General features: G+C 38.0%; 50 protein-coding genes (2 of these 50 cut by a window edge). 40 read left to right on the top strand and 10 right to left on the bottom strand.

Annotated features, from left to right (window positions below; genetic code table 11):
- The 3 genes in view from AC3WSK_RS01390 to pyrE are tightly spaced (at most 2 nt apart) and all read left to right on the top strand, a layout consistent with a single transcriptional unit that may run on beyond the window.
- Window positions 1-97, top strand: the final stretch of a protein-coding gene (locus tag AC3WSK_RS01390; RefSeq protein WP_427482123.1) for a dihydroorotate dehydrogenase. It extends 818 nt beyond the left edge of the window; only the last 97 of its 915 coding nucleotides appear in the window; the start codon falls outside the window, past its left edge; the stop codon is at window positions 95-97.
- On the top strand, window positions 94-798 hold the full coding sequence (pyrF, locus tag AC3WSK_RS01385) for an orotidine-5'-phosphate decarboxylase (protein ID WP_079559796.1): 705 nt from the start codon (window positions 94-96) through the stop codon (window positions 796-798). Before AC3WSK_RS01390 ends, pyrF begins: the two co-directional genes overlap by 4 nt.
- 2 nt (window positions 799-800) lie before the next feature.
- Window positions 801-1,430 (top strand): orotate phosphoribosyltransferase, encoded by a 630-nt coding sequence (pyrE, locus tag AC3WSK_RS01380; RefSeq protein ID WP_427482126.1) that lies wholly within the window; start codon window positions 801-803, stop codon window positions 1,428-1,430.
- 611 nt (window positions 1,431-2,041) lie between these two features.
- On the opposite strand, the gene AC3WSK_RS01375 is transcribed toward pyrE, so the two are convergent.
- On the bottom strand, window positions 2,042-3,571 hold the full coding sequence (locus tag AC3WSK_RS01375; RefSeq protein WP_427482513.1) for a cardiolipin synthase: 1,530 nt from the start codon (window positions 3,569-3,571) through the stop codon (window positions 2,042-2,044).
- A 906-nt stretch (window positions 3,572-4,477) separates the two neighbouring features.
- On the opposite strand from AC3WSK_RS01375, the gene AC3WSK_RS01370 reads away from it, so the two are divergent.
- Genes AC3WSK_RS01370 through AC3WSK_RS01350 form a run of 5 tightly spaced genes read left to right on the top strand, consistent with a single transcriptional unit; the run spans window position 4,478 to window position 10,164 of the window.
- Window positions 4,478-5,491, top strand: a complete 1,014-nt coding sequence (locus tag AC3WSK_RS01370; RefSeq protein WP_427482514.1) for an ABC transporter ATP-binding protein — start codon at window positions 4,478-4,480, stop codon at window positions 5,489-5,491.
- Window positions 5,488-6,435 carry an ATP-binding cassette domain-containing protein gene (locus AC3WSK_RS01365; RefSeq protein WP_427482515.1) on the top strand — a complete coding sequence of 316 codons (948 nt, stop codon included), beginning with the start codon at window positions 5,488-5,490 and terminating at the stop codon, window positions 6,433-6,435. The genes AC3WSK_RS01370 and AC3WSK_RS01365 overlap by 4 nt, the downstream gene beginning before the upstream one ends.
- Window position 6,436: 1 nt before the next feature.
- Window positions 6,437-7,399 (top strand): oligopeptide ABC transporter permease, encoded by a 963-nt coding sequence (gene opp4B / locus AC3WSK_RS01360; RefSeq protein WP_427482517.1) that lies wholly within the window; start codon window positions 6,437-6,439, stop codon window positions 7,397-7,399.
- A 35-nt stretch (window positions 7,400-7,434) separates the two neighbouring features.
- A complete protein-coding gene (locus tag AC3WSK_RS01355; RefSeq protein WP_427482518.1) occupies window positions 7,435-8,337 on the top strand; it encodes an ABC transporter permease in 903 nt (300 codons plus the stop codon).
- A gap of 12 nt (window positions 8,338-8,349) precedes the next feature.
- The gene (locus tag AC3WSK_RS01350; protein WP_427482759.1) at window positions 8,350-10,164 is read left to right on the top strand and encodes an oligopeptide ABC transporter substrate-binding protein; all 1,815 of its coding nucleotides are present in this window, start codon (window positions 8,350-8,352) and stop codon (window positions 10,162-10,164) included.
- A gap of 403 nt (window positions 10,165-10,567) precedes the next feature.
- On the opposite strand, the gene AC3WSK_RS01345 is transcribed toward AC3WSK_RS01350, so the two are convergent.
- From AC3WSK_RS01345 to AC3WSK_RS01315, 7 genes are all read right to left on the bottom strand, one after another.
- Window positions 10,568-11,494, bottom strand: coding sequence for an ABC transporter ATP-binding protein (locus tag AC3WSK_RS01345; RefSeq protein WP_079560398.1), 927 nt, complete (start codon window positions 11,492-11,494; stop codon window positions 10,568-10,570).
- Entirely contained in the window at window positions 11,487-12,542 is a 1,056-nt protein-coding gene (locus tag AC3WSK_RS01340) for an ABC transporter ATP-binding protein (protein WP_079560399.1), read from the bottom strand. Before AC3WSK_RS01340 ends, AC3WSK_RS01345 begins: the two co-directional genes overlap by 8 nt.
- Window positions 12,543-12,556: 14 nt before the next feature.
- Entirely contained in the window at window positions 12,557-13,477 is a 921-nt protein-coding gene (locus tag AC3WSK_RS01335) for an ABC transporter permease (protein ID WP_079560400.1), read from the bottom strand.
- A complete protein-coding gene (locus AC3WSK_RS01330) occupies window positions 13,477-14,406 on the bottom strand; it encodes an ABC transporter permease (RefSeq protein WP_079560401.1) in 930 nt (309 codons plus the stop codon). Before AC3WSK_RS01330 ends, AC3WSK_RS01335 begins: the two co-directional genes overlap by 1 nt.
- 123 nt (window positions 14,407-14,529) lie before the next feature.
- On the bottom strand, window positions 14,530-16,182 hold the full coding sequence (locus AC3WSK_RS01325; RefSeq protein WP_079560402.1) for a peptide ABC transporter substrate-binding protein: 1,653 nt from the start codon (window positions 16,180-16,182) through the stop codon (window positions 14,530-14,532).
- A gap of 1,046 nt (window positions 16,183-17,228) precedes the next feature.
- On the bottom strand, window positions 17,229-18,914 hold the full coding sequence (locus tag AC3WSK_RS01320) for a methyl-accepting chemotaxis protein (RefSeq protein WP_079560403.1): 1,686 nt from the start codon (window positions 18,912-18,914) through the stop codon (window positions 17,229-17,231).
- Between the two features lie 248 nt (window positions 18,915-19,162).
- Complete coding sequence (locus AC3WSK_RS01315; protein WP_079560404.1) at window positions 19,163-20,860, bottom strand: Rqc2 family fibronectin-binding protein; 1,698 nt, start codon at window positions 20,858-20,860, stop codon at window positions 19,163-19,165.
- Window positions 20,861-21,665: 805 nt separating this feature from the next.
- Between AC3WSK_RS01315 and AC3WSK_RS01310 the strand changes: the two genes are divergently transcribed.
- The 15 genes from AC3WSK_RS01310 (at window position 21,666) to spoVM (ending at window position 36,343) form a co-directional block, all read left to right on the top strand.
- Window positions 21,666-22,541 carry a YicC/YloC family endoribonuclease gene (locus AC3WSK_RS01310; protein ID WP_079560405.1) on the top strand — a complete coding sequence of 292 codons (876 nt, stop codon included), beginning with the start codon at window positions 21,666-21,668 and terminating at the stop codon, window positions 22,539-22,541.
- Between the two features lie 43 nt (window positions 22,542-22,584).
- Window positions 22,585-23,202, top strand: a complete 618-nt coding sequence (gene gmk, locus AC3WSK_RS01305) for a guanylate kinase (protein WP_079560406.1) — start codon at window positions 22,585-22,587, stop codon at window positions 23,200-23,202.
- Between the two features lie 4 nt (window positions 23,203-23,206).
- A complete protein-coding gene (rpoZ, locus tag AC3WSK_RS01300; RefSeq protein ID WP_053483349.1) occupies window positions 23,207-23,434 on the top strand; it encodes a DNA-directed RNA polymerase subunit omega in 228 nt (75 codons plus the stop codon).
- A 124-nt stretch (window positions 23,435-23,558) separates the two neighbouring features.
- Window positions 23,559-24,569 carry a bifunctional phosphopantothenoylcysteine decarboxylase/phosphopantothenate--cysteine ligase CoaBC gene (coaBC, locus tag AC3WSK_RS01295; protein WP_492411511.1) on the top strand — a complete coding sequence of 337 codons (1,011 nt, stop codon included), beginning with the start codon at window positions 23,559-23,561 and terminating at the stop codon, window positions 24,567-24,569.
- The gene (priA, locus tag AC3WSK_RS01290) at window positions 24,566-26,980 is read left to right on the top strand and encodes a primosomal protein N' (protein WP_492411509.1); all 2,415 of its coding nucleotides are present in this window, start codon (window positions 24,566-24,568) and stop codon (window positions 26,978-26,980) included. The genes coaBC and priA overlap by 4 nt, the downstream gene beginning before the upstream one ends.
- Before the next feature lie 344 nt (window positions 26,981-27,324).
- Complete coding sequence (gene def, locus AC3WSK_RS01285; protein WP_079560409.1) at window positions 27,325-27,819, top strand: peptide deformylase; 495 nt, start codon at window positions 27,325-27,327, stop codon at window positions 27,817-27,819.
- A 1-nt stretch (window position 27,820) separates the two neighbouring features.
- Window positions 27,821-28,762, top strand: a complete 942-nt coding sequence (gene fmt, locus AC3WSK_RS01280) for a methionyl-tRNA formyltransferase (protein WP_079560410.1) — start codon at window positions 27,821-27,823, stop codon at window positions 28,760-28,762.
- On the top strand, window positions 28,759-30,120 hold the full coding sequence (rsmB, locus tag AC3WSK_RS01275; protein WP_427482530.1) for a 16S rRNA (cytosine(967)-C(5))-methyltransferase RsmB: 1,362 nt from the start codon (window positions 28,759-28,761) through the stop codon (window positions 30,118-30,120). Before fmt ends, rsmB begins: the two co-directional genes overlap by 4 nt.
- Complete coding sequence (gene rlmN, locus AC3WSK_RS01270) at window positions 30,120-31,262, top strand: dual-specificity RNA methyltransferase RlmN (protein ID WP_492411506.1); 1,143 nt, start codon at window positions 30,120-30,122, stop codon at window positions 31,260-31,262. Before rsmB ends, rlmN begins: the two co-directional genes overlap by 1 nt.
- Before the next feature lie 6 nt (window positions 31,263-31,268).
- Window positions 31,269-32,018 carry a Stp1/IreP family PP2C-type Ser/Thr phosphatase gene (locus AC3WSK_RS01265; protein WP_386827017.1) on the top strand — a complete coding sequence of 250 codons (750 nt, stop codon included), beginning with the start codon at window positions 31,269-31,271 and terminating at the stop codon, window positions 32,016-32,018.
- 2 nt (window positions 32,019-32,020) lie between these two features.
- Complete coding sequence (pknB, locus tag AC3WSK_RS01260; RefSeq protein ID WP_079560413.1) at window positions 32,021-34,006, top strand: Stk1 family PASTA domain-containing Ser/Thr kinase; 1,986 nt, start codon at window positions 32,021-32,023, stop codon at window positions 34,004-34,006.
- Between the two features lie 11 nt (window positions 34,007-34,017).
- Window positions 34,018-34,902, top strand: a complete 885-nt coding sequence (gene rsgA, locus AC3WSK_RS01255; protein WP_079560414.1) for a ribosome small subunit-dependent GTPase A — start codon at window positions 34,018-34,020, stop codon at window positions 34,900-34,902.
- 2 nt (window positions 34,903-34,904) lie between these two features.
- Window positions 34,905-35,573, top strand: a complete 669-nt coding sequence (rpe, locus tag AC3WSK_RS01250) for a ribulose-phosphate 3-epimerase (RefSeq protein ID WP_079560415.1) — start codon at window positions 34,905-34,907, stop codon at window positions 35,571-35,573.
- Complete coding sequence (locus AC3WSK_RS01245; protein ID WP_427482536.1) at window positions 35,570-36,223, top strand: thiamine diphosphokinase; 654 nt, start codon at window positions 35,570-35,572, stop codon at window positions 36,221-36,223. Before rpe ends, AC3WSK_RS01245 begins: the two co-directional genes overlap by 4 nt.
- 18 nt (window positions 36,224-36,241) lie before the next feature.
- The gene (gene spoVM, locus AC3WSK_RS01240; RefSeq protein WP_139376952.1) at window positions 36,242-36,343 is read left to right on the top strand and encodes a stage V sporulation protein SpoVM; all 102 of its coding nucleotides are present in this window, start codon (window positions 36,242-36,244) and stop codon (window positions 36,341-36,343) included.
- Between the two features lie 1,019 nt (window positions 36,344-37,362).
- Here the strand turns inward: spoVM and rpmB are convergent.
- Together rpmB and AC3WSK_RS01230 are read right to left on the bottom strand one after the other, a co-directional pair.
- Window positions 37,363-37,551: a 50S ribosomal protein L28 gene (gene rpmB, locus AC3WSK_RS01235; protein WP_079560418.1), complete on the bottom strand. Its 189-nt coding sequence runs from the start codon at window positions 37,549-37,551 to the stop codon at window positions 37,363-37,365.
- A 283-nt stretch (window positions 37,552-37,834) separates the two neighbouring features.
- Window positions 37,835-38,575, bottom strand: a complete 741-nt coding sequence (locus AC3WSK_RS01230) for an IclR family transcriptional regulator (RefSeq protein WP_079560419.1) — start codon at window positions 38,573-38,575, stop codon at window positions 37,835-37,837.
- A gap of 213 nt (window positions 38,576-38,788) precedes the next feature.
- On the opposite strand from AC3WSK_RS01230, the gene AC3WSK_RS01225 reads away from it, so the two are divergent.
- The 17 genes from AC3WSK_RS01225 to smc form a co-directional block, all read left to right on the top strand.
- Complete coding sequence (locus AC3WSK_RS01225) at window positions 38,789-39,676, top strand: dimethylarginine dimethylaminohydrolase family protein (protein WP_492411503.1); 888 nt, start codon at window positions 38,789-38,791, stop codon at window positions 39,674-39,676.
- Window position 39,677: 1 nt separating this feature from the next.
- On the top strand, window positions 39,678-40,439 hold the full coding sequence (locus tag AC3WSK_RS01220; protein ID WP_492411501.1) for a dimethylarginine dimethylaminohydrolase family protein: 762 nt from the start codon (window positions 39,678-39,680) through the stop codon (window positions 40,437-40,439).
- 156 nt (window positions 40,440-40,595) lie between these two features.
- Entirely contained in the window at window positions 40,596-42,008 is a 1,413-nt protein-coding gene (locus AC3WSK_RS01215; protein ID WP_492411499.1) for an amino acid permease, read from the top strand.
- A 452-nt stretch (window positions 42,009-42,460) separates the two neighbouring features.
- Window positions 42,461-44,065, top strand: a complete 1,605-nt coding sequence (locus tag AC3WSK_RS01210) for a M20/M25/M40 family metallo-hydrolase (protein ID WP_079560424.1) — start codon at window positions 42,461-42,463, stop codon at window positions 44,063-44,065.
- Between the two features lie 456 nt (window positions 44,066-44,521).
- Window positions 44,522-45,727, top strand: coding sequence for a GGDEF domain-containing protein (locus AC3WSK_RS01205; RefSeq protein WP_492411496.1), 1,206 nt, complete (start codon window positions 44,522-44,524; stop codon window positions 45,725-45,727).
- A 109-nt stretch (window positions 45,728-45,836) separates the two neighbouring features.
- Window positions 45,837-46,199 (top strand): Asp23/Gls24 family envelope stress response protein, encoded by a 363-nt coding sequence (locus AC3WSK_RS01200; protein WP_079560426.1) that lies wholly within the window; start codon window positions 45,837-45,839, stop codon window positions 46,197-46,199.
- Window positions 46,200-46,217: 18 nt separating this feature from the next.
- Window positions 46,218-47,867 carry a DAK2 domain-containing protein gene (locus AC3WSK_RS01195; protein WP_079560427.1) on the top strand — a complete coding sequence of 550 codons (1,650 nt, stop codon included), beginning with the start codon at window positions 46,218-46,220 and terminating at the stop codon, window positions 47,865-47,867.
- 351 nt (window positions 47,868-48,218) lie between these two features.
- On the top strand, window positions 48,219-48,881 hold the full coding sequence (gene sdaAB / locus AC3WSK_RS01190; RefSeq protein ID WP_079560428.1) for an L-serine ammonia-lyase, iron-sulfur-dependent subunit beta: 663 nt from the start codon (window positions 48,219-48,221) through the stop codon (window positions 48,879-48,881).
- Between the two features lie 14 nt (window positions 48,882-48,895).
- Entirely contained in the window at window positions 48,896-49,807 is a 912-nt protein-coding gene (gene sdaAA, locus AC3WSK_RS01185; RefSeq protein WP_079560429.1) for an L-serine ammonia-lyase, iron-sulfur-dependent, subunit alpha, read from the top strand.
- Between the two features lie 543 nt (window positions 49,808-50,350).
- Window positions 50,351-52,396, top strand: coding sequence for an ATP-dependent DNA helicase RecG (gene recG / locus AC3WSK_RS01180; protein WP_492411493.1), 2,046 nt, complete (start codon window positions 50,351-50,353; stop codon window positions 52,394-52,396).
- A gap of 129 nt (window positions 52,397-52,525) precedes the next feature.
- Window positions 52,526-53,104 (top strand): transcription factor FapR, encoded by a 579-nt coding sequence (gene fapR / locus AC3WSK_RS01175; protein ID WP_079560862.1) that lies wholly within the window; start codon window positions 52,526-52,528, stop codon window positions 53,102-53,104.
- On the top strand, window positions 53,101-54,093 hold the full coding sequence (gene plsX, locus AC3WSK_RS01170; RefSeq protein WP_492411491.1) for a phosphate acyltransferase PlsX: 993 nt from the start codon (window positions 53,101-53,103) through the stop codon (window positions 54,091-54,093). The genes fapR and plsX overlap by 4 nt, the downstream gene beginning before the upstream one ends.
- A 367-nt stretch (window positions 54,094-54,460) precedes the next feature.
- Window positions 54,461-55,414, top strand: a complete 954-nt coding sequence (gene fabD / locus AC3WSK_RS01165; RefSeq protein WP_492411489.1) for an ACP S-malonyltransferase — start codon at window positions 54,461-54,463, stop codon at window positions 55,412-55,414.
- The gene (fabG, locus tag AC3WSK_RS01160; RefSeq protein ID WP_079560433.1) at window positions 55,407-56,153 is read left to right on the top strand and encodes a 3-oxoacyl-[acyl-carrier-protein] reductase; all 747 of its coding nucleotides are present in this window, start codon (window positions 55,407-55,409) and stop codon (window positions 56,151-56,153) included. Before fabD ends, fabG begins: the two co-directional genes overlap by 8 nt.
- A gap of 58 nt (window positions 56,154-56,211) precedes the next feature.
- Entirely contained in the window at window positions 56,212-56,448 is a 237-nt protein-coding gene (gene acpP, locus AC3WSK_RS01155; RefSeq protein WP_024362063.1) for an acyl carrier protein, read from the top strand.
- A gap of 342 nt (window positions 56,449-56,790) precedes the next feature.
- Complete coding sequence (rnc, locus tag AC3WSK_RS01150) at window positions 56,791-57,555, top strand: ribonuclease III (RefSeq protein ID WP_079560434.1); 765 nt, start codon at window positions 56,791-56,793, stop codon at window positions 57,553-57,555.
- Window positions 57,556-57,558: 3 nt separating this feature from the next.
- Window positions 57,559-57,671: the start of a chromosome segregation protein SMC gene (smc, locus tag AC3WSK_RS01145; protein ID WP_492411486.1), read on the top strand. 3,469 nt of this gene lie beyond the right edge of the window; only the first 113 of its 3,582 coding nucleotides appear in the window; its start codon is at window positions 57,559-57,561; its stop codon lies off the right edge, out of view.

Genomic DNA, 57,671 nt, shown 5'->3' with positions numbered 1-57,671 from the left:
CGTTTGTCCAACTATAATTGATGAACTACCAGCAAAGCTCGATCAATTAGGAGTAGAGCATATTTCAGAAATTATTGGAAGGAGCCACCGCTCATGAATACAAAACCAATACTTGCACTAGATTTCCCTGGAGAAACAGAAGTAGTCAACTTTCTAAAGCATTTTAATGAGCCTCTTTTCGTGAAAATTGGTATGGAATTATATATGCAGGAAGGTCCAGATATTGTTCGAAAGGTAAAAGATCTAGGTCATGATATTTTCCTTGATTTAAAGCTACACGATATTCCTAATACAGTTGGCTCTGCTATGAAAGGTCTAGCAAAATTAGGTGTAGATTTAGTCAACGTTCACGCGGCAGGCGGGCGTCCGATGATGGAGGCAGCACTTGAAGGGCTAGAAGCCGGTACTACTGCGGGGCGTGAACGTGCGGCGTTAATTGCCGTAACACAGCTGACTTCTACAACAGAAGAGCAAATGCAAGCAGAGCAAAAAATTGCTTTATCTCTACAGGAATCTGTATTACATTACGCAAGCTTAACAAAACAAGCTGGTTTAAATGGTGTTGTCTGCTCTGTACATGAAGCAAAAGCGATTGCTGAAGTGTGCGGTGAAGATTTCTTACGTGTAACACCTGGTATCCGATTAGCAGGTGGCGACGCACACGACCAAAAGCGCATCGCAACACCAGACGGCGCAAAACGTGACGGTTCTTCGTTAATCGTCGTTGGACGTGCCGTTACAGGTGCACAAGATCCAGTAGCAGCATATAAAATCGTAAGTGAATTATGGGAGGCATAAACATGACATTACAAAATGAAATCGCACACGCTATGTTAAAAGTAGGCGCAGTCGAATTAAATCCAACAGAACTATTCACATGGGCATCAGGCATTAAATCCCCCATCTACTGTGATACACGCCTTACAATTTCTGACCCTGTAATTCGTAAGCAATTAGCAAACGGTCTAGCATCTCTTATTAAAGAAAACTTTGGACCAACAGAAATCGTAGCAGGTACAGCAACAGCAGGTATTCCACATGCCGCTTGGGTAAGTGATATTTTAGATTTACCGATGGTTTATGTACGCTCTAAAGCAAAAGAGCATGGCCGTGGTAACCAAATCGAAGGAAAATACGCAGCAGGTCAAAAAGTAGTAGTAGTAGAAGATATCGTTTCTACAGGCGGCTCATCGATTACAGCTGTAGAAGCCTTACGCACAGCAGGCTGTGAAGTACTAGGCGTTGTATGTGTCTACACATACAATCTTCCACGTGCTGAACAAGCATTTGAAGAGGCAGGCATTCAATATGTATCGCTAACAAATTTCGATTATTTAATTGAAGCAGCAAATGAATCAGGTGCTATTCAAGAAGGAGACATTCCATTCTTAAAAGACTGGCATGGAAAGTTAAAAGCAGGCGAGCTTTAATTCTTTGTGCAGGCACAAAGCTGATTCCGGACGCAATTATGCCGAGGCATAATTGATTATAAAAAAGGGTGGTATGAAAAAATTCATACCACCCTTTCATTTGTTGAAAAACTATTGCGTCATAAAAAAGACTGGCTACAGATTCAATATTTTTCCGAGTTTATTTACAGTCTGAAGGGTCAAGGAAATCTTTGTTAATGCTGTACTTGAGATAGGGTAATTTCTTAAAATAAAGTAGAATGACACCAATAAGATACATGACATGTGAAGTGGTTGATCTTCGTTACGACTGGGCGACTCCTTGGGGATTAGCGATAGAGGAACGAAGGCTAAATGCATCACGTCCTGTGATAACGCCTTCGTGACCAACATCCTATTGGCCCGAGACCCTGGAGCGAGCATCGCGAGTGAAGCGGCTCATCGGACGCCCCCAAGAAGCTCTGCTCTGTGCGAAAGCAAAGCGACAGCAACAAATGTTTTAACTGTGCGAAAGCGAAGCGACAGCAACAAATGTTTTAACTGTGCGAAAGCGAAGCGACAGCAACAAAGCGCCCAGCCGGAACGGAAATCAACCCCTCGTTTTGACCAAGAACTACACTTTATTTAATCATTTACAGTAGCGGAGAAATGAGTCGCATAAGAGATTCGAGCATGCGTTTTTGAATACTTCGCTTTTGAAATGTTGCCCATGTAGTTTCTATGGAGTCTTTAAAATCTTGTTCAAAATCATTTTTAATATCTAGAACCGTGTTAGATTCATATAAGACTGCAATGAGTTCATAATTTAGCTCAAAACTACGAATATCCATATTTGCTGTGCCAATTGTTGCAACTTCATCATCAACAAGTACAATCTTAGCATGCATAAAAGCATCTTTAACGCGGTAAATGGAGACACCTGCTTTTAAAAGTGGTGTAAAGTATGATTGGGATGCTTGATCACTAATGATACTATCGCCTTTCCCAGGATATAAAATACGGACATCTACTCCAGAAAGTGCACTCAAACGTAATAATGTTAATGTTTCCTGATCAGGAATAAAGTATGGAGTAGCAATCCAAATGGATTTTTTTGCAGAGCCCATAATTTTCAATAAAGCATTCCGAATACTCGTATCTTCTGAGCTAGGTCCACTTGCAACGATTTGTACGGCACCTTCTGCCTGATGAGTTCCTTGACTTGGAAAGTATGAGTTATCCATAAATTGATTCCAAGACTCAGTATTTAAATTACTAGTGGCATAGAGAAAATCTTCTAGAAAAATGGACTGTAGTTTATATAATGCTTTTCCTTCAATTTTTAAATGGCTATCACGCCAAATAGGAAACTTCTTCGAACGACCAAGATATTCATCCCCGACATTGAGTCCACCTGTAAACCCAATTGCCCCATCTACAATAACAATTTTACGGTGGTTACGATAATTGACGGTTTCTAATAGCCAAGGTGAAAGAATAGAATCAAACTCGACTACTTCAATTCCTGCGTCTTTCATTGGTTGTAAGAAACTCCTACGTAATTTACTACTTCCAAGTCCATCGTAAAGAAAGCGTACGATCACACCAGATTTTGCTTTTTTTATTAAGGTATCTCGAATTGAAGTGCCGATTTCATCTGATCGATAAATATAGTATTGAATATGAATATGATGTGTAGCATTTTCAATTGCTTGTAGGATTTCAGTAAATGTTTCATCTCCGTTTGTTAAGAGTTTTGTTGCTGTACCATTAGCAAGAGGACCGCCACCAAATTTTTGGATAACTTGTGCTAAATAGGTGGATCGTTCATTTAAAGGGCAAGAGGATTCTAAATTAAAACTTCTTCCTGCTAAAAGTTCACGGAATAACTTTCTTTTTTCTTCTGAACGAGATAAATGTTTCTTTCTTCTCCAGCGACTTCTTCCGAATAGTAAGTACAGCAGTAAACCGATAACAGGGAGAATGGTTAATACTAAAAACCAAGCCAATGTACTTTGCGGGGAACGATTTTCAATAAAAATAATGAAGGCAATCCCAATAAGTGTGATAGGCCATAGTAAACCAATTAAGGTAGATAAGGGAATAACGGACTTATTTAAAAATATGGGCATAATTGCTGCTATTGTAAATACAAATAGCAATTGGACAACGCGATTTTTCATATGTATACATCTCACCTATTCTTTCTTACATATAATAAGAGAAAGTTGTACTTTAATAGCTTTATGATAAAATGTTTTCTTTTTTTTTACAATATAGACATTTCTGCGCCAATGTATAGAGTCGTATTTCTCAAAATCAACCTAGCTAAATTAAGTATTTATTAATATTTCCCGTTAAATACTCCTATATAAATTATAATTAATCTATTTTAATAGTCTTTAATTTGAAGTTTTTAGAATATATTACCTTTACTTTTGCATATACTATTTAAAAAATTAATTATTTTTTGGGGAAGAATATAATCAAGATGTACGTAAATGGTTAGGTAAAAAGAAATAAAAAAAATTACTTTTTCAGTATATTGAAATTAGTGTCAAACTTTTAACACTTTAAACGAGAAAACTATTCGTGAAAAACAAATAGGTAGAAATTCAATTTAAATAAAAATTTATAATTATTACCTGTTATATCAATATAATCTAGGTATTTAAATGGTATTTTAGTAATAAAGGGAACATAATTAATTTAAAAAAATTATATTTAAATAGTAAAAATAGAAGAGGTTAGATAGAAAGATGAAAAAGGAGCAAACAATTAAGTAAAGAAAAGGTTAAGTTTATAAAAATGTTTTGTAAAGATGTATGGAGTCGATTTGTTTTTATCTTTACAATATTCCGAAAAATATGCTTGATTTAATGTATTATTTCCAGATAAAATAATATCACAGTTAATTTTCAGACAATTCAAACATGGTTTTAATTGTATGAAGATGTAAAAATAGTAAAGATGTTAATAAATATTATCGGAGGTGTAAATAAGTCTTTCAATAAAATATAATTCTAAAATAAATTTTAAAGCGGAGCATAGTCATTTTTCAGAATATTAAATATAGGAGGGGAGATTGTTTGAATACAGCAAATGACCTATTAACAATTAGAAATCTCACTACAAGTTTCCGTATTAAAGAAACTTATCACGCTGCTGTAGATGATGTCTCACTTTCGCTTAAAAAGAATGAAGTGTTAGCAATCGTTGGGGAATCGGGTTGTGGTAAAAGTACATTAGCTACTACCGTTGTAGGCTTATACAATCCTGTTAATACAAAAGTTAATGGTGAGATCCTTTATAATAATCAAAATCTAACGAATCTGAATGACGAACAATTTAATAGTTTACGTGGTAATGATATTGGTTTTATTTTTCAAGATCCTCTTTCAGCCCTTAATCCATTAATGCGGATTGGAGAACAAATTGCAGAGGGGCTAATGTATCATACAAAACTCTCAAAGCAACAGCGTGAGGAGAGAGTAATAGAATTATTGAATCAAGTAGGCATTGCTAAACCAGAGCGTGTAGCAAGGCAATTCCCTCATCAATTGTCCGGAGGGATGAGGCAGCGTGTCATGATTGCCATCGCATTGTCGTGTAAACCATCTATTTTAATTGCCGATGAACCAACAACAGCATTAGATGTAACGATTCAAGCTCAAATACTTGATTTACTAAAAGCATTACAGTCAGAAACCGAAACAGGTATTATCATAATTACGCATGATTTAGGCGTCGTGGCAGAAATGGCTGATCGAGTTGCAGTAATGTATGCAGGTGAAGTAGTAGAAGAAGCACCTGTTCAAGAATTATTTACGAACGCTAAACATCCTTATACTCGTTCGTTATTGAATTCTATTCCACAAACACATACTGAAAACGAAAGACTTGAAGTTATTCAAGGCATGGTGCCATCGCTGGTGAATTTACCACGGGAAGGTTGCCGATTTTCAGCTCGAATACCGTGGATTGATGCATCTGCACACGAAAGAAAACCACAATTACATGAAATTGCACCAGGACATTTTGTTAGATGTACCTGCTGGAAACACTTTCAATTAGAGGGTGGAGAAGGAGGCGGGACTGTATGAGCTTTATGCAAATTAGTGATTTAAATGTTCATTACCCAATTCGAGGGGGCTTTTTTAATACAGTAGTCGATAAGGTCTATGCGGTTGATGGTGTCACAATGGAATTTGAAAAAGGGAAAACATACGGCTTAGTAGGAGAATCAGGTTCTGGAAAATCGACAACAGGTAAGGCCATTATAGGTCTAGAAAGAATCACGTCGGGTCAAATTTTTTATGAAGGTGAGAATGTTACAAACAAGCGTAGAAATCGTAATTCAGCTTATAACAAAGATATTCAAATGATTTTCCAAGATTCTCATTCGAGTATGAATCCTCGAAAGCGCGTATTAGACATTTTAGCAGAGCCTATTCGAAATTTTATGAGGCTTAGTGATCAAGAGGAACGTAAGCGCATAAAAGAGTTATTAGCGATAGTAGGAATGTCTGAAGATGTATTGTTAAAGTATCCACATGAATTTTCAGGTGGTCAAAAGCAACGTCTTGGGATCGCCCGTGCGGTTGCTTGTAATCCGAAAATGATTATTGCTGATGAACCAGTATCTGCACTAGATTTATCTGTACAAGCTCAAGTACTGAATTTTATGAAAGACATTCAGAATGAATTTGGACTTAGTTATTTATTTATTTCGCATGACCTAGGTGTCGTGAAGCATATGTGTGATCACATAGCTATCATGTACAAAGGACGCTTTGTGGAAACAGGCACTCGAAAGGATATATACACGAGTCCACAACATATTTATACAAAGCGCCTGTTATCAGCTATTCCTAATATTGAGCCCGAAACACGTTTAGAGCGTAAAATAATACGTCAAAATGTCGAGGCCAATTATCAACAGGAACAGCATAAATATTATGACGAGCATGGCAAAGTATACCCATTAAAATCTATTTCGGATACGCATAAAGTGGCGATGTCTGACATTGAACGGGGGGGTATATAAGATGTGGAAAACAATTGTTAGACGTGTGTTACTGATGATTCCTCAGATGTTTGTATTAAGTCTTTTTATCTTCATATTGGCAAAACAGATGCCTGGAGATCCATTTACGGGGCTTATTACACCAGAGACAGACCCTTCAAGGCTTGAGGAGCTTCGTCAACAAGCAGGTTTCTATGACCCTTGGTATGTTCAATATTACCACTGGATCACAAACGCTTTTCAAGGTGATTTCGGACAAAGCTATACATATAAAATTGCAGTGTCCACACTTATTGGTGAGCGCGGATTAAATACATTCTGGCTTTCATTACTCAGTGCAATTATTGTATATTTGATTGCGATTCCATTAGGGGTGTTGGCAGGTCGCTACCAAGAATCATTTTTAGATAAATCTATCACCCTATATAGTTTTATAAGTTATGCAATACCAACATTCGTATTATCACTCATTTTCGTATTTATTTTTGGTTATAGACTCATGTGGTTCCCGACTAGCGGAACTGTGGATGTAGGACTTGAACCGGGTACGATGGCTTATTATTGGAGTAAAATCTATCATTTACTTTTACCTGCTATTACGTATGCTATTTTAGGTACAACAGCCATTATTCAATATTTACGCTCAGAAATAATTGATGCAAAAACACAGGATTATGTGAAAACAGCTCGAAGCAAAGGTATCCCAATGCGAAAAGTCTACACTAAACATATTTTCCGTAATTCCTTACTACCAATCGCAGCTTTTTTAGGGTTTACAATAACAGGTTTATTAGGTGGCTCTATTTTCATTGAAACAATTTTTGGTTTCCCAGGAATGGGTCAGTTGTTTATTAATTCGATCATGAGTCGAGATTATAGTGTTATTACGGCACTAGTTATGCTGTATGGCTTCTTAACATTATTAGGTAGTCTACTGTCTGATATTATTATGAGCATTGTTGATCCACGTATCCGCATAGACTAACTACTAAAATAATGTGTAAGGAGAGGTGAATTCAAATGGAACAACACAATAATGAAATAGTCAAATTTGATAACTCTCCACCGACGGGGATACAAGTCGTTTTACGAGAGTTTAAAAAAGATAAATTAGCAATGATATCCTTTTTCGGGATAACTTTTCTAATCATTGGATTTTTAGTCGCTGCCATGTTTTTAAATCAAGAAGAAATTTTAAAGATTAAACTGTTAGAGCGCTACACTGAACCTGGTGTGAATGGTTATACACTAGGAACAGATGAAGCAGGTCGTGATATGCTGGGGCAGCTAGTAATAGGTGCAAAAAATTCTATTTTAATAGCACTTGCAATTACGATCATTACTAGTGTTGCAGGAATAGGTCTTGGTATTATCATGGGTTATTACGGTGGATTTATTGATAATCTGTTTATGCGAATTACTGAATTCTTTATGACATTACCTAATCTAATGGTGATCATTGTTTTTGTCACTATAATTCCAAAATATGGTGTGTTAGAGTTGATTTTGATTATAAGTTTATTTCAATGGATGAGTACTGCACGTTTAGTCCGAAGTAAAGCATTATCGGAGGGGCGGAGAGATTATGTAAATGCCTCTAAAACAATGGGGACAAGTAATTTCGCTATTATGTTTAAAGGTATTTTACCAAATTTAAGTTCTATTTTAATCGTTGAATTAACGTTGAACTTTGCTGGTAACGTTGGGATCGAAACAGGATTGTCCTTCTTAGGGTTTGGTTTGCCGCCATCGACTCCAAGTTTGGGTACTCTTGTAAACTATGCGAGAAATCCAATCGTTTTATCAGAAAAATGGTGGGTATGGTTGCCCGCATCAATATTAATTCTAATCTTGATGCTTGGTATAAATTACGTCGGTCAAGCACTTCGTCGTGCAGCTGACGCAAAACAAAGAATTGGATAAAGGGGAGGATGTATTATGAAAAAAAATTGGTTATTACTATCCGTTATCTTTGCAGTGATGTTTGTTTTAGCAGCCTGCAATAACGATGGTAAAGAGGCAACTAAAACGGATAATGGCAGTAAAGACAAATCGACACAAACAGAACCTAATAAAGAAGATACGGCTGCATTTCCAATGGAAGTAACAAATGAAGGCGACCCTATTAAAGGTGGTACGTTAAAAGTAGCGCTTGTAACGGACTCTCCTTTTAAAGGAGTTTTTATTCCAGAATTATCTGATGATGCTTACGATAGTTCAATCATGGATTATGCAAAAAATGAAATTTTTGAATTGGATGGAGATTTCCAAGTAAAAGATACAGGTATTGCAAAATTAGAAATTGATAAGGACAATAAGAAGGCGAAGATTACTATTCAAGGCGACGTTAAGTGGTCTGATGGTAAATCTTTGACAGCTGAAGACTTAATTTTCCCGTACGAAATTATTGGTCATCCTGATTATGATGGAGTACGCTATAATGACGACTTCAAAAATATTGTTGGTGCAGAAGAATATCATGATGGGAAAGAAAAGACGATTTCTGGTATTAAAAAAATCGACGAAAAATCAATTGAAATTACGTTCAAGAAAGTATCGCCAGCTATTTATTCAGTTGGAGATGGGTTATGGGGTTATGCAGCACCGAAGCATCAGCTAGAGTCAATCCCTGTTAAAGATGCCCTAATTGCTTCAGATGCAGTTCGAAAAAATCCTGTTACACTTGGTGCTTTTAAAATTGATAAAATTGTAAATGGAGAGTCTGTTCAACTTGTAGCGAATGAATATTACTTTAAAGGCAAGCCAAAGTTAGATAAAGTGGTAATTGAAGTTGTTCCTTCAAGTTCAATTGGTGAAGCTATGAAAACTGGGAAATATGATATTGCAGATCATTACCCAACAAATCAATTTGACAATATAAAGGATTTATCAAATATTGCTATTGTAAGCCGTCCAGAGTTGTCATACTCTTATATCGGGTTTAAAGTAGGGAAATATGATAAAGCAAGTAGTAAGAATATTTTTGATGCGAAGTCAAAAATGAATGATGTAAATTTACGTCAAGCGGTTGGCTACGCGATGGATATTGAATCTGTTACAGAAAAATTCTATCAAGGTCTACGTGTACGAGCAAACTCATTAATTCCACCAGTGTTTGCGTCTTACTATGATGGTACGTTAGAAGGCTATCATTATGATCCTGAAAAGGCTAAAGAATTACTAGATAAAGCAGGGTATAAAGATAAAGATGGTGACGGAATCCGTGAAGATAAAGACGGGAAAAAATTCACGATTCGTTTAGCAGCAATGTCTGGTTCAGACACAGATGAAGCGATTGCTGAATACTATCGTCAAAACTGGAAAGAAGTTGGGTTAAATGTAGAATTAACTACTGGTCGTTTAATTGAATTCAACAGCTTCTATGATAAAGTACAGGCTGATGATCCTGAAATCGATATGTTTATGGCTGCATGGAAAACAGGTACGAACCCATCTCCAGCAGGTTTATATAGTGAGGGTGCAGAGTTTAACTTGAGTCGTTACGTTTCTGCTGATTTAACAAGAATGCTAGAAGATATTGATTCTTCAGAAGCAATGAATCCGGATTTCCGTGCAAAAGCATTCCGTAAATGGCAAGAATATATGAGCGAAACAGCAACGACAATGCCAATGTACTTCCGTACGGAGATGGTTCCAGTCAACAAACGCGTGAAAAACTACAATATTGATTACGCAAATACAACAGAACTTCAAACTATTGAACTAATAGCAGATGCTCCGTTAAAATAAGCAAATTACTGAAAAAACAGTCTTTCTTCGTATATGAGAAAGACTGTTTTTCATAACTGAATAGTTATCAATTTAGTTAAATAATTTAAAAAACACCCGTTGGAAAATTCCAATAGGTAAAATAAAAAATGAACACATAACATATACGTATCTATAAGTTACAAGTCTCGAACTACAAAGATAGAAAAAGTGGATTTAGGGGCGTATAACACATGGCTTTTGGACTATGACATGGAACTGGGAATGCAGAAGCAGATACTTGCATAATAGATTTAAAAGTATGTGTATATTTACAATGCGCTAAAGGCTTTATAACACACTAGTAAGAACAAAGTTTTAAGGTATCGAGGCGATAAAAAAACTCCCATCACAGTGTGCTTACTGTTGATAGGAGTTAAGGTTATTATCGACTAGCAATCCAAGTTTTCACAAGATCGGCAGTACCATAAACGTAATGCTGCTCGCCTACTTCGTGGTAAGATGCGCTATCATCAACTTCCGTATGCTTGTACGGAATACGTTGACGGCGTTTTTCTGACAATGGATCAGGAAGTGGAATTGCTGATAATAATGATTTTGTATACGGATGAACAGGGTGATTGTAAATATCATCTGCTTTACCGATTTCCATAATTTTACCACGGTACATAACAGCGATACGGTCGCTGATATACTTAACCATCGATAAGTCATGGGCAATGAAAAGATATGTTAGGCCACGTTCTTTTTGTAGTTGCTTTAATAAGTTAACAACTTGTGCTTGGATCGATACGTCAAGTGCTGATATCGGTTCATCGGCGATAATAAACTTAGGATCTAAGCTAAGCGCACGAGCAATTCCAATACGTTGACGTTGGCCGCCAGAGAATTCGTGTGCATAACGGTTTGCGTGCTCTTTGTTTAAGCCAACAGCCTCTAACAGCTGATTAACTTTTTCACGACGCTCTTTTTTATCTTTGTAGAGACCGTGAATCGTAAAGCCTTCACTAATAATTTCTCCAGCTGTCATACGCGGATTTAATGAAGCGTATGGATCTTGGAAAATCATTTGCATTTCACGATTAAATTTCTTTAAATCATTTTTAGATTTTTTCCCTTGGACGCTTTCACCATCGAAAATAATTTCACCATCTGTAATGTCGTACAGGCGGATAATGGAACGACCAGTTGTCGATTTACCACAGCCGGATTCTCCAACAAGACCAAGTGTCTCACCTTCGTATACATCGAAGCTAATACCATCGACAGCTTTAATAGGGTTACCTGCTGAACCAAAATGCTGCTTTAAATTTTTAATTTCAAGAATTTTTTTTGTGCCTGATTTAGTCATCTGAATGTGCCTCCTTTGCTAAATATCCTTCAATACGTTTAGCAACCGCATCAGGAAGCGGGATTTTTGGTGCGTCAGGATGCATCAACCAAGTTTTTGCAAAGTGTGTTTCACTTACTTGGAACATCGGTGGTTCTTGCTCATAGTCAATAGCCATTGCAAATTCGTTACGAGCGGCAAACGCATCGCCCTTTGGAGGGTTAGTAAGATCTGGTGGTGAACCAGGAATCGTGCGTAGTAGCTCATCAGTATCGTTATCTAAGTCTGGCATTGAACCAAGCAGCCCCCATGTATATGGATGCTTAGGATTATAGAAAATATCATTAACAGTACCATATTCGACGATTTGACCTGCATACATAACTGCAACTCGGTCGGCAATGTTTGCAACGACGCCTAAATCGTGAGTAATGAAAATGATAGATGTTTTCGAATTTTTTTGGATTTCTTTCATTAGCTCTAAAATTTGCGCTTGAATTGTAACGTCTAACGCTGTTGTTGGTTCATCGGCAATTAGAAGCTTTGGATCAGCTGCAAGTGCGATGGCAATAACAACACGTTGACGCATACCGCCTGAAAATTCATGCGGGTATTGGTTATAACGTTTTTCAGGGAAGGGGATACCTACCTGCGTTAAAAGTTCGATTGCACGTTTTTTAGCCTCAGCTCTTGATACTTTTTTATGTTGTAAAATAACTTCAGTTATTTGACGTCCGACCTTCATCGTCGGGTTTAAGCTTGTCATTGGATCTTGGAAAATCATTGCAATTTCATTTCCGCGTACTTTTGACATTTCTTTATCACTTAAAGGAACCAAATCACGACCGTTAAATAAAATTTGTCCTGACTCATAAATACCAGGTGGCTGTGGAATTAGTTTCATCAATGCGTTACTCGTAACACTCTTACCAGAACCGGATTCACCAACGATAGCTAGTGTTTCACCTTCTTTTAAGTCAAAGTTTACACCACGAACAGCATGAACAAGTCCTGCGTACGTTTTAAAGTTTATTTTTAAGTCTTTTACTTCTAAAATTGTTTTACTCATTTTCGGCCACCTCCTTATTTACGTAGTTTTGGATCTAATGCATCACGTAAGCCGTCACCAACTGCGTTAAACGCAAAGATTGTTAGTGAAATGAACAATGCAGGGAATATTAAACGCCAAGGAGCATTTGCAATTGCACCATTACCTTCAGAAGCCATTGTTCCCCAAGATGCAAGTGGAGCAGGAACTCCAAGCCCTAAATAACTAAGGAATGACTCTGTAAAAATAGCGGATGGTACTGTTAATGTCATTGTTACTAAAATTACACCAAGTGCATTTGGCACTAAATGTTTTAAAATTAAATGCCCTGTGCGTGCACCTAAAGTACGTGCAGCAAGTACGTATTCTTGGTTCTTAATAGCTAAAACTTCACCGCGAACAATACGAGCCATTTGAATCCAACCTGTAATAGATAATGCGATAATCATTGGTACAATACCTGGTTTTAATACTACTAAAAGTACAATAACAACTAAAAGATAAGGTATAGCTGTTAGAACATCTGCAATACGCATCATTATATTATCAACACGACCGCCTGCTAAACCAGAAATACTTCCCCATAATACGCCAATAATCAAATCAATAATGGCAGCAGCAAAACCGATGAGTAAAGAAATACGAGCGCCAGCCCATACTCGAACGAAAATGTCTCGACCTAAATCATCTGTACCAAACCAAAACTCTGCCGATGGTGGAGCATTATACGAACCTAATTGCTCACTATAGTGGTATTGTGAAAACATTGGCACAAAGGTAGCCATTAAAACAATACCTATTAAAGCGATTAAGCCAAAAATCGCCATTTTATTATGGGAAAAACGAAGAAATACTTCCTTCCAAAAGGAGACAGATTTATCAGCTAATTTATCAGTTGCTTCATGATTTCCGCCAACGATTTTAAACTTATCTTTTTCGATTTGTTGTTGTGTCATTACTTTTTCGCTCCTTTCAGCTTAATTCGCGGATCGATTACACTATATAAAATATCTACGATGAATACCGCAAATAAAAGAATGATTGCGTAGAACACGGTTGTCCCCATAACAACTGTATAGTCACGGTTCGTAATACTTTGTACAAAGTGCTTACCTAAACCAGGAACCGCAAAAATTTGCTCTACAATGAAGCTTCCTGTAACAACACCGGCTGTTAATGGACCTAAATGGGTAACAACTGGTAAAAGGGCGTTCCGTAAAGTATGGCGGAAGACGACTGTCCATTTGCCTAAACCTTTTGCACGAGCCATTTTTACATAATCGCTATTGTTTTGTTCAAGCATACTTGAACGTGTCAGTTTAGCGATAAAGCCCATATGCGAAAATGCAATAGCTAAGGCTGGCAATATACTATAACTAAAGCCTTTCCATCCACTAATCGGGAATAACTGGAGTTTGTATGCAAGGAAATACTGCATGAGTCCAGCTAAAATGAAAGATGGAACGGAAATTCCGAGCACCGCAAAGGTCGTTGCCAAATAATCTGGGAACTTATTATGATAAAGCGCTGCCACTACACCGATTAATACACCAAATCCAATAGCTAGCAGCATAGCTTCAATCCCTAAAGTTAAAGATACCGGGAAGCCTTCTGCAATCATATCATTAGTAGAACGCGCTTTATATTTCATAGATTCACCGAAATCAAAAGTGGCCGCATCGATTAAATAATCTTTGTACTGAATATACCAAGGGTTATTTAATCCATACGTTTCGTTTAACTTTTCCTCTATTTGAGGAGGGAAATTACGTTCAGATGCAAATGGGTTACCAGGAGCAAGACGCAAAAGGAAAAACGTAGCCGTTACGATGACGAAAAGCGCGAGAAGTATATACATCAGCCTTTTCAAAATATATTTAATCACATAAAACTCCTCCTTCTACTTGTCAATTATCTGACAAATAAGTGCCTTCGTATTTTAAAAAGAGCTGACTCGCGCCGAAGTGGCCACGAGGCAGCTCTCCGCTTAGAGCTTAAAAAGAAATTATTATTTCATCTTTACATATTTAAGATGAATATCACCAGTTGGATTTGGATCTAAGTTTTCGATACCATCTTTAACTACTGACAAGTTAGTGTAGTAGTAAATAGGTGCAACTGGAAGTTCCTTCATAATGACTGCTTCTGCTTGTTTTAAGTAGTCAATACGTTTAGCTTCATCTACTTCAGCAATAGCTTTATCTAAGAAGCCTTTGTATTCAGCGCTTTCCCAACCTGTATCGTTATTACCGTTTTTAGCCGTATCGAACATTTCAAGGAATGTATATGCGTCTAGATAGTCAGCTACCCAACCCATACGAGCTACTTGGTAGTCACCAGTGTTGATTTTTTCTAGATAAACTTGCCATTCTGAATTATCTAACTGAGAAGTAATACCAAGTTTTGTTTTCCATTCTTCTTGAATATATTGAGCGATTGCAGCATGCGCTTCAGAAGTGTTGAATGAAATATTTACTTGAATATCTTTAGCATCTTTAATGCCAAGTTCTTTCATACCAGCTTCAAGAGCAGCTTTTGCTCCTTCAACATCGTTATCTTTCATGTAACCACGGTCATCTTCAAAATTAGGAACTGCTATAGGAACCATACCTGTAGCCGGTTTTTGCTCACCTTTAGTTACGTTATCAATAAGTTTTTGACGATCGATTGCTAGAGTAAGAGCTTTACGGATATTTGCGTTAGACATAACTTTGTCTTTTGTATTGAATTTGTACCAATAAATAGATGCTTGGTCTTTGATTCTTAAAGATTTATCTTTTTTGAACCCATCAATTGCATTAAGATCTACTGTTTGGAATGGTGCACCGATATAGTCAAGCTCGCCACCTTTATACTTAGTAGCAACAGTTGCTTCTTTTTCAACCATATCAATATTTACAGTATCAACATCAACATTTGATGCATCCCAATAATCTGCATTTTTTGCAAGAACGATAGATTCATTATGTTTCCAATCGCTTAATTTATAAGGTCCATTTGTTACGAAGTTTTCACCTGCGTCTGTGTACCATTCTTTATTAGCTTCAGTCACTTTTTGGTTAACTGGTAAATAAGTTTTGAATCCTGTTAATTCTAAGAAATACGGAGTTGGATTTTCTAAAGTAACGACTAAAGTTTTGTCATCTTCAGCTTTGATACCAACAGCATCAATAGAACCTTTTCCTTCGTTGTATGCTTGAGCCCCTTTAATTGGGTAGAAAATAGAAGCATACTCAGAAAGATTTTCTGGATTTAGCGCCCATTTCCAAGAATATTCGAAGTCACCTGCTACAACTGGATCACCATTTGACCATTTTGCATCACGTAAATTGAACGTATAAGTCTTTTTATCTTCACTTATAGTCCATTTCTCAGCCATACCTGGAGTAGGTTTACCCTCAATGTCTGAAACAGTCAGACCTTCAAGAACGTTAATTAAGATTGCGCTAGATGTAGTATCTGTTGCAAGTTGTGGGTGTAAAGATGGTGGTTCTGAAGTGATTGCTAAGTTAATTTCTTTAGCTTTTGAACCAGAATCTTTTTTGCCGTCTGAAGATGAAGAATTATCAGACGAATCACCACCGCCGAAGCCACATGCAGCTAATACCAGTGAGAATACTGCAAGGACAGTTAATAATAAAAACTTTTTGTTTTTAATCATGTGAATCCCCCTTATATAATTTTAAGCCTTTTGTGAAGCTCTTATTTAATATACCAAAAAATCATTGTGTACAAAATAAAAAAGATTCAAATTTATATAGTATTATCTGACATTTAAGAAGATAATAAATTTTTTCTATTCATCACACTAAAGAATAAAAGCGCTTTCATAACAAAAATTTGATATTAATTCGTTCTGAATATCAAAAATAAAATAAAAATATAGAAATTACTTACTATACCGAATATTCGTATTGTTTAGATAATAATATTGTTATAGTAAAAATGAGTCAAAAGTCACAGGGGTGTGCTATGAGTGGTTTGTGTGGATTTGTAGAAAATTATCGCAAAATCGAGTAATTTTGATTCTTGGGAAGGTGTTTTTTTGCAAATTATAATCTCGAAAGATGAATATTTTTATCTATTAATGATATATAAGAAACTTGTTTTGTATTTTTTTAAGAATATCCGGTATAAGAGAGAACAAAGAAGAAGAAGAGTATATATATGACAAAATGTGCCGCTCTTAAAGAATAAATGTACGTTGGTTAATGCAAATATGTTTTTTTGAAATAATTTACACATTACTTGTATATTCAATGTTGTATAAATAAAACGTTGCATGGAATCAATTATATGTGTGTAGGGTTGAGTTCATACTAAATGAAAAAAATACATAATTATCATTACTTTTATGCTGTTGTTTTATGGAGAAGTCCATTTGTCTTGCTTAGGAGGAAAGCTTCTACATATAGTTACTAAAAATTACGTAAGTAGAACTTAATGCGTAGAAAATTACTTCGTCTATATACGTGGTTAATTCTACCATATTTTAATTGCTAAATGGAGATTTTCCTAAAAATAAACAGTGAAGTAATTAGAATCAACAGTTATAGGTGGACGATTTCTTAAGTAAGTAGGGGGTTACCTAAGTGCTAAACGATATTAGTCTCTACTGTTGTCCTCTCGTTACACTCACGCTTTTGATCAGAAATGCGAACTAGGGACAAAAACAAGCAGAGAATAAAGAACTCTCTGCTTGAATTTTTAAAGCTTAAACTGATTAATTTGGGTTTGTAAGTCTGAGGATTTTTCACTTAAATCTGTAGCAACGTGATTTATTTGTTGCATTGTTGCTGCTTGTTCTTCACTAGCTTCGGCTATGATCTGTGTATTAGCAGCACTAGAAGAAGCACCATGAGCAATTTCTGAAACAGAAGCTGCTACTTGCTCAGCGCTTGCAGAGATTTCTTCAGAAGTAGCTGAAATGTCTTCTATTTGATTTGTCATCATATTGATCGCTTTTACGATTGCTTCAAAAGAGTTGCCAGCATCCCCAATGATTTTTACACCATCTGTAACAGATTGTAGCCCATCTTCGACAGCTTTTTCTACATTTTGGGTATCTTCCTGGATTTCTTGTGTTAAGGTAACAATTTGATTGGCTGATTGCTTTGATTCTTCTGCTAGCTTGCGAACTTCGTCAGCTACGACAGCGAAGCCTTTGCCATGTTCACCTGCACGTGCCGCTTCGATTGCAGCGTTTAACGCTAATAAATTCGTTTGATCTGTAATGGCTGTAATGACTGTAGTAATATTGCCTATTTCTTCTGATTGCTTACTTAATTTTTGAACGAGATTGTTAATCGTTTGTGTAGAATCATAAATCACGTTCATTTGTTGTTGAGCCTCATCAACTGTACTATTACCGTTATTCGCCAATTCAGTTGTTGTCACTGCGTTTTGGTGGAGTTGTTGAGTAGCCTCTGCTATTCGCTGTACACCTACGGCTGTTTCATCCATAGCATGTGCACTCTCATTGGCAGCAATTGTAGCAGTAGATGCCGTATTTGCCGTCCCGTTAATTCGTACAGTAATTTCATCAGCAGAAGCAGAAATCTCTTCGATAGAAGCGGATAGTTCTTCCGCAGAAGCTGATAAATGTTCCGCATTACCTTGAATATGTGTTAATAAACCTCGTAGGCTACTTTTCATTACGTTAAATGCTGTAGATAGCTGTCCAATTTCATCTTTAGATTGATGGGAAATATCTTGATGATATAATTCACCATTCGCAATATTATTGGCAGCAAGAACGACGGATTTTAAAGGTCGTGAAATTGTACGCTGTACATAAAACATTAAGGATATTCCAAGTATTACACCAATGATGATAGCAATGATTGAGATTATTTGTGAATTTGATACTGCTTCTTTAGATTCTTTCGTGACAATATCAAGTTGATTTTTTTGATAACTTACAATTTTCTCTGATACTGCTAACAAACCTGTATTTGCTTGTTGGACATCTCCATTAACTTTTTGTATTGCTTCTTTTAATTTTTTGGCATCATAAAGTGCTAGTGCTTCTTCAGCGGCTTTGTTAAAAGCTTCATTATATGTATTTAAATCTTTTGCATAAGTCTCCATTTCGGATGAATCAGATTTTTCCATCGTCTCAATTACATACGAATCTAGCATTTTAGCATACTTTGTAAAGTTATCTTTATTAGCTGCTGAGTCTTCGATGAGTATTGCCCGAATGTAAAGACCTTGCATTGCTCGAGCAGTTTGAATATTATTAGCTAATTCTACTAGAGCTACACGATTTTCTAGCGCATTTTCTACCTTCTTATCAATATTTGAGAATTGAATAAACATAATTACTAATGAAATAATTAAGGTCAGGATGATGGTGATAAATCCAAAGCTTAATTTTTTACCTACAGACATAGAAATACGCCCTTTCTAAAATACCATTTATAGTTTATTTAAATTTAGCCATTAAGAGAGGAGGAAGTCAATAACGCTCGGAATAAACAGTTCGGATTATTCACGAGTTTTTTTAGCGTTATTACAATAGGAAACAATAGCTATAAAGTCAATCAAGTTAAAAGGGGAATTAATAGATGTATAGTCCAGATTACGTGGTCATCGCCATTAAAAAGGAATACGATACAATTCGTATCGTATTCCAACTATTAAGACTGTTTTTTTAATTGTAAAATGACAGCTTCATCTGGATCGATGTATAAAGTTTTTTGTTCAAAGTAAATAACAAAACCAGGTTTAGCACCATTTGGTTTTTTTACTTGACGTATTTCTGTGTAATCTACTGGAACAGAGGAAGAGTCTCTTGCTTTTGAAAAATAGGCAGCAAGCGTTGCGGCTTCTCGTAATGTTGTTTCGTCAGGTTCACTTGTATGGATGACAACATGTGAGCCAGGAATATCCTTCGTATGCAACCAGGTATCTGTACGCTTAGCAATTTTAAATGTAAGCATGTCATTTTGTTTGTTATTTTTCCCAACAGAAATCGCTACACCTGTAGAAGAGACATAACGTTCAGGCTCTGGTTTCGTTTGTTTTTTCTTTTTTCTTGCATGACGTAATTTCAAGTAACCTTGTTCTGCTAATTCTTCGCGAATTTCTTCAATATCTCCAGGAGCAGCTTGTTGTACTTGCTGAGCAAGCATTTCAAAATAAGCTATTTCTTCCTTCGTTTTTTCTAACTGTTCTTGTACCATAATAAGGGCATTTTTTGCTTTTGTGTATTTAGTGTAATAGCTTTGAGCATTTTCAATAGGTGTTTTACGTTCACTCACTGGAATGGTGATTTCTTCATCTCCAGATTCGCTATAATAGTTAGTGACAGTTACTTCCTTTACACCTTTTTCAAACGCGTAAACATTCGCCATCAGTAACTCCCCATATAATTGGAACTGATCTAACTTTGATGCGCGTTCGTAGTCTTTATTTAACTTTTTAGTTTTTAATATAAGTTTGTCAATTTCATTTTGCAACCATCGTTCCAAATCACCAGCCTGCTGTTTGACACGATCACGCTCAGCTCGAGCAAAGAATACGCGGTCAAGTAGCTCATGGACATTCGGATAAATCGTTACATCTCCTTGTAAATGAGTTAGAGCGATTGGGGAGAAGTAAGTTTTATTATTAGCGACTACATACATTGGCTTTGCCTCACCATTAGTAAAGGAAGCTATAAAATTTTTAAAGCAAATTACACGATCATCTGTGTCTGTAAATCTGAATAATAATTCCTCAGCATGTATAGGTGAGAAACCTGTAAATTGTGAAACAATTTCCTTAGCCGTTTTTGGTTCTGAGAAAAATAGTGTAATTTGTTCGTCGGATACTGCTAAAGGGTGCCATTTATTTTGTGCGGGTGGTGCGATATAAGGTTGACCAGGTAATACTGTACGGAAGCTATTTACGGATGGTGGTAAATGCTTTAAGCTGTCGACTATTTTTCCCTGCTCTTTATCTATTAATAATAGGTTACTGTGACGGCCCATAATTTCAGCATGTAACTCCCTTACAATCGGGTCGCCAATTTCATTTTTACTTTCGATTTCTACTATTATAATACGATCAAAATCGTGCTGTTTAATAGAAGAAATAAAACCACCCTCTATATGCTTTCTCAACAGCATACAAAACATTGGGGGTTCTGCTGGATTTTCAATAGAATGCTCAGTAAGGTGAACACGTGCGTATGAAGAATGAATCGAAAAAAGTAATTTATGATTGCTTCCGTTTGCACGAATATGTAGAACAACCTCTTGAGCGTTTGGTTGATGTATTTTAGTAATTCGACCTGTTACTAATTGTTGTAGGTCGGCTGTCATTGAATAAGTAAATAAGCCGTCAAATGCCATGTGAATTCCTCTTTCCAACGATATAAGCATCCTTGGTCTTTCGTATTTATTATTTTAATGGTGTATTAGCTTTGCACTCTAAATTTCGTGTAGTAGTCACTGCTATAGAGTAGCAGGCTTTTCTACCATGTTGTGTGGTTGATTTCCGTTCCAGCTTGCCGCTACGCTTTCGCGCAGAGCAGAGCTTCCTGGGGGCGTCCGATGAGCCGCTTCACTCGCGTTCCTCTATCGCCGATCCCTGAGGAGTCGCCTGTTCTTCACTTTAATCAACTTCTAGACATGGCATACATTTTAACAAATGCCATTCTAAGCTTTGCTAATGAGTTTTTTCTTATGTTTATCATAGCATTTTTTAGGTGAATATTAAAATATAGCTTCAATTGTGGTAGAATTAGCTTTTGCTCTATCTTCATTCAGCAGAAAATTCTCACCTCTGAAGGCGGTGAGATGAATGCGGATGTGGTTCCTTTTCAGTGAAAGTCCAAACACCTGTAGCTGGCGCTTCGCTTTCGCTACAAAAAAACACTTGCTGAATGAAGATAGAGCCTCCGGCGGATGTCACGGATATTGAAAGGAATGAATAAAGGATGTTAGCCTAAAACCTTCGCATCCTGCGAAAACGGCTAACTGACCTGCGTCGTGCAGGCCTGGGCACAATTCAAAATACGGACGCATTGTTTATCTGTGCGAAAGCGAAGCGACAGCAACAATTGCGCCAAGGCGAAATTGATCTATTTTTTTACGTCATAAATGACAGAGCTTATGTTATAATAATCCCAGTATGCAAAGAAGGGTGTGACGAACCTTGGTGCGTAGTATGACTGGTTTTGGCAGAGGTGTCACAACAACAAGAGACTTTCAATTAACAGTAGAAATGCGCTCGGTCAACCATCGATTTTTAGAAATTAATGCGAAATTCCCGAAAGAATGGCTTGAAGCAGAAATTTTCGCAAAGAAATTAATTTCGAAAGCTTTGTCACGTGGCAAAATTGATGTGATGGTTTATGTTAAGGACTTAGATAACGTCGAGCAATCTATTGAAATTAATTGGTCATTAATTGAAGCGTATCGTAAGGCAAAAGAGCAATTAGCAAATAAAGTACCACTAGAAGAAAAATGGACGATGCAAGAGCTACTATCGCTTGAACAAGCGCTTGTACAGGAAAAGCCACAGCTTACACCTGAGGATTTACTTTGTGTTGTTGAAAAGGCTATTATGCAAGCACTGGAACAGCTCATTCAAATGCGTGAGCGTGAAGGGCAAGAATTGCATGATGTTGTTGTACAATATAAAGAACAGTTAAAAGAACAAGTGAACCAGATTCGTTCTTGTGCTTCCCTAGCTGTAGAAAAATATCGTACCCGATTATTGGAACGAGTTACTGAAGTGGCGAACGGAGCATTGTTAGAAGATCGCCTACTTGCCGAAGTAGCGATATTTGCAGAACGTGTGGACATCACCGAAGAATTGGACCGATTAGATAGTCACTTTAATCAACTAGAAGAAACATTACAAGAAACGATTTCGGTTGGCCGTAAATTAGACTTTTTAATGCAGGAAATACACCGCGAGATCAATACGATTGGGTCAAAAAATCAATCAACAGAGGCGGCCATTGCGGTAGTTCAGGCGAAAACAATTTTAGAAAAGATGCGCGAGCAAGTTCAAAATATCGAATAGCTTGCATGTATCTGTTATAAATTAAGGGAGATATAGAGAATAAATGATAAAAGAACGTGGATTATTAATTGTTCTGTCTGGCCCATCTGGTGTAGGTAAAGGGACAGTGCGAAAAGAATTATTTTCTCAGCCGAATACGAATTATGAGTATTCCATCTCGATGACAACACGAAATCCTCGCGAAGGTGAAGTAGATGGTGTAGACTATTTTTTCAAGAAGCGTGAAGAATTTGAAACGTTGATTGAACAGGGTGGCTTATTGGAGCATGCTGAATTTGTAGGGAATTATTACGGAACACCGTTAGCCTACGTAAATGAAACACTGGATGCAGGGCGTGATGTGTTTTTGGAAATCGAAGTGCAAGGTGCTGCACAAATCCGCCAAAAGGCACCAGATGCCTTATTTATTTTCTTAGCCCCACCAAGCTTAACGGAATTAAAGGACCGTTTAGTTGGTCGTGGGACGGAAACAGCAGAGGTTATTGCAAAACGTATAGCAACTGCAAGTGAAGAGCTTGAGATGATGAGCCTTTATGATTACGTAGTTGAAAATGATGAAGTGACAAATGCTTGTGATCGTATAAATGCGATTATTAAAGCCGAGCATTGTCGTAGAGAACGTGTTGAAAAAAGATATTTGTCAATGTTGAGAGGAGAATAAATCTATGTTATACCCATCAGTAGATACATTAAAAAAAGAAATCGATTCAAAATACTCGTTAGTGAGTTTAGCATCTAAACGTGCTCGTCAAATGCAAGAGGAACAAGACACTGAACGTTTACACAAGTATGTTTCTCATAAGTACGTAGGGAAAGCACTTGAAGAAGTAGCGGCAGGTGTACTTACGAAGGTATCACAGGATGAGTCAACTGTGTACGAAGACGAAATCTAACATTAATGTAAATAAGCTTTTGCGAAAATGTTAACGTCTGCAGTGGATTTTTGATTATACAGAATGCCGAGAGCTCCCGAGGAATTTTCCTTTGGGAGCTTATCATTTGAAAGGACGATTGTGCATGAATAAAAATATTTTACTTTGTGTTTCAGGTGGTATAGCGGTTTATAAGGCTGTCGCTCTAGTTAGCAAGCTATCTCAGGCTGGGGCAAATGTAAAGGTCATCATGACAGCATCAGCAAGACAATTTGTAAATCCATTGAGCTTTCAAGTTATGTCCAAAAATGATGTTTTTTTCGATACTTTTGATGAAAAGGATTCAAGTGTTATTGCCCATATTGATTTGGCAGATTGGGCAGATTTAATTTTAGTTGCACCAGCTACTGCAAATGTTATAGGGAAGCTGGCAAATGGAATTGCGGACGATATGGTAACGACGACCTTGCTTGCAGCAACTGCTCCTGTATGGCTTGCACCTGCGATGAATGTACATATGTATGACCATCCAGCGGTAAAACGGAATTTGGCTCAGCTACAATCTGATGGCTATCAATTTATTGAGCCTTCAGAAGGATTTTTGGCATGTGGCTATGTTGGTAAAGGTCGTTTAGAAGAACCTGAAAAAATAACAGCAATCGTTCAAGATTTTTTTTCAGAGAAAGCAAAGCCGTTAGCTAGTAAAACAGTAGTGGTCACAGCTGGAGCGTTTTATGTACCATTAGATGAGCGTCATGTTATTAGCACACAGTCGAATAGTAGAATTGGACAGGCGATAGCTAAAGAGGCACTAGCACTTGGAGCAAATGTAATCCTACTAGATGAGAAAGCAACAAGCGTGTATAAGCTTTTTGAACAGCTTGAGGAGTATAAAAAACAATATCCATCCGCATTTTTTATCCATGCAGCAAATACGCCTACAACTGAAGAGGCACCGATATTATCCGTAGAAGGAATGACCGCAATAACTTTTGGACAAAAGGTTATAGGTGAACCGATGGTAACAATTATGTCAGACAAGTGGATTGATTTTAGTGACACGGCAGAAGTAAATGGTCAAATGTGGGATGCGACAGATGCCAAGCAATTTGCCCAAGCATTTTGGACATATATATTACAGGGTGAGAGGCAATGAGTTTTTTGATTGCAGAAGTTATAGTGGATGTTTCGACTTACCATGTAGATCGTCCGTTTGACTATGAAGTTCCTACAGAATGGGCACATGTTATAGAGATGGGCTGTCGTGTAAAAGTACCGTTTGGGCCAAGAAATGTTCTCGGCTTTGTAGTCGGATTAAAAAATGAAACAGATGTACCATCTAACAAAATAAAGTCTATTGCACAAATTTTAGATATTGAGCCTGTATTGACCGAAGAAATGCTGTTAATGGCTAAATGGCTGAAAAACGAAACGATTTGCTATGAAATTGATGCCTTACAGGTTATGCTTCCGTCAGCGCTTCGGGCGAAGTATGAAAAAATCATCACGCTACAAGCGGAAAAAGATGTTTTACCAGATGAGGTTAATGCTATTTTTGGCAAGCGACAACAGGTTAATTTCAAAGAATTCGAACGTGCTGAATTACTTCCTTTATTAAAGCAGCTTATAACTGATAAAATCGTAAAAATTGAAAATGTTGTGAAGCAGCAAGGAAATGTAAAAGAAGTGCGTATGGTCAAAATTTCCGATCTTCAGCAAGATATCGACAAGGCTATGGAAGGTGCAACGAGAGCAGCCAAACAGCGCCAGTTGATTGAATGGATGGGCAAACACCTTGGAGAGGTTCTTTTGCCGCAAAAAATCTACGAGGAAACAGGTGCATCTTCCACGGTATTACAGTCAGTTATCGAAAAAGGAGCCGCCCACTTTATACAAGAAGAGGTGTATCGAGATCCCTTTACGAAGGAGGTTTCTCGTACTCAATCTTTACAATTGACGGAAGAGCAGCACATAGCATTAAAGGCTATTACTGGATCGATGGAAGAACAAACTGCGAAAACTTTTTTACTACACGGCGTTACCGGGAGTGGTAAAACGGAGATTTATTTGCAAGCAATTCAAAAGGTGTTAGATGAAGGTAAGGAAGCCATTATGCTAGTACCTGAAATATCATTAACACCTCAAATGACAGAGCGTTTTCGTAGTCGTTTTGGTGAGATGGTAGCTGTCATGCATAGTGGCTTATCTGTCGGTGAAAAGTATGATGAATGGCGTAAAATTCAACAAGGTAAGGTAAGCGTTGTTGTTGGAGCTCGTTCGGCAATTTTTGCACCTTTTACAAATATAGGTCTTATCATTTTAGATGAAGAGCATGAAACAACATACAAGCAAGAAGATTCCCCACGTTATCACGCTAGAGATGTGGCAATATGGCGAAGTGAATTTTACAAATGTCCTGTTATTTTAGGCAGTGCAACGCCTGGACTGGAATCATTTGCGAGAGCAAAGAAGGGCGTGTATGGATTGCTATCATTAAAACAACGTGCTTTGCATCAAGCATTACCGACAGTTTTTATTGCGGATATGCGAGAGGAGCTTCAAAATGGAAATCGTTCCATGTTTTCCGAGCAACTTGTTGATGCAATACGTGTAAGACTAGAGAAAAATGAACAGATGGTCATGTTTTTAAATCGTCGTGGCTATTCTTCTTTTGTGCTTTGTCGTGATTGTGGAACGGTTGTACAATGTCCGAACTGTGACATCTCGTTAACATATCATCGGACAACAGAGAAATTAAAATGTCATTATTGCGGTTATGACGAGCGTGTTCCTCAAATATGTCCACAATGCCAGAGTGAGCATATACGTTATTTTGGAACGGGAACGCAAAAAGTCGAGGAAGAAATTTATAAGCTATTTCCTGAGGCAAGGGTTCTCCGAATGGATGTTGATACAACCAAGCAAAAAGGTGCACATGAAGAAATTTTGCAGGCGTTTGGGGAAGGACAGGCAGATATTTTATTAGGTACGCAAATGATTGCTAAAGGTCTTGATTTTCCTAATATTACGCTTGTTGGTGTACTTAGTGCTGATACATCTCTGCATCTGCCCGATTACCGTGCAGCAGAGCGTACATTCCAGCTATTAACGCAGGTTAGTGGTAGAGCGGGACGTCATGATAAGCATGGTGAGGTTATTATTCAATCGTATACACCAGAGCATTATGCAATTGAGTTGGCAAAAATTCAAGATTACGAACAGTTTTACGAACGTGAAATGTTTTTACGTCGTCGCTCTAGCTATCCACCGTATTATTATGTAGCGCTTGTTCAAATATCTCATGAAGATGTCATGATGGCTGCAGAGTATGCTGGACGTGCGGCAGATTGGCTAAAGGGAAATTTATCAGACCGAGTTGCCATTATAGGTCCAACGACTGCTAGCATCAGCCGTCTCCAAAATAGATATCGTTATCAATGTTTGATAAAATATAAAATTGAACCAAATCTCATTCCAGTATTACAACGGCTTCTTGCCATGTATCGCTCGGAATGGATAAAACAGGGTATTTTAATGACGGTAGATTTAGATCCGTCAACTATATAAAATGATTCAAAATCGCCTAAATTTGAGCATAGCTTTTTGTTGAAACGTATGTCATGGGGATAAGTTGAGTGGAGGCTGGGCGACTCCTCGGGGATTAGCGATAGAGGAACGGAGGCTAAGAGCATCACATCCTGTGATAACGCCTCCGTGACCAACATCCTGCTGCCGCCGCTACGTTAGCACTACGCTTTCGCGCAAAAAACATCTGTCGGCCCGAGACCCTGCAACGAAGCGAAGCGGCAGCAACAAAGCGCCTAGCCGGAACGGAAATCAACCCCACATTATGATGTAGCGTTACAATTAGATAAAGAATAAGCCTTAAATATAGAAATGAGGAACATAACATGGCAATTAAAAAAGTTGTAGAACATCCAGCAAAGGTATTATCAACACCATGCGCGGAAGTAACAGAAATTAATGAAGAAATTATTACATTACTAGATGATTTATATGACACAATGGTTGAATACGATGGCGTTGGTATTGCAGCACCTCAAATAAATGTAGGATTACGTGTTGCAATTGTCGAGCTTGGCGAAGAACGAGATGTTTTAGAAATGATTAATCCAACTGTTATTGAAACGGATGGAGCTGAAGTAGATATTGAAGGCTGCTTAAGCTTCCCGGGATTATACGGTGAAGTTGAACGACCTGATTATGTGAAGATTGAAGCATGTGATCGTGAAGGGCGTGTATATGAGTTAGAAGCAGGAGGCTTTGATGCACGAGCAATTTTACATGAAATCGACCATTTAGATGGCGTGCTATTTGATTCGAAAATTAAACGCATTTTAACTGAAGAAGAGCTTGAAGCAATGTACGCTGAAGAGGAGGAATAATATGACTTCAATTATTTTTATGGGGACACCTGATTTCTCCGCGCCAATTTTGCGTATGCTACATCATGAAGGTTTTGATATTAAAGCTGTAGTTACACAACCAGATCGTCCAGTTGGGCGCAAGCGTGTGTTAACACCACCTCCTGTAAAAGCAGCAGCGATGGAGTTAGGTTTACCTGTTATTCAGCCTGAAAAGCTACGTGGTTCTGAAGAATTACAGCAAATTATTGATTTACAGCCAGACCTAGTCGTAACAGCTGCTTTTGGGCAAATTTTACCGAAAGAATTGCTAGATGCACCACCGCTTGGTTGTATTAATGTCCATGCGTCACTTTTACCGAAGTATCGTGGTGGGGCACCTATTCACCAAGCGGTTATTGATGGTGAAAAAGAAACAGGTGTAACGATTATGTATATGGCGCAAAAGCTAGATGCTGGTGATATCATTTCCCAAAAGGCTATCCCAATTGAACAGGAAGATCATACAGGTGGACTATTTGATAAACTAAGTGCTGTAGGCTCTGATTTATTAAAAGCTACACTTCCTTCTATTATAAATGGAACAAATAACCGTACAGTGCAAGATGAAGCACAAGTAACCTTTGCAAGCAATATTTCACGTGAGCAAGAACGTATCGATTGGACAAAGGATGCTACTACTTTATACAATCAAGTGCGTGGTCTTCACCCGTGGCCAGTTGCCTATACAACATTTGAAGATGGCAACTTTAAAATTTGGTGGGCACAGGTTGGTAACTCAAAGCATGATACTGTTCCTGGCACAGTCGTTGCGATTTCAAAGGATCATTTTGAAGTTGCTTCAGGAAATGGTACAACACTTGCCCTGTATGATGTACAACCAGCTGGTAAAAAACGTATGACAGCAGAGGATTATTTACGTGGTACAGGTTCTAAATTACAGATTGGGGACCAATTTAAATGAGTAAAAAAAGTGTAGTAATTTGGGATGGAAATGTGCGTGACGCCGCACTTTCTATTCTGTTAGCAGTAGATAAAAATCAAGCCTATAGTAATTTGCTTTTAAACGAAACGATTAAGCGACATAAAATTGAAGCGAAGGATCGTGCGCTTTTAACAGAAATTACGTATGGCACTCTCCAATATAAAATGACACTTGATTACTATTTAGAGCCATTTATTCGTGGTTCAGTTGATCATTGGGTGCGCTGGCTTTTACGTTTATCTTTATATCAAATGCATTATTTAACACGTATACCACCTCATGCTGCGGTGAATGAGGCTGTCGAAATTGCTAAGCGTCGAGGTCACAAAGGGATAGCTTCAATGGTCAATGGTATTTTACGATCTATTTTACGTCAAGGTGTAGCTTCTACTGATGACATTAAAGATCCGATTGAGCGCCTTGCTATTGAAACGAGTCATCCGGAGTGGTTAGTACAACGCTTTGCCGATAACTATGGTATTGAAGTAGCGGCTCAAATGTTACATGAAAATAATATACCTCCAGTGCAAACTGTCCGTGTAAATACGACGAAAGCAAGCGTCGATCAAGCGATTGCCAGTATAGAAGCGGAAGGTTTAACAGCGAAAAAAAGCGATCTAATGCCTGAATGCTTACATGTAACAAATGGTCAGCCAGCTAGAACAAAGGCTTTCCAAGAAGGGCTTATTACTATTCAGGATGAAAGCTCCATGATTCCAGCAAATGTGTTAAATCCATCTCCTGGCATGCGCGTTTTAGATATGTGTGCAGCGCCGGGTGGAAAAACTACACATATAGCTGAGATTATGAAGAATGAAGGTTCGATTTTAGCGACCGACCTTCACCCTCATAAATTAGATTTAATCGACCATAATACGGATCGTCTAGGGATTGATATAGTAGAGACTGCTCCTATTGACGGACGTAAGGCACCGGATTTTCTACAACTAGAATCATACGACGCTATTTTAGTCGATGCCCCTTGTAGTGGTTTAGGTGTTATGCGCCGCAAGCCAGATATTAAATATACAAAACGTGAAGAAGATTTAGAAAACCTTCAAAAAATACAATTGGCGCTATTAGATGCTGCAACAAAAGTATTGAAAATAGATGGCAAGCTTGTGTACAGTACATGTACAGTAGATAAAAGAGAGAATGAAGGTACTGTAGAGGCCTTTTTATCAACGCATCCAGAAATGGAAGCTATACAACTAGAATCTTTACCAACAAAATTAGCGGAAAAGCAAGCAAATGGCATGCTTCAAGTCTTTCCACAAGACTTTGGCAGTGACGGTTTCTTCGTTGCCGCCTTTCGTAAAAAAGGAGAATCCAACTAATGGTGGATCAAGAGAAATTTAATGAGCGTATAAGCGACTTAGTTGAAGAAGCAGAAGACAAGCCTGTTCGACGCGCAAAAAAAGAAAAACCAAATTTAAAGGAATCGGTATACTCATTACAGCCGAAACAACTAGAAGAATGGTTAAAGGAAAATGGTGAAAAACCGTTCCGTGCAGCACAAATTTTTGATTGGCTTTATAATAAACGCGTTAAAACGTTTGAAGAGATGTCTAACCTTTCAAAAGGATTACGTGACAAGCTTGAAGCAAGTTTTTCATTAACGACATTATCAACAATTATTAAACAGGAATCTAAAGATGGTACAATCAAGTTTTTATTCCAATTACAAGACGGCTATTCTATTGAAACTGTATTAATGCGTCATGAATATGGGAACTCTGTTTGTGTAACAACACAAGTAGGCTGCCGAATTGGCTGTACGTTTTGTGCCTCAACTTTAGGTGGTTTAAAGCGACACTTATTAGCAGGGGAAATCGTGGAGCAAGTTGTAAAAGTACAGCAGACTTTAGATGAAGTGGACCAACGTGTATCACATATCGTCATTATGGGTATTGGAGAACCTTTCGATAATTATGATGCGATGATGAACTTCTTAAAAGTCATCAACCATGAAAAAGGGTTAAACATTGGTGCTCGTCACATCACTGTATCAACATCAGGAATAGTTCCGAAAATTTATGAATTTGCTGATGAACAGCTACAAATTAACTTTGCGGTTTCCTTACACGCACCAAACCAAGAGGATCGTCAAAAACTTATGCCAATTGCACGTGCTTATAAGTTAGATGAATTAATGGAAGCCGTTCAATACTATACTAAAAAAACAGGCAGACGTGTTACTTTTGAGTATGGTTTAATGTCTGGTGAAAATGATTCAGTTGAAATTGCAGAAGAATTATCTGCTTTAATAAAAGGAATTAAATGCCACGTGAACTTAATTCCTGTAAACTATGTACCAGAACGTGATTATGTTCGTACATCTCGAAGTCAAATTTTTGCCTTTGAAAAAACATTAAAGAAGAATGGTATTAACGTAACGATCCGCCGAGAGCAAGGTGCTGATATTGCAGCAGCGTGTGGTCAATTACGTGCGCAAGAGAGATCTGAAGAGACGAGGTGACCAGTGTTGGAATACACAGTCGAAAGTGATATTGGGTTAAAACGGGCAATTAATGAAGACCGTGCGGGATTTTTTAATCGTCAAGACGGGTTTGCACTAGCACTTGTAGCGGACGGCATGGGTGGTCATAATGCTGGCGATGTAGCGAGTGATATGGCGATGAAACAGATGGAAACCGTTTTTTTACAGGCAGAGGCACATCATTTTGCGTCAACAACATCAAAAAAAGAGTGGTTATTACAAGCAGTCAAGCAATTGAATAAAAGTATATATGACTATTCTTTATCACATGAAGACTGTAAAGGAATGGGCACGACGTTTATTGCAGTGTTAATTGAAAAAAATCATTGCTTTATCGCACATGTTGGTGATAGTCGTGTGTATTATTTCTTTGAGGATGGTGCACAACAAATAACAAGAGATCACTCCTATGTAAATGTTCTGGTTGAAAATGGTGAAATTAGTGAAGAGGAAGCGTTAACGCATCCTAAGAAAAATTTCATCTTAAAAGCTGTTGGTACAGAAGAAACAATTGAACCAGACTTTTATGAAGTTGATTTAGCATCAGAATCGTATTTACTCATTTGCTCTGACGGTTTAAGTAATAAACTTACAGTGTATGAAATGGCATCAATTATTACGTATCCAGATTCAGTAGAAGAAAAAGGACGAAAACTTGTGGAATTAGCAAATGCAAGCGGGGGGGAAGACAACATCTCCCTCGTGCTACTCACAAGGCAAGATGAGGAGGTGTAAGTATGCTTGTAGGTAAACGAATTAGTGACCGCTATAAAATTATAGGTCTTATTGGTGGCGGTGGTATGTCTAATGTTTATTTAGCGCATGACATGATTTTAAACCGTGATGTAGCGATCAAAATATTGCGCTATGATTTTACCAATGAGGATGAATTGTATCGCCGTTTCCAACGTGAAGCACTTTCTGCTACAAGCCTTACACATCCGAATATCGTTAGTGTTTATGATGTAGGTGATGATGGTGATCTACATTATATAGTGATGGAGTATGTCCAAGGAAAAACATTAAAGCAGTACATACAGGAATTTGCACCAATTTCTCCTGCCAGATGTGTGCATATTATGAAGCAGTTAACGTCAGCAATTGCCAATGCCCATGAAAATCATATTATCCACCGTGACATTAAACCTCAAAATATTTTAATGGATGCGGAAGGGAATGTGAAAATAACTGATTTTGGTATAGCGATGACGCTTAGTGCAACATCATTTACACAAACGAACTCCGTGCTTGGAACAGTGCATTATTTATCACCGGAGCAGGCTCGTGGTGGTACGGCAACAAACCGATCTGATATTTATGCACTTGGCATCGTTTTATATGAATTGTTAACGGGGGAATTGCCATTTTCAGGCGAGTCAGCTATTTCTATCGCGCTTAAACATTTACAATCAGAGACGCCATCAGTTCGTGCCTTTGATGCTACAATTCCACAAAGTGTGGAAAATGTTGTGCTAAAAGCTACAGCAAAGGATGCTTCTCACCGTTATTCGACTGTAGAGGAAATGCAAGCAGATTTAGAAACAGTTTTATCGCCGAATCGTATGAATGAACCGAAGTTTGTTATACCGGTAGATAATGATGTGACAAAGGCTATTCCGATTATAAAAGAACCAATTGCACGTCAAGACGAAGATTTAATGCAGACAAGGGCAATCGAACCAATTCTACATTCAACGCCGAAACCCGAAGCGAAGAAGCCTGTTGAAAAAACAGTACCTGTAAAGAAAAAGAAAAAGAAAAAATGGCCAATAGTTGTTGCTGGGTTAGCAATAGTAGCCATCGCCATTTTCCTATTCGTTTTTTTTGGAACAGATGCATTTAACCCAAAAAAGATACCTGTACCTAGTGTTGCTAATATGACAGTTGAAGAAGCTACTAAGAAATTAGAGGCTGAAGGCTTTACGGTTGGTCAGTCGCCGCAGGAGCGTTATGACGAGGACGTCGAAAAGGATAAGGTTATAGAAACTGACCCTACAGAGGGTACGGAGCGTGTAAAAGGCACAGAAGTAGACTTAATCGTGAGTCTTGGGATAGAAACGACGAAAGTGGAAGATTATAGAGGCCAGCAAATCAGCCAAGTTCAATCAATGCTAAAGGATAAATTTTTAGATTCTGAAGTTAGCTATGTGAATTCAAAAGAGCCTGAAGGACGAATTATTGAACAAGAGCCAGCACCACAAGAAGAGGTAGTCGCTAAGAATACGATAATGAAATTTACGGTAAGCGCAGGTGTAAAAATGATCACCGTAGATGATGTTGTGAATTACACTAAAGCTCAAATGGATGAGTATGTAAGAAGAGAAGGCTTGACATGGCGTATTGTTCGTGAAGAAAATGATGATACAATACCAGCTGGAAGTGTTAAATCACAATTGACAAGAGCAGGAACGCAGGTTGAAGCAGGCACTGCAATCCCTGTTATTTTAAGTAAAGGACCTGCAGCAAGGCCTGATAAAACTTGGGTGAAAACTGTGAAAATTGAATATAAACCAAATGAGGAAGGTTTAGAGCAAACTATTCGAATTGATATTCAAGATAAAAACCATAAAACGTTAACAACAGTTGAAACATTTACTATTACGGCTGATCAAGAGCACCGAATCCAGCTTGTTATTGCAGATGGTCAGGATGCAGCCTATAAAATTATTCGTGATTCAGAAATTATTGCTGAAGAAACATTCAACTACGATGATGTCAAATAAGGGGGAATTGGATGGCGCAAGGCCAAATTCGTAAAGCATTAAGCGGTTATTACTATGTATATGATGGAGAAGAACTAATTCAATGTCGAGGACGTGGGGTATTTCGCAATCGTGGGGAATCCCCACTCGTTGGCGACATCGTAGAATATACTCTAGAAACAAAAGGCTCGGACGGTACTATTCAAAAAATTATGGAACGCCAAAATGAATTAGTACGTCCCCCTATAGCCAATATTGATCAAGGCATTCTTGTGTTTTCTGTAAAAGAACCTAATTTTAATACAATTTTACTCGATCGTTTCTTAGTTGTTTTAGAGTCATTTCATGTTCATCCGATTATTTGTTTAACAAAGATGGATCTGCTAGAAGACCATGGACGTGAGGAATTGCAAGGCTATATAGCAGATTATGAGCGTATGGGTTATACCGTGCTACAAACCTATAAGGGTGAGGAAGAATTAGTTGAACGTCTACAACCTATTTTAAAGGAGAAAACCTCCGTATTAGCAGGGCAATCTGGAGTTGGAAAATCTACACTACTAAATACATTGATTCCAGATTTAAATTTAAAAACAGGCATTATTTCACAAAGCTTAGGGCGTGGTAAACATACAACTCGCCATGTTGAACTAATCGAAGTATGTGACGGTTTATTAGCAGATACTCCAGGATTTAGTTCATTTGATTTTGATGAAATAGAAAAAGAAGAATTAGGCGCATGTTTCCCCGAAATGGCCCGTATGGCAGATGATTGTAAATTTAGAGGCTGTTTACACTTGAAGGAACCGAAATGTGCAGTAAAAGCAGCGGTGGAGACGGGGGAAATTCGTGACTACCGCTATAAACACTACGAACAATTTTTACAAGAAATTATGGATCGAAAGCCGAGGTATTAATGATGATACAAATAGCACCATCAATTTTAGCAGCCAGCTTTGCTAAATTAGGAGAAGAAGTTAAGGAAGTAGAAAAAGCAGGTGCACAGCTTATTCATATCGATGTTATGGATGGTCATTTTGTGCCAAATATTTCATTTGGCTCTATCGTATTAGATGCCATTCGTCCTTTAACGGATTTACCGTTAGATGTACATTTAATGATCGAAAATCCTGATCAGTATATTGAACAATTCGCCAAAGCCGGGGCCGACTATATTACGGTGCATGTAGAAGCTTGCCGCCATTTACACCGTACAATCCAATTAATTCGTTCATTTGGAGTCAAACCGGGTGTTGTATTAAATCCACATACACCAATAGAATCCATTCAACACATATTAGAGGATATTGATATGGTGTTGTTCATGACTGTGAATCCAGGGTTTGGTGGGCAAAAATTCATTCATTCTGTAGTGCCAAAAATTGAAGCGTTAGCAGCTATTATTAAAGAACGTAATCTTGATATTGCTATTGAAATCGATGGTGGAATTAATGCAGAGACTATTGTTCCTTGTGCAAAAGCAGGAGCAACTATTTTTGTAGCTGGTTCAGCAATTTATAGTAAAGAAGATCGTACAGCGGCACTTCAAGAAATTTTAGCTGCTGGTGAGGCAGCGATTCAAGGATGACCAAAGTCGTTGTTTGTGCAGGTGGACCAAAAGAGGAACTCTGTTCATTTAGTCCGTTTAAAGAGCAAAGTGATGTATTATTTATCGGAGCTGATCGAGGAGCGCTATATTTAATCGAGCAAGGCATCACACCACATGCCATAGTAGGAGATTTTGACTCTTTATCAAAAGAGGAATACGAACTGGTGATGGCACATACAAATGATAGACAACGATTCCAAGAAGAAAAAGATGAAACAGATACGGACTTAGCGTTATTAAAAGCCTTGACCTATACACCACTAGAAATTGTTCTTACAGGTGTTACGGGTGGACGTTTAGATCATTATGAGGCGGCAGTTCGTTCGATTTATCGTTTACAAAAAGAGTATCCGCACGTAGTATTGAAGATTATTAATCATGCAAATATGTTGCAATTTTTAATGCCAGGCAAGCACATCATAGAAGCAGATAAGCAATATCGTTATTTATCTTTCTTTGCACATGAAGAGCCGATTAAAGATGTGACATTAAGGCAAGTAAAATATGAAACAACAAATGAAGAAATTTCTCTTGGTACATCCCGCTTTACAAGTAATGAAATAATAGGTAATTCAGGGTCTATATCTTTCTCACAAGGCATATGTTTAATGATAAGAAGCATAGATTAGCGTAAGGGGGAGAGAGTCCTGAAAGTATATACATTCCAGCTGCCGAAATTTGTAAGCAGTATTACGCGTACGTGTATCAACATTTTCAAAAAAGATAAGAAAGTAAAAAAATCCGACTAATACTAGTCGGATTTTTTACTGTTTTAGAAAAATAAATGTGCCATGAAATTAATTGGGAATGTGAAAAATATGGTTCTTCGGCAAAGCGAGGGACTGATTTCCGTTCCTCTATCGCTGATCCCCAAGGAGTCGCCCAGTCGTAACGAAGATCAACCACTTCACATAGTATGTATCTTCTAGCATGTCACTTTATAATGATAAAACAAAACATCAAAAGTAACTGTATTATGTGCGAAAGCGAAGCGACAGTAACAATAGATGGACAATCTCATTGCTGCCAGAAGTTTTTCTGTATAAAATGTTCCTCATAAAACTGATAAAAGTTGAAGATTCTTATTTTCTACAGATAATAAGCTTATTTGTTGAGCTGGACAGCTAAATATAAGGCTGTTTTTCGAAAAGATTGTTGCTATTTATGCAAGAAGTAACTGTTTCTAGTTGTAAAATTGTTCAAAAGTAAGGTGGAAAGGAGAAAGGATGCAAAAAACTTTTAATAAGTTAGATAAGATCCAAATCGTTATTGCTATCGTCGCATTACTTCTAGCTATACTTGGGTTTATTTACGATAATTTAACAGAAACTGCATTCATATTAATAGCAATAAATTTACTTGTTAATCAAATTCGAAGTTTTAGAAAAGACAAAAAATCCATTTTTTCATATTTGATAATAGTGATGGAGATACTAATCATCATCCTTTCAATTCATAAGTTATTGTACTAACTGTGGCTTACTTTACACGTTTTGTAGATTAAATCTGCCTTTTAATTTTAACAGCAACAAACTTTGGGAAAATAGCTATATGTAAAGAGAACCGCTAGCAATTCCGTTTCCTTGTCATTGCTAGCGGCTTAGTCATTTTATTGTATTTATGGTTGGTCAATCCACTAGTAGGATGATTAATTACATCTTTTACATTTAAATAAATATTTACAAAGGCGGTTGGAGCTTGCCTCGTTATTAAGAAAGAAAAAAATCGATTTGCGCCAAATGCGAAATCGATTTTTTGGAAGCGACGATTAAACGCGCTCGATTTTACCTGATTTTAATGCACGAGCAGAAACCCATACACGTTTTGGTTTACCGTCTACTAAGATACGAACTTTTTGAAGGTTAGCACCCCAAGAACGTTTGCTAGCGTTCATAGCGTGGGAACGGTTGTTACCAGTACGAGCTTTACGCCCAGTGATTACACATTGTTTTGGCATGTTGTATTCCCTCCTTACTGTCAATGCTGAAAGATTATTATTTCAGTTCGGTATTTCACATACCATAATAATTTAACATACGATGACGTTCAGTGCAATAGTTTTCACATAACCTTTCAAGAAAAAAACCTTTACAGTCTAAAAACACTTGTTAAATAATGGGTGTAAATTCCTAGTTGAAACAATTATTAGGAGAAAAAATTGGAAGTTTTCAATTATCCCGCCTGGTTTAGAGAAGCCTCTTAATCAGTAGGGGATAAAGAAAACCCACTTCCATCTCGTTTTATTTTCCTCGGTAGCCAAGCTTCATGGAAATACGTTTACCAGTTTCCACTAAACGCTCTGTAAGCGTATTAGTATGTTCTGCTGAAACGTTAAAGCTAACAAAACCTATACTTATCGCACCGACTATTTCATTGAAACCATTTACAATGGATACTGCGATTGAGGATGTTCCAGCTGTTCTTTCCCCATGACTAATGGCAAACCCTTGTAGTCTTATTTGATCAAGCTGTGACTCTAATTCAGAGATTTCTTCATGAGGAATAAGCTGTTCAATAATTTCCCTTGCTTGAGAAATAGGCATTGTGGCTAAAATTGCTTTATTTGCAGCCCCGATATTCATCGGAATACGAATACCTAACTGATCGTAAATTCGAATCGGGTTAGTTGTACTGTCAATTCTTTCAATGATAATTGTATCTAAACCAGCGGGCTTACTTAAATAGACGCTTTCCTCGACTTCTCTTGCTAAACGTTCTAGTTCGGGCCTAATTTTACTAATGTAGTCCATCGTATCATACACTTGTAAGCCAAGTTCCATCCATATTGTACCGAGACGATATTGTTTAGTTTGATCGTCTTGTTCAATCATTCCCTCTTTAATCATCGCTTTTAAAATTCTATGTAGTGTGCTAAGTGGTAAATTGCATTTTGCCGAAAGCTCTGAAATGGACAAACTGTTTTCATTTGCTTCAGAAGCCAAAACTTTAGCGATTGTCATAGCTCGTTCTAATAATTGCATTCATACCCCACCTCTCTTTCATTTATTTTATTTTTATTCATTGTCTACGTCTAGCTACATAATCGTGGATATTTGTTTTGTTCCCTTTGAAAAGAACGAATATATAAATTTTTCTAAATATATTGACATTATACCTTAAAGCACATATATTTTTCATATAAACTTTCCTCTTAACGGAAACGTTTTCCACTACGCGGAAAAGAGGTGAAAGGAATGCAATATTGTTCATCAATGTATGCACCTTTGAGACACGTAATAGTAAAACATCCAAAAGATGCTTTCCGAAACCAAGAATATCTTAGCGATGAATGGAAAACATTTAACTACTTATCGGAACCTAGCTATAATGAGGCTCTTAAAGAATATGCACAATTTATGAGCATTCTAGAAAAGTATGTTGAAAAAATTGATTTTTTACCAGAATCAGATGAAGTAGGGCTTGATTCGCTGTATGCGCATGATCCTGTAAAATTCACACCAAATGGTGCTATTATCTTAAAATCCGGCAAAAAATCAAGACAGCCAGAAGCAGCTGTTTATAAAGAGTTTTTAAAGGAAAAGGGTATTCCGGTTATCGGAGAATTGACTGGAGAGGCTGTATCAGATGGTGGCGATATTGTTTGGCTTGATGATCGTACACTTGTTGTAGGTCGAGGCTATCGAACGAATGATGAAGCTATTCGTCAGCTAAAAGACATGACGAAGGATTTTGTTGATGAATTCATTGTTGTGCAACTACCCCATGATTTAGGTGAAGCAGAATGTTTACACTTAATGTCTTTCATTAGTATGGTAGATAAGGATTTAGCGGTTGTACATTCACGATTAATGCCAGTTTTCTTTCGTCAGCTTCTAATCGACCGAGGTATTCAATTAATTGAGGTCCTGAAAGATGAATATGATGCGCTAGGCTGTAACGTTCTAGCACTTGCGCCTAGAGTATGTATTGTCCCAATTGGAAATCCAATGACCAAGCAACAATTACTTCATGCAGGTGTAACAGTTTATGAATACAAAGGAAATGAAATTTCGATAAAAGGGACAGGTGGACCAACATGTTTAACCTGCCCAGTAGTAAGAGAAAAAAGGGAGATGAAGTAAAATGTTTAAAAATGTAATTGTAAAAAACCCAGGAAATAATTATGTAAATGGTTTAACGACTAGCGACTTAGGAAAACCAATTTTAGAAAAATTATTTGAACAGCATGAAAAATATGTTGAGGCCTTAAAAAGATGTGGAGTGGAGGTTACACAGCTTCGAGCGAATGAAGCCTTTCCAGATTCAACATTCGTAGAGGATACGGCTGTTTTAACATCTGAATTTGCCATTATTTCAAATCCAGGGGCTGAAGCTCGTAATCGTGAGATTGAGGAGATCGTACCTGTAGTTCAAAAGTTCTATGAAAAATTATATTATATCGATGGCCCAGGAACACTTGATGGCGGAGATGTATTGCAGGCAGAAAAGAAATTTTATGTCGGCATCTCTGATCGTACAAATGAAGAAGGGGCTCGACAATTTAAAGAAATCGTAGAAAAAGAAGGCTATGAGGCAACGATTGTTCCGCTAAAAGAATTTTTCCATTTAAAGACGGGCATCGCGTATGTTGGAGAAAATCGTATGGTAGTAGCAGGGGAGTTTATCGATCATCCTGCATTCGAATCCTATGAAAAAATTATTATTCCAAAAGAAGATGAGTATTCTGCAAACTGTATTCAAGTAAATGATTATGTCATTATTCCAGCAGGCTATCCAGAAACAAATCGTAAATTAAATGATATAGGCTACCAAACAATTGAGCTTGAAATGTCGGAATTTAGAAAACATGATGGTGGGCTAAGTTGTTTGTCATTACGTTTTTAGTTCAATAAAAAAATACCCAATCAATATCAATTATGACTTAGCATAATTCCATGACACCCGCTGAAAGAAGTCAAATAGGATAAATTGATTGGGTACTTTAGTAGAGTTGATATCAGAATATTCGATATATTGATTACAACTAGAGAGTGGGGATGGATGATGAGTAAAGGAGAACAACGGCAAGATCATCAATTAAAACGTTCAATGAAGAGTCGTCATTTATTAATGCTATCGCTCGGAGGAGTTATTGGAACAGGGCTATTTTTAAATGTTGGCTTTACAATTAATCAGGCAGGTCCTGGAGGGGCATTAATTGGTTATTTATTTGGTGGCTTAATATTGTACATGGTTATGAATTGTCTTGGAGAATTAGCGGTTTATATGCCTGTAACGGGTTCTTTCCAAACCTATGCAACACGTTTTATCAGTCCTTCAGCAGGATTTTCTTTAGGATGGATGTATTTTGTCGGCTCAGCTGCCACAGCAGGGGTGGAATTTACAGCAGCGGGAATTTTGATGCAGCATTGGTTCCCGCATGTCCCTATTTGGATTTGGTGTGCCGTATTTATGGTCCTGTTATTTACTTTAAATGCATTAACAACAAGAGGCTTTGCGGAAGCGGAATTTTGGTTTGCAAGTATTAAAGTCATTGCGGTGATAGCATTTATCGTTATAGGGGTGGCAGCAATCTTTGGAATGATTCCGTTAGCTGATCGTCCGACACCACACTTTACGAATTTAGCACCGTCTGGTTTATTTCCGGCAGGTATTTCAATCATCTTCGTCACAATGATGAATGTTATCTTTTCTTATCAAGGTTCTGAGCTTGTTGGTATTGCTGCAGGAGAAACTGAAAGTCCGGAAAAAAATATTCCTCGGGCAATAAAGACAATTCTTTTTAGGATTATTGTTTTCTATATTGCTTCTATTATTGTTTTATCTGCGATATTCCCTTCATCGGAGCTTGGACTATTGGAAAGTCCATTTGTCACATTGATGAATTTAGCAGGTGTTCCATATGCAGCTGGCATTATGAACTTTGTTATTTTAACGGCGATATTATCAGTAGGTAACTCATGTCTATATGCGTCCACACGTTTATTATGGTCGATGTCAAAAGAGGGAATGGCGCCAAAACTATTTGGACGACTAACGAAAAATAAAGTGCCATTCAATGCACTTGTTTTTACGATGCTTTTCTCGCTGCTTTCTTTATTAACGGGCGTGATGGAAGCAGATGCAGTATTTGTTTTACTCATGTCTATTGCAGGAATTTCTGTAACAATTTCATGGATGGGAATTTGCGCATCTCAATTGATGTTCCGGTATCGTTATGTGAAAGCAGGGGGGGATGTGGCTAATTTAAAATTTAAAACGCCATTTTATCCATTGATTCCGGTGTTCTGTATTATTTTTTGTATGCTAATTCTTGTCTTTTTAGCATTCGATCCAACACAAAGAGCGGGTTTATTATATGGAGTTGGGTTCTTTATTGCTTGCATGATTTTCTATAAATTGAAATTGAGTAAATCAAATACAGTTTCTTCTGAGATTAGCTCATCGCCATAATATGGTGTTGATTTCCGTTTCGACTGGGCGCTTTGTTGTTGCTGTCGCTTTGCTTTCGCACAGATAAAACATTTGCCGCTGACGCTTCGCTTTCGCGCAGAGCAGAGCTTCCTAGGGGCGTCCGATGAGCCGCTTCACTCGCGTTGCTCGCTCCAAGTTCTCGGGACAACAGATGTCTTTTGCGCGAAAGCGTGAGTGCAACGTAGCGACAGTAGCAGGATGTTGGTCACGAAGGCGTTATCACAGGAAGTGATGCTTTTAGCCTTCGTTCCTCTATATCGCTGATCCCCAAGGAGTCGCCCAGTCTCCACTCCAATCAACTTATATTTATGGTATATGTTTTTTTAAAATGTCATTCCTAATTATTGGTGATGAAATTGAAATGAAAAAAGAGGAATCATTTGATATACATTTAAATGCAATTGATTTTGAGGAAATAAAGGAGAGTTTTTATGAATGTTTATCTTTGGAATACACCTGAAAAGCTACGTGCATTATTATGTGAAATTGTCAGTTGGGAAAGTAGGACATTAACTAAAGGTGAACATGAATTTGCCTATAAATTAAAAAATAAATTGCAAACGCTTTCTTATTTTCAGGAAAACCCGGAATTTATTGAATTACATGATGCGGGCCTTGAACGTAATGCTGTAACTGCCTTGTATAAGCACCCATCTGCAACCGAAACGGTTGTGTTAATTAGTCACTTTGATACGGTCCATACTGAAGAATATGGCGAGCTGGAACCATTAGCCTTTTACCCTGAAGTGCTGACAAAAAAGCTAATGGAACCTAAATACAAAAAGGATTTACCTGAAGCGGCAAGAATTGATTTGGAATCAGGTAACTATTTATTCGGTCGTGGGACGATGGATATGAAAATGGGGCTTGCTTTGCATATGCAGTTGATTGAAAAGGCAAGTATCGAAGAATGGCCCATCAACCTTATTTTAACGGCAGTGCCAGATGAAGAAGTGAATTCTGCTGGGATGCGTGCAGCAGTTGTAGAGCTTGTCAGACTTCGCGAACAGCACGGACTCTCTTATAAACTATTTTTAAATAGTGAGCCTTCTTTTTCACAAGGTCCGGCTGATATTAATGAATATATTTATTCAGGAACTATCGGTAAAATTATGCCTGCTGCCTTATTTTACGGAAAAGAGACACATGTGGGTGAGCCATTAAAAGGAATGACCGCAAATTTTATTGCTTCCTACATGACGCAGCATATGGAGTGGAATCCTGTTTTTCGTGAGACAGATCTCGGTGAAAGTACGCCATTACCTGTATCCTTACAATTAAAAGATTTAAAAATGGAGTATTCTACACAAACACCATATCGTGCAGCAGCCCTTTACAATGTGTTTTTATTAAAGCGCACAGCATCGCAAGTAATGGATATTTTTGAACAAGTTGCATTGGAAGCAATGTCAGCTTGTAATGAACAATATAAGCGAATTTGTGAGCGTGAAAAGGTACAAGGTGTAGGCGAAGTAAACGTACTTCGTTATGAGGCACTTTTAGAGTATGCGATTAATAAATTAGGCGCCCAGGAAGTAGATTTAATTAAAAGTCAAGTTATTGAAAATAGCGCATGGGATGATCGAGAGAAATCTATTCGCATTGTGGATCAGCTAATGATTCGTTGCCAGGAACTATCACCAGCGACAGTGTTGTTATATGCACCACCTTACTATCCGGCAATCAATTCATCCAATGATCCTCTTGTTATTCGATCCATTGAATTGATGAAGAAGACAGCCCAAACATTTAATATTGAAGTGGAGCAAATTCATTATTTTAATGGAATTTGTGATTTGAGCTATGTCAATTATTCGGATAACTCTAATGAATGGATAGCATTCGAACGCAACACACCTGTATGGGGAGAAACGTATAGTATTCCGTTTGAGGCAATGTCTGCATTACAGGGCCCTGTTTTAAATGTTGGACCGTTTGGGAAGGACGCTCACCAAAAGACGGAAAGACTACATGTGGATAGTGCATTTAAGGAAATGCCAGTGATGCTTGATTCGCTTATTAAAAGCCTGTTTTAATTGAAGGAATAGAATGGCATCAAGGGTTGTACAATCGAAGCGTTGTTATAAAGTTATTCTGTTCGAATATATGGTGAGGAGCCGTAATATTCACTTTGAACTTTTGGGAGTTTATAAAAATTATAATCGTTCAATTTTTTAAAAAAAGTTGGTGTATATAAACATCAGCTTTTTTGTTGTTTCGAGATTTTATGCAGCGAAAGTGGAATGTCGGATTTAGAAGTTTTGTTTTTGACTACGAAAATCAGCCACGGTAGAGTAGTTCTTTTTTCACCAATTTTGTAAAGACTACTTGTATTTTTCGTTATTTAGACGATAAAAATAGAACAAATTATCTTCATTCAGCAATGTTTTCTGTGCGAAAGCAAAGCGACAGCAACATGGTTTTAACTGTGCGAAAGCGAAGCGACAGCAACAAAATGTTTTTGCAAGTTTGTTTTATTAGGAGCGGACATTATGGAAAATCAAGAAAAGCTAGTTCTCTCTATACAGAAAGAAATGATTCAATTTAATTTAAAACGGATGCGAGCGGTAGCATGGACATTGATGTATATATCAGCCATCATTACGATTATTCATTATGGTGAGGTCTTCTTTTCGAATTCAGAAAGAGCGATGGTGCCAGCATATATAGCTATTCACACAATAATGTTTTATATAGATTTAGCGGTGTTAGTATTTGTAAAAGAGAAGAAATTTCAGGTTACAACGCTTAATATGCGAAAATATGAATCTATCTTACTTGCTTATATCTATACGATATTGTTATTGATTACTGTAATAACTGTAATGGACGTTTATTTCTTTAAACATGCAGCTCTTTATGAGGTACTATTTTTAATGATTTGCACTGTTTTTTCCATACCTTTTCGGAAAATTTTTCGGATTATGGTAATAACAGTACCACCGATTTTAATAAGTGCTTATCTGAGTGTTGGGGTATCAGGTGAAGGTATTAAAATACTTTTACCGATGTCCCTTATTATTCCTATAGGGCTAGTTATTCAGCGACATATTTATAAAATGCAAAGACAATTTACGAAGGAACATATTTTATTGCAAGAAGAAATGACAAAATCCAAGAAATTGTCAAAATTATTAGCTGAGAAAAATAATGAGCTATCAGAGCAAGCGCTTCGGGACACGTTGACCAATTTACCAAATCGACGGGCTTTAAATAATAAATTGACACATATAGGGCAACAACTTAGTAAACCAGAATCTTTATCTGTCATGATGATTGATATTGATTTCTTTAAAAATTTTAATGATTATTACGGTCATTTACAAGGTGATGATGCATTAATAAAAGTGGCGACTCTTTTAGAGGAAATTGCAGAAAAGTATAATGCATTTGCAGCACGTTGGGGAGGCGAAGAATTCGTAATCGTTAGCCAACATACGGCCAAGTTTTCAGAGCATGTTTGTGAGGAAATTTTAGAGGAAGTACGCAACTTAAACATTCGTCATGAGCATTCGATAGTAGCTGATATTGTAACGGTCAGCATAGGGATGTGTCATGTTAAACTTACAAATAGCGAGCAATTGAAAACATGCTGTGAATTAGCTGATCAAGCATTATACTCAGCAAAGCAACAAGGTCGTAACAACTTTTACAGCAAAAGTGGAAATTTCGATGAAGATGTATGTTTGCCTTTGTAATGTCAGAAAAACGTTGATACAGTGCGCTTTCATGCCTTCCAAGGTTGCTTAATGTATAACGAAAGTGTTACAATATCATTTAGTCAAAAAGAGCCAAGGGGGCATTTCTATGTCAATTGAGTTAAACAATGAATTCGGCCAAATTGATATTTCAACAGATGTACTTGCACAAATAGCTGGTGGCGCTGCTGTTGAATGCTACGGTATTGTTGGCATGGCATCTAAACATCAAATTCGTGATGGTCTAACTGATATTTTACGTAAAGAAAATTTTGCAAAAGGTGTTGTAATTCGAAAACAGGGCGACGATTTACATATTGATATGTACATTATTGTTAGTTACGGGACAAAAATTTCGGAAGTTGCTTATCAAGTACAATCGAAAGTGAAATATACAGTGGATAAAACATTAGGTATGAGCGTAAAATCTGTCAATATCTTTGTGCAGGGCGTTCGTGTAGCGAATGATTAAGAGGAGGAACTAAATCTAATGCAGTCTTTAGACGGAATAAAGTTTGCAGAAATGGTGCAAATGGGTGCCCATCACCTATTCCAAAATGCAAATTATGTTGATTCATTAAATGTATTTCCAGTACCAGATGGTGATACAGGAACGAATATGAACTTATCGATGACATCTGGAGCAAAGGAAACGGAGCAATATGTTTCAGAACATATCGGCAAAACATCCCAAGCTTTATCAAAAGGTTTACTTATGGGAGCGCGCGGGAATTCTGGCGTTATTTTATCGCAGTTATTCCGTGGCTTTGGTAAATTTATTGAAAAAGAAGCGACAATTGATGCTAAGGGCTTAGCGGATGCTTTCCAAGCTGGCGTTGAAACTGCCTATAAAGCAGTAATGAAACCGGTTGAGGGTACAATTTTAACAGTTGCACGTGAAGCGGCGAAAAAAGGCGTGGAAGTGGCAGAAACTGAAACCGATATCATTGCAGTAATGGAAGCATTTACTGCTGAAGCACAGGCTTCATTAGAGCGTACACCTGATCTTTTACCTGTTTTAAAAGAAGTAGGTGTTGTAGATAGTGGCGGCCAAGGTCTATTGTTTGTGTATGAAGGATTTTTAGCATCCTTAAAAGGTGAGCCATTACCGGTGAAAAATGAAGCAACTTTAGATGATTTAATTAATGCAGAACATCATAGAGCGCAAGATTTCATGGATACTTCGGATATTGAGTTTGGGTATTGTACAGAAATCATGGTACGTTTTGAAGAAGGAAAAGAGCCGTTTAGCGAGGATCAATTCCGTAATGAATTAAACCCACTAGGTGATTCTTTACTTGTTATTTCAGATGAAGAGATCGCAAAAGTGCATATTCATTCTGAGCAACCAGGCTCTGTTTTAGCAATGGGTCAAAAATATGGTAGTCTTATTAAAATTAAGGTCGACAATATGCGTGAACAGCATTCTGCCATTGTTGGTGAGGATCATAAAGCACCTTCTCCAGTCAAAAAAGCAGAAAAGCATCCATATGCAATTGTAACGATTGCAATGGGCGAGGGAGTTGCTGAATTACTTCGTTCAATTGGTGCTTCTTATGTTATTGAAGGCGGTCAAACAATGAACCCTTCAACTGAAGATATTGTGAAGGCGGTACAGGAAATTGGTGCTGAAAAAGTATTAATTTTACCGAATAACAAAAATATCGTCATGGCAGCAGAACAAGCAGTAGAGCTTTTAGATATAGAAGCGGCTGTAGTTCCAACGAAAACAATCCCTCAAGGTATGGCAGCGATTTTATCGTTTAATCCAGAGGCGACAGTTGAAATGAACCAAGCAACAATGACAGAAGCTTATGCAAATGTTAAAACAGGTCAAGTAACTTATGCAGTTCGAGATACATCTATTGATGGTGTGGAAATTCATAAGGACGATTTCATGGCTCTTGCAGAAGGTAAAATTGTATTATCTACTCCGGCATTAAAAGATGCCGCTGAGAAGGTAATTACTGATTTAGTGGATGAAGATGCAGAAATTGTAACAGTCATTTATGGTGAAGATACAACGGAAGAAAATGCTTCAGAATTAGTGAAATTTATAGAAGAGAATTATCCAGAGGTTGAAGTAGAGTTATTTAATGGTAAACAAGGATTATATCCGTATATTATTTCAGTAGAATAATTCGATGCTACTTTGTGAATGAGTAGATAAAGCAGTGCACACAATGTGTACTGCTTTTGTTTATGGTACAAAGAGACTAGGGGATTATATTGGATATAAATCAGCTGGAATAAACGATTTGGTGTGCGTATCCAGAAGACAATGCATTTGTAAATGCTGGAATATCAGCAGTTTGAAATTATTGTTTATTTGGAGTAGACAAAAGTTAATCAATATTTCCACTGTGTAAATTATAGTCGCTTAAATTTTCTGAAAGTTGATAAAGAAATGCTTTGCTTTTATAGTAACTATCAAGCATTATATAAGTAAAAAATCAAAAATATTATATAGATAGAATAGAGGGGTGTTAGTATGAAGTTTACTTCAGTATTTGATATTATTGGACCGGTGATGATTGGACCTTCTTCTTCCCATACGGCAGGTGCTGCACGAATTGGGCGTGTTGCTAGAGATTTATTTGGAAGACAACCAAAGTGGGCAAAAATACACTTATATGGTTCGTTTGCGGAAACGTATAAAGGACATGGAACAGATGTAGCTTTGATTGGTGGTCTATTAAATTACGATACATTCGATGAACGAATAAAAACAGCTTTTGCCGATGCAGAAAAGGCGGGATTAGACTATGAGTTTATCCCAGAAACAGCTAACATGGAACATCCGAATACGGCTCGCCTTGTAATTGGCGATGATGAAGGAGAGATGTCCGTTGTTGGTATTTCGATCGGTGGAGGTAAAATTGAAGTTAGTGAGGTTAATGGCTTCAAGCTGCGACTAACAGGTGGCATGCCAGCAATTCTTGTTGTCCATGATGATCGAGCTGGCTGTATTGCCAATGTGGCAAATTGCTTAGCGATGCATGCGGTCAATATTGGGCATATGGAAGTTTCACGTATTGAACGTGGTTTAACAGCCCTTATGGTAATAGAAGTCGATCAAAACATCGAGGATAAAGTATTGCAACAAATTTCTTTAATACCACATATTTCGAAGGTTTCTAAAATTAATAACTAAGGAGGTGTCCCAATATGGACGTATTGTTTCATAATGTTCGTGAACTAGTTGAACGAGCAGAGCAAGAAGGAAAACTAATTTCTGAAATTATGATAGAGCAAGAAATGTTAATAACTGGACGCACTAGAGAAGAAATTATACAGCAAATGGACAATAATTTGACGGTGATGGAGGAAGCTATTGAAAGAGGCTTAAATGGTGTTAAATCTGTAACGGGCTTAACAGGCGGTGACGCGGTATTGCTTCAGAATTACATTGCGCAGGGAAATTCATTGTCAGGAGATTTATTACTAGATGCGGTAAGTAAAGCGGTTGCGACAAATGAAGTTAATGCGGCTATGGGGACAATTTGTGCTACCCCAACTGCAGGCTCGGCTGGAGTTGTACCAGGGACATTGTTTGCAGTGAAGAACAAGCTAAATCCGACACGTGAGCAAATGATTCGTTATTTATTCACATCGGGAGCTTTCGGCTTCGTAGTTGCCAATAATGCTTCGATTTCAGGTGCTGCTGGTGGCTGTCAAGCAGAGGTTGGCTCAGCTGCTGGAATGGCGGCGGCTGCAATTGTTGAGATGGCTGGTGGTACCCCGCAGCAATGTTCAGAAGCATTTGCCATTACACTCAAAAATATGCTAGGGCTTGTTTGTGATCCAGTAGCTGGATTAGTAGAGGTTCCTTGTGTTAAACGGAATGCTATGGGAGCGGCGAATTCACTTGTGGCAGCGGATATGGCACTTGCGGGGGTTACAAGTCGCATCCCGTGTGATGAAGTGATTGGCGCGATGTATCGAATTGGACAATCTATGAGTCCGAATTTAAAAGAAACTGCTCGTGGAGGCCTAGCTGCAACTCCAACAGGTAAAGCTATTAGCAAAGCCATTTTTGATAATGGCAATTTAGAAAGTATTAAGTCACTTCAAAAATAAAAGATAGTAAACACGCTTCCTCAGGGGGAGCGTGTTTTTTTTGAGGTGAAAATGAAAAGCGTAATGGTGAAATGGTACGGGTGGATATTTTGGACAAAGAGTATAATTTCTCTTGTTGATACTCCCAATTCTAGTCTCATCACCATAACGTGTGGTTGATTTCCGTTCCGACTGGAGCGGCAGCAGCACCGATGTTGGTCACGAAGGCGTTATCACAGGATGTGATACTCTTAGCCTTTGTTCCCCTTTTAGATAAATTGAAGTTATGGGGAAATTGGATGAAAAAGTGATAATTTTTTCGATATAATTAACTTTCAATCAATTATTAATGAATTGAATTGCTATCTTACTTAAAATGAAAAGTTATATAATGATGTGGAGAATAATACGCGTTCAAATGTTTAAACGCTAACAACGATATAATGAAATCTTAGAGTAATCGTAAGAAAGGGGAAACTCATATGCTGAAAAATAGTATAGTGATACGAATGACTGTAGATAAAGTACTTGTGGTGAAAAATTTAGAAGGGGCTGTCGTGCAAGGTGACTGATTTAACGAACCCCGTTACTAATTTAAAGGGAATCGGGAAAGAAACAGCAGGACATTTAGAAGCATTGGGCATCGAGACAGTAGCGGATTTATTATGGACGTTTCCGCATCGACACGAGGATTTTCGTTTAAAAGATTTGGCGCAAACACCACATAATGAACGTGTCACTGTTGAGTGTAAAGTTGAGCGTGAACCAACAGTATTGTTTTTAGGTCGCAATAAATCACGATTACAAGTGACGGTGCTGGCAGGTCGACATTTAGTGAAGGTTGTTTTTTTTAATCAAGGATACTTAAAGCAAAAGCTTGTACCTGGAGCTATTATTACCGTTACAGGTAAATGGGACCGAGGCAGACAAGTTATTAATGGAACGTCTGTAACATTTGGTCCTAAGACAGATCAAGTTGACTTTGAACCTGTTTATAGTTTAAAAGGTTTAATTCCGCAAAAACGTTTTCGTAAATATATGCGCCAGGTGCTAGATGAGTTTGGTGCTGATATACCTGATGCTGTTCCACAGCGCTTACGCACGGATTATAAGCTCGCTACAATACGTGATGGGCTTGAGGGAATCCATTTCCCTATTGATGCAGGACATGCAAAACAGGCTAGAAGGCGCTTTGCTTATGAAGAGTTGCTAAACTTTCAACTACGTATTCAGGCGTTACGTAAAATTCGAAAGGACAGTGAGCACGGTACTGTCATACAGTTTGATTTGCAAAAGATACGTGCCTTTATTGCATCGTTACCATATGAATTGACTGGTGCGCAAAAACGCGTTGTCAATGAAATTTGCAAAGATTTAAAAGAGCCACATCGTATGAACCGCTTACTCCAAGGTGATGTAGGGTCAGGGAAAACTGTTGTCGCGGCAATATGTTTATATGCGGCTATAACTGCTGGTTTTCAAGGGGCATTAATGGCACCAACGGAAATTTTAGCAGAGCAGCATGCTGAGAGTTTGAAGGAATGGTTTGAGCCATTTGGCGTACGTGTAGCTTTATTATCGGGATCGACAAAGGCGAAGGAGCGTCGCTTGCTTTTGGAAGAACTAGTAAATGGAGATATCGATATTTTAATTGGTACACATGCGCTAATTCAGCCAGATGTCGTTTTTTACAAGCTAGGTTTTGTTATTACAGATGAACAGCACCGTTTTGGTGTTGAGCAGCGTAGAATATTGCGTGATAAAGGAGAAAACCCAGATGTGCTCTTTATGACGGCAACACCAATTCCTCGTACACTCGCTATTACAGCATTTGGAGAAATGGATGTTTCAATGATCGATGAAATGCCGGCAGGGCGTAAGCAAATTGAAACACATTGGATGAAAAAAGAGCAATTTGGCTCTGTGATGTCAAAGCTAGAATTAGAGCTTGCCGCCGGTAGACAGGCGTATGCTATTTGTCCGCTGATCGAGGAATCAGACAAGCTAGATGTACAAAATGCTGTAGAAATCTATGAGCAGCTTGCAGCGTATTTTAATGGGCGTTACAATGTCGGATTAATGCATGGTCGCCTATCTGCGGATGAAAAAGACACTGTCATGCGAGCCTTTAGTGAAGGAACTATTCATGTGCTTGTGTCTACAACCGTTGTTGAGGTTGGGGTTAACGTGCCGAATGCAACGTTTATGATTATTTATGACGCTGAACGCTTCGGCTTAGCACAGCTACATCAGCTACGAGGGCGTGTTGGACGAGGAGAACATCAGTCGTATTGTGTGTTGCTTGCCGATCCAAAATCCGATGAAGGTAAAGAGCGAATGCAGTCGATGACGGAAACGAATGATGGTTTCCGCCTTGCTGAAAAGGATTTGGAACTACGTGGTCCAGGGGATTTCTTTGGTCGTAAACAAAGCGGCTTGCCAGATTTTAAAGTAGCGGATTTAGTGCACGATTATCGAATACTTGAAACTGCGAGAAAAGATGCGACGGATATGATTGAAACAGATTCTTTTTGGCGTGATGATGAGTATAAATATTTACGTGACATGCTTGAAAATTCTGGCGTTTTACAAGGAGATCGCTTCGATTAGTTGAATATTAATGTTCAATTAGGAATGTGAGCACTTGTTTATAAAACAAGTCTTGCATTCTTTTTTTATACTCTATATACTGATATTAGTACCAAGTGCTAATAACAACTAAAAAGGTGGCGAATGATGTTGAGACGAACGAAAAAAGAGCGACAGCGACTATTATCCGAAACGATAGCTGATAATCCATTCGTCACAGATGAACAGCTAGCAACACAGTTTCAGGTTAGTGTCCAAACAATTCGTTTAGATCGTATGGAGTTAGCGATTCCGGAATTACGAGAACGAATTAAAGATGTTGCTTCAAAAACCTATGAAAATGAAGTGAAATCACTACCGATTGATGAAGTAATCGGAGAAATAATTGATATTGAATTGGATAATCGTGCATTATCTATTTTTGACGTAAAAGAAGAACATGTTTTTCAGCGCAATGGCATCGCACGTGGACATCATTTGTTTGCGCAGGCAAACTCATTAGCGGTAGCAGTTATTGACGATGAACTAGCATTAACAGTACATTCTAACATTTCCTTTGTGAAACCTGTTAGAGCTGGAGATCGTGTTATTACAAAAGCAATCGTTATCGGACGTGATGAAAAAAGTCATCGTACAAAAGTAGAGTTAACGTCCACTGTTAACGGTGAAACAGTTTTTGTTGGTGAATTTGATATGTACCGCACGAAAGGTAAAGGTGAACAACAATGAAATTAGCGCTTGATGGAATGGGTGGCGACAACGCACCGAAATCAGTTGTTGAAGGTGCTTTATTAGCATTAGAGCAAATTCCGAATTTAGAAATTCAATTATATGGTCAGCAGGAAAAGCTTGAACCATTTATAAAAATACATGATCGATTAACTGTAGTACATTGTGGTGAAGTTGTCGAAGGGACAGACGATCCAGCACGCGCGGTTCGTCGTAAAAAGGATTCATCGATGGCACGAATGATGGATGCAGTTGAAGAAGGTAAGGCGGATGCTTGTCTTTCAGCTGGTAATACAGGTGCTTTAATGGCAGGAGGCTTATTTAAAGTAGGACGTATTGAAGGGATTGCTAGACCTGCTCTAGCTACTACACTTCCTACTTTAGATGGTAAGGGCTTTTTAATGCTTGATTTAGGAGCAAATGCAGACGCGCGACCGGAGCATTTATTGCAATATGCAATTATGGGCGATATTTATGCGAAAAAGGTAGGCGGCTTACAAAAGCCACGTATCGGCTTGTTAAATATCGGTACCGAGGATAAAAAAGGAAATGAATTAACGAAGGCGGCTTTTGGTTTATTAAAAGAAGCGGATTTAAACTTTATCGGCAACGTAGAAGCTCGAGATTTACTTGAAGGGGTAGCAGACGTTGTTGTAACAGATGGCTTTACAGGTAATATGGTACTTAAATCAATAGAAGGTACTGCTGGTGCGTTATTTTCAATGTTAAAAGAGGCGTTTATGGCTTCAACAAAAACAAAAATTTCGGCAGTGCTTATGAAAAATAATTTACGTGACCTAAAAAACAAAATGGACTATACAGAGTATGGTGGTGCAGGCTTGTTTGGTTTACAAGCACCTGTGATTAAGGCACATGGCTCATCCAATGCTAAAGCAATATACAGTGCAATTCGCCAAGCGAATACGATGGTTGAGCATACAGTCATCTCGACAATTACAGATACAGTACGTCACGTAGAAATCGATTAACTTTTTTTAGCAGATGTTTTTTTGTACCGAAAGTCTAGCGACAAGTACAGGTGTCCAAACACCCGCTGAAATATAGGAACTCAGTCTAAGAACGCCACGTCCTGTGGCAAAGACTAAGTGACCAACATCACGTTGGCCCAAAGCCTCCGGCGGATGTCACGGAATCGGAAAGGAATGCTTAGAGGATGTTAGCCTAAGATCATCGCATCCATGCGATAACACGGCTAACTGACCTGCATCGGTAAAAACGCCACGTCCTGTGGCATTACCGAAATGACCGACTTCGTGTCGGCCCTCGTGCAGGCCTGAGCGCAAAGCCGATTCCTATGCCGAGGCATAATTGATTAAAAAAGGGGATTAATGAGAAATGACGAAAATAGCATTTATTTTTCCAGGCCAAGGTTCTCAAGTAGTGGGGATGGGGCAAGAGTTTATTGAGAATTCGGCAGGAAGTAAAGCATTTTATGAGCGTGCAAATCAATCGCTTGGCTTTGAGTTATCTAAGCTTATGATAGAGGGACCGGCTGAGGAGTTAACGTTGACTTACCATGCTCAACCTGCACTCCTAACTACAGGTGTGATGGTTGCTGAAAAATTACGTGCAGCAGGTATTATGCCAAATTATACAGCTGGACATTCACTTGGGGAATATGGCGCATTAGTAATCGCTGGTGTGCTATCGTTTGAAGATGCCGTGTCTGTTGTGCATAAGCGTGGACTTTATATGAATGAAGCTGTGCCTGCAGGGCAAGGTGCTATGGCTGCCATTTTAGGGATGGAGCTTGAGGCATTGCATGCAGTAACTGAAAAAGTATCTGTAGCAGGTGATCCAGTTCAAGTTGCAAATGTAAACTGTCCAGGACAAATTGTTATTTCTGGCACAAAGGAAGGCGTTGAAAAAGCTTCTTTAGCGGCTAAGGAAGCTGGTGCAAAACGAGCAATTCCTTTAGTTGTTAGTGGTCCATTCCATTCAGAGTTAATGCGACCATCATCTGAAAAGCTGAGAGAAACGTTGGCTGATATATCATTGTCAGTTCCGCAAATTCCAGTAGTCGGTAATGTAATGGCGAAAGAGCTAGAGGATGTTCTGGCTATTCAACATGAATTAGTAGAACAAGTATATAGTGCTGTGCAATGGGAAGCATCTGTGCGTGAAATGATTTCGCAAGGTGTGGATGTCTTTATTGAATGTGGACCAGGCAAAGTATTGAGTGGATTAGTGAAAAAAATCGATCGATCTGTCACGACATACTGTGTTTATGATGAAACATCATTAGAGGCTGTAATAGAAGCATCGAAGGAGTGGACGATTAATGCGTAAATTAGAGGGTAAAGTAGCTGTTGTAACTGGTGCTTCACGTGGAATAGGACGTGCTATTGCATTAAAGCTTGCTAATGAGGGTGCTAAAGTTGTCGTAAACTACAGCGGTTCTCAAGCAAAAGCCGAAGAAGTTGTCGCAATGATTCAAGAAAATGGTGGCGAGGCAATAGCTGTACAAGCAAGTGTTTCAAAAACAGAGGAAGTTACAGCGTTAATGGATGCAACGGTGAAAACATTCGGCTCGCTTGATATTTTAGTAAATAATGCGGGGATTACACGTGATAACTTGTTAATGCGTATGAAAGAAGATGAATGGGACGATGTGTTAGATACGAACCTAAAGGGCGTATTCCTTTGTACAAAAGCAGTAACACGTCAAATGATGAAGCAACGTGCAGGCCGTATCATTAATATTTCATCCATTGTCGGTGTAGCTGGTAATGCGGGGCAAGCTAATTACGTAGCTGCAAAAGCAGGTGTTATTGGATTAACTAAAACGACTGCTAAGGAATTAGCATCACGTAATATTTTAGTAAACGCGCTTGCACCAGGCTTTATTGAAACTGAAATGACTGATCAACTACCAGAAGATATAAAGCAAGGTATGCTTACGCAAATTCCGCTAGCGAAACTTGGGCAGCCTGAGGATATTGCGAAGGCTGTAGCTTTCCTAGCTTCAGATGATGCCAACTATATGACGGGTCAAACGTTACATATAGATGGCGGCATGGTCATGTAATTTCAATTAGTCATAAATAATGATTTTTTGTATAATCATTTGAGGGGAGGTGAATGATTTGACTACAGTATTAGAACGCGTAACAAAAGTAATCGTAGACCGTTTAGGTGTTGAGGAAAGTGAAGTTACTCTAGAAGCTTCTTTCCGTGATGATTTAGGTGCTGACTCATTAGACGTTGTTGAGCTTGTAATGGAGCTTGAAGACGAATTCGATATGGAAATTTCTGATGAAGATGCTGAAAAAATCTCAACAGTTGGTTCTGCAATTTCATACATCGAAGGTAAAATCAACTAATTCGTTTTAACTTTATAGCAGAAATTAATCACCTCTAGCGGTGTTGACATGACTGCGGTCATTTTACAATAAAAGTTTATGATTCAATAAAGTTAAAGCCTTTGGCAGAAATTACTCTTGCTTTTCTTTCATGTGAAGAGCAGAAAATGCTAAGGTGTATTTTTAAAAAAAGGGACGAAATGGTTCGTTGTGCGAACTGTGAACGTCCCTTTTTTTTATTTTGGAAAAAAATTAAATGATTAAACTTCCAAAACATTGCATTTAAGCCGAAATACTTTTGCATAAATGCCTTGAAAAAGGTACACTTAAACGGTAGAAACTATTAGGAAGGCAGATTGTTCAATGGCTATGAAAAGAAAAGGAACTATGCAGAAATCTGGCGTGCTTCCTGAAAAAGTACGCAATCAATTCGAGCTGTTACAGCATGAATTAAATATCACATTTAGTAATAAAAATTTATTGTATCAAGCATTCACGCATTCATCTTATGTGAATGAGCATCGCCGTAAATTGTTTACGGATAATGAGCGTCTTGAATTTTTAGGAGACGCAGTACTTGAACTGTCTGTTTCTAAATACCTTTTTGAGAAATACCCTAATATGAGTGAGGGTGAGTTGACGAAGCTACGAGCATCTATAGTATGTGAGCCATCACTTGTTATCTTTGCAAATGAATTAGGTTTTGGCCGCTTTGTATTACTCGGAAAAGGTGAGGAACTAACAGGTGGACGGGAACGCCCAGCGCTACTTGCAGATGTATTTGAGTCATTTGTTGGCGCCCTTTATTTAGATCAAGGCTTACAAACGGTTGTGTCCTTTTTAGAACGAATCGTATTCCCGAAAGTAGAAGTCGGTGCTTTTTCGCATGTGATGGATTTTAAAAGCCAATTGCAAGAAATGGTGCAGCAAACAAATAACGGTCTTCTTCATTATGAAATTGTTGATGAAAAGGGTCCAGCGCATAACCGTACCTTTGTATCGAGCGTACTGTTGAATGGACAGGAGCTTGGAATTGGTCGTGGGAAATCAAAAAAAGAAGCCGAGCAGCAAGCAGCGCAATGTGCAATGCGTACGATGCGTGAACGCACTGCAAAAGAGGAGGCTTAATAGATGTTCCTAAAACGACTCGAAGTGATTGGCTTTAAATCTTTTGCGGAGCGCATTGGAATTGATTTTGTACCCGGTGTTACAGCAGTGGTTGGACCAAATGGCAGTGGAAAAAG

The organism is Lysinibacillus sp. EB271-A1-10B (assembly GCF_058791335.1).
The sequence above is the reverse complement of the archived record's forward strand: the minus strand, read 5'-3'. Positions and strand labels throughout refer to the sequence as shown.

Excerpts from the sequence above, each read along its gene's own strand:
- fabG (WP_079560433.1), top strand. The coding sequence starts at position 55,407 with ATGCGTAAATTAGAGGGTAAAGTAGCTGTTGTAACTGGTGCTTCACGT.
- rpmB (WP_079560418.1), bottom strand. The coding sequence starts at position 37,551 with ATGCCAAAACAATGTGTAATCACTGGGCGTAAAGCTCGTACTGGTAAC.
- gmk (WP_079560406.1), top strand. The coding sequence starts at position 22,585 with ATGATAAAAGAACGTGGATTATTAATTGTTCTGTCTGGCCCATCTGGT.
- rpoZ (WP_053483349.1), top strand. The coding sequence starts at position 23,207 with ATGTTATACCCATCAGTAGATACATTAAAAAAAGAAATCGATTCAAAA.
- AC3WSK_RS01205 (WP_492411496.1), top strand. The coding sequence starts at position 44,522 with ATGGAAAATCAAGAAAAGCTAGTTCTCTCTATACAGAAAGAAATGATT.
- priA (WP_492411509.1), top strand. The coding sequence starts at position 24,566 with ATGAGTTTTTTGATTGCAGAAGTTATAGTGGATGTTTCGACTTACCAT.
- plsX (WP_492411491.1), top strand. The coding sequence starts at position 53,101 with ATGAAATTAGCGCTTGATGGAATGGGTGGCGACAACGCACCGAAATCA.
- opp4B (WP_427482517.1), top strand. The coding sequence starts at position 6,437 with ATGTGGAAAACAATTGTTAGACGTGTGTTACTGATGATTCCTCAGATG.
- pknB (WP_079560413.1), top strand. The coding sequence starts at position 32,021 with ATGCTTGTAGGTAAACGAATTAGTGACCGCTATAAAATTATAGGTCTT.
- AC3WSK_RS01195 (WP_079560427.1), top strand. The coding sequence starts at position 46,218 with ATGCAGTCTTTAGACGGAATAAAGTTTGCAGAAATGGTGCAAATGGGT.
- AC3WSK_RS01375 (WP_427482513.1), bottom strand. The coding sequence starts at position 3,571 with ATGAAAAATCGCGTTGTCCAATTGCTATTTGTATTTACAATAGCAGCA.
- AC3WSK_RS01315 (WP_079560404.1), bottom strand. The coding sequence starts at position 20,860 with ATGGCATTTGACGGCTTATTTACTTATTCAATGACAGCCGACCTACAA.
- rpe (WP_079560415.1), top strand. The coding sequence starts at position 34,905 with ATGATACAAATAGCACCATCAATTTTAGCAGCCAGCTTTGCTAAATTA.
- fmt (WP_079560410.1), top strand. The coding sequence starts at position 27,821 with ATGACTTCAATTATTTTTATGGGGACACCTGATTTCTCCGCGCCAATT.
- rnc (WP_079560434.1), top strand. The coding sequence starts at position 56,791 with ATGGCTATGAAAAGAAAAGGAACTATGCAGAAATCTGGCGTGCTTCCT.
- AC3WSK_RS01215 (WP_492411499.1), top strand. The coding sequence starts at position 40,596 with ATGATGAGTAAAGGAGAACAACGGCAAGATCATCAATTAAAACGTTCA.
- AC3WSK_RS01335 (WP_079560400.1), bottom strand. The coding sequence starts at position 13,477 with ATGACACAACAACAAATCGAAAAAGATAAGTTTAAAATCGTTGGCGGA.
- AC3WSK_RS01325 (WP_079560402.1), bottom strand. The coding sequence starts at position 16,182 with ATGATTAAAAACAAAAAGTTTTTATTATTAACTGTCCTTGCAGTATTC.
- AC3WSK_RS01355 (WP_427482518.1), top strand. The coding sequence starts at position 7,435 with ATGGAACAACACAATAATGAAATAGTCAAATTTGATAACTCTCCACCG.
- rsgA (WP_079560414.1), top strand. The coding sequence starts at position 34,018 with ATGGCGCAAGGCCAAATTCGTAAAGCATTAAGCGGTTATTACTATGTA.
- AC3WSK_RS01365 (WP_427482515.1), top strand. The coding sequence starts at position 5,488 with ATGAGCTTTATGCAAATTAGTGATTTAAATGTTCATTACCCAATTCGA.
- AC3WSK_RS01200 (WP_079560426.1), top strand. The coding sequence starts at position 45,837 with ATGTCAATTGAGTTAAACAATGAATTCGGCCAAATTGATATTTCAACA.
- rsmB (WP_427482530.1), top strand. The coding sequence starts at position 28,759 with ATGAGTAAAAAAAGTGTAGTAATTTGGGATGGAAATGTGCGTGACGCC.
- pyrF (WP_079559796.1), top strand. The coding sequence starts at position 94 with ATGAATACAAAACCAATACTTGCACTAGATTTCCCTGGAGAAACAGAA.
- sdaAA (WP_079560429.1), top strand. The coding sequence starts at position 48,896 with ATGGACGTATTGTTTCATAATGTTCGTGAACTAGTTGAACGAGCAGAG.
- AC3WSK_RS01345 (WP_079560398.1), bottom strand. The coding sequence starts at position 11,494 with ATGACTAAATCAGGCACAAAAAAAATTCTTGAAATTAAAAATTTAAAG.
- AC3WSK_RS01245 (WP_427482536.1), top strand. The coding sequence starts at position 35,570 with ATGACCAAAGTCGTTGTTTGTGCAGGTGGACCAAAAGAGGAACTCTGT.
- AC3WSK_RS01340 (WP_079560399.1), bottom strand. The coding sequence starts at position 12,542 with ATGAGTAAAACAATTTTAGAAGTAAAAGACTTAAAAATAAACTTTAAA.
- rlmN (WP_492411506.1), top strand. The coding sequence starts at position 30,120 with ATGGTGGATCAAGAGAAATTTAATGAGCGTATAAGCGACTTAGTTGAA.
- AC3WSK_RS01230 (WP_079560419.1), bottom strand. The coding sequence starts at position 38,575 with ATGCAATTATTAGAACGAGCTATGACAATCGCTAAAGTTTTGGCTTCT.
- AC3WSK_RS01225 (WP_492411503.1), top strand. The coding sequence starts at position 38,789 with ATGCAATATTGTTCATCAATGTATGCACCTTTGAGACACGTAATAGTA.
- AC3WSK_RS01320 (WP_079560403.1), bottom strand. The coding sequence starts at position 18,914 with ATGTCTGTAGGTAAAAAATTAAGCTTTGGATTTATCACCATCATCCTG.
- AC3WSK_RS01210 (WP_079560424.1), top strand. The coding sequence starts at position 42,461 with ATGAATGTTTATCTTTGGAATACACCTGAAAAGCTACGTGCATTATTA.
- AC3WSK_RS01220 (WP_492411501.1), top strand. The coding sequence starts at position 39,678 with ATGTTTAAAAATGTAATTGTAAAAAACCCAGGAAATAATTATGTAAAT.
- def (WP_079560409.1), top strand. The coding sequence starts at position 27,325 with ATGGCAATTAAAAAAGTTGTAGAACATCCAGCAAAGGTATTATCAACA.
- sdaAB (WP_079560428.1), top strand. The coding sequence starts at position 48,219 with ATGAAGTTTACTTCAGTATTTGATATTATTGGACCGGTGATGATTGGA.
- coaBC (WP_492411511.1), top strand. The coding sequence starts at position 23,559 with ATGAATAAAAATATTTTACTTTGTGTTTCAGGTGGTATAGCGGTTTAT.
- fabD (WP_492411489.1), top strand. The coding sequence starts at position 54,461 with ATGACGAAAATAGCATTTATTTTTCCAGGCCAAGGTTCTCAAGTAGTG.
- pyrE (WP_427482126.1), top strand. The coding sequence starts at position 801 with ATGACATTACAAAATGAAATCGCACACGCTATGTTAAAAGTAGGCGCA.